This window comes from Microvirga aerophila, assembly GCF_003332305.1.
Lineage (GTDB): Bacteria > Pseudomonadota > Alphaproteobacteria > Rhizobiales > Beijerinckiaceae > Microvirga > Microvirga aerophila.
Genome location: NZ_QOIO01000023.1, coordinates 1 through 54,400, shown reverse-complemented (window position 1 = coordinate 54,400; position 54,400 = coordinate 1). Strand labels below are relative to the sequence as shown.

At 62.7% G+C, this 54,400-nt stretch carries 60 protein-coding genes (1 of these 60 cut by a window edge); 37 read left to right on the top strand and 23 right to left on the bottom strand.

Translation table 11 applies throughout. The features are described 5' to 3' along the window. The 3 genes from DRB19_RS14130 to DRB19_RS31130 all read left to right on the top strand — a co-directional run. Nucleotides 1-625, top strand: the 3' portion of a protein-coding gene (locus tag DRB19_RS14130) for an aldo/keto reductase (protein WP_174799937.1). Its footprint begins 221 nt before the window's first position; only the last 625 of its 846 coding nucleotides appear in the window; the start codon falls outside the window, past its left edge; the stop codon is at nucleotides 623-625. A 110-nt stretch (nucleotides 626-735) separates the two neighbouring features. After that, nucleotides 736-960, top strand: a complete 225-nt coding sequence (locus DRB19_RS14125; RefSeq protein ID WP_114186673.1) for a hypothetical protein — start codon at nucleotides 736-738, stop codon at nucleotides 958-960. Nucleotides 961-1,436: 476 nt separating this feature from the next. Continuing rightward, complete coding sequence (locus DRB19_RS31130) at nucleotides 1,437-2,045, top strand: hypothetical protein (RefSeq protein ID WP_245439503.1); 609 nt, start codon at nucleotides 1,437-1,439, stop codon at nucleotides 2,043-2,045. A 332-nt stretch (nucleotides 2,046-2,377) separates the two neighbouring features. Here the strand turns inward: DRB19_RS31130 and DRB19_RS14110 are convergent, their stop codons facing one another. Next, nucleotides 2,378-2,821, bottom strand: coding sequence for a c-type cytochrome (locus DRB19_RS14110; RefSeq protein ID WP_162815691.1), 444 nt, complete (start codon nucleotides 2,819-2,821; stop codon nucleotides 2,378-2,380). 161 nt (nucleotides 2,822-2,982) lie between these two features. Between DRB19_RS14110 and DRB19_RS14105 the strand changes: the two genes are divergently transcribed. Next, nucleotides 2,983-3,516 (top strand): hypothetical protein, encoded by a 534-nt coding sequence (locus tag DRB19_RS14105; RefSeq protein ID WP_114186670.1) that lies wholly within the window; start codon nucleotides 2,983-2,985, stop codon nucleotides 3,514-3,516. On the opposite strand, the gene mepK is transcribed toward DRB19_RS14105, so the two are convergent. Together mepK and DRB19_RS14095 are read right to left on the bottom strand one after the other, a co-directional pair. Beyond that, complete coding sequence (gene mepK / locus DRB19_RS14100; RefSeq protein WP_373867357.1) at nucleotides 3,488-4,711, bottom strand: peptidoglycan L,D-endopeptidase MepK; 1,224 nt, start codon at nucleotides 4,709-4,711, stop codon at nucleotides 3,488-3,490. The two genes, DRB19_RS14105 and mepK, sit on opposite strands and share 29 nt — an antisense overlap. A gap of 255 nt (nucleotides 4,712-4,966) precedes the next feature. Further along, entirely contained in the window at nucleotides 4,967-5,662 is a 696-nt protein-coding gene (locus tag DRB19_RS14095) for a L,D-transpeptidase (RefSeq protein ID WP_114186668.1), read from the bottom strand. A 248-nt stretch (nucleotides 5,663-5,910) separates the two neighbouring features. Between DRB19_RS14095 and DRB19_RS14090 the strand changes: the two genes are divergently transcribed. Further along, nucleotides 5,911-6,132 (top strand): hypothetical protein, encoded by a 222-nt coding sequence (locus tag DRB19_RS14090; protein ID WP_114186667.1) that lies wholly within the window; start codon nucleotides 5,911-5,913, stop codon nucleotides 6,130-6,132. Between the two features lie 10 nt (nucleotides 6,133-6,142). Here DRB19_RS14090 and DRB19_RS14085 read toward each other — a convergent pair whose 3' ends face one another. Then, nucleotides 6,143-6,880, bottom strand: a complete 738-nt coding sequence (locus DRB19_RS14085; protein ID WP_162815690.1) for a GntR family transcriptional regulator — start codon at nucleotides 6,878-6,880, stop codon at nucleotides 6,143-6,145. Nucleotides 6,881-7,103: 223 nt separating this feature from the next. Between DRB19_RS14085 and DRB19_RS14080 the strand changes: the two genes are divergently transcribed. The 5 genes from DRB19_RS14080 to DRB19_RS14060 are packed head-to-tail and all read left to right on the top strand — an operon-like array spanning nucleotide 7,104 to nucleotide 12,465. Continuing rightward, the gene (locus tag DRB19_RS14080; protein ID WP_114186665.1) at nucleotides 7,104-8,114 is read left to right on the top strand and encodes a Bug family tripartite tricarboxylate transporter substrate binding protein; all 1,011 of its coding nucleotides are present in this window, start codon (nucleotides 7,104-7,106) and stop codon (nucleotides 8,112-8,114) included. Between the two features lie 15 nt (nucleotides 8,115-8,129). Further along, on the top strand, nucleotides 8,130-8,582 hold the full coding sequence (locus DRB19_RS14075; protein WP_114186664.1) for a tripartite tricarboxylate transporter TctB family protein: 453 nt from the start codon (nucleotides 8,130-8,132) through the stop codon (nucleotides 8,580-8,582). 21 nt (nucleotides 8,583-8,603) lie between these two features. Next, nucleotides 8,604-10,136: a tripartite tricarboxylate transporter permease gene (locus tag DRB19_RS14070; protein WP_114186663.1), complete on the top strand. Its 1,533-nt coding sequence runs from the start codon at nucleotides 8,604-8,606 to the stop codon at nucleotides 10,134-10,136. A gap of 8 nt (nucleotides 10,137-10,144) precedes the next feature. After that, entirely contained in the window at nucleotides 10,145-11,179 is a 1,035-nt protein-coding gene (locus tag DRB19_RS14065; RefSeq protein WP_114186662.1) for an amidohydrolase family protein, read from the top strand. 8 nt (nucleotides 11,180-11,187) lie between these two features. Beyond that, nucleotides 11,188-12,465 (top strand): MFS transporter, encoded by a 1,278-nt coding sequence (locus DRB19_RS14060; protein ID WP_114186661.1) that lies wholly within the window; start codon nucleotides 11,188-11,190, stop codon nucleotides 12,463-12,465. An 8-nt stretch (nucleotides 12,466-12,473) separates the two neighbouring features. On the opposite strand, the gene DRB19_RS29960 is transcribed toward DRB19_RS14060, so the two are convergent. Together DRB19_RS29960 and DRB19_RS14055 are read right to left on the bottom strand one after the other, a co-directional pair. Next, on the bottom strand, nucleotides 12,474-12,629 hold the full coding sequence (locus DRB19_RS29960; protein ID WP_162815689.1) for a hypothetical protein: 156 nt from the start codon (nucleotides 12,627-12,629) through the stop codon (nucleotides 12,474-12,476). Nucleotides 12,630-12,775: 146 nt separating this feature from the next. Next, nucleotides 12,776-13,699 carry a LysR family transcriptional regulator gene (locus DRB19_RS14055; protein ID WP_114186660.1) on the bottom strand — a complete coding sequence of 308 codons (924 nt, stop codon included), beginning with the start codon at nucleotides 13,697-13,699 and terminating at the stop codon, nucleotides 12,776-12,778. Between the two features lie 150 nt (nucleotides 13,700-13,849). On the opposite strand from DRB19_RS14055, the gene DRB19_RS14050 reads away from it, so the two are divergent. The 6 genes from DRB19_RS14050 (at nucleotide 13,850) to DRB19_RS14025 (ending at nucleotide 19,680) form a co-directional block, all read left to right on the top strand. Beyond that, on the top strand, nucleotides 13,850-14,413 hold the full coding sequence (locus DRB19_RS14050; protein ID WP_245439501.1) for a flavin reductase family protein: 564 nt from the start codon (nucleotides 13,850-13,852) through the stop codon (nucleotides 14,411-14,413). Further along, complete coding sequence (locus DRB19_RS14045; RefSeq protein ID WP_114186658.1) at nucleotides 14,410-15,513, top strand: LLM class flavin-dependent oxidoreductase; 1,104 nt, start codon at nucleotides 14,410-14,412, stop codon at nucleotides 15,511-15,513. Before DRB19_RS14050 ends, DRB19_RS14045 begins: the two co-directional genes overlap by 4 nt. Continuing rightward, complete coding sequence (locus DRB19_RS14040; protein ID WP_114186657.1) at nucleotides 15,510-16,313, top strand: alpha/beta fold hydrolase; 804 nt, start codon at nucleotides 15,510-15,512, stop codon at nucleotides 16,311-16,313. The genes DRB19_RS14045 and DRB19_RS14040 overlap by 4 nt, the downstream gene beginning before the upstream one ends. 27 nt (nucleotides 16,314-16,340) lie before the next feature. Then, nucleotides 16,341-17,372 carry a Gfo/Idh/MocA family protein gene (locus DRB19_RS14035; RefSeq protein ID WP_114186656.1) on the top strand — a complete coding sequence of 344 codons (1,032 nt, stop codon included), beginning with the start codon at nucleotides 16,341-16,343 and terminating at the stop codon, nucleotides 17,370-17,372. Nucleotides 17,373-17,486: 114 nt separating this feature from the next. Continuing rightward, on the top strand, nucleotides 17,487-18,578 hold the full coding sequence (locus DRB19_RS14030) for a Gfo/Idh/MocA family protein (protein WP_114186655.1): 1,092 nt from the start codon (nucleotides 17,487-17,489) through the stop codon (nucleotides 18,576-18,578). After that, on the top strand, nucleotides 18,562-19,680 hold the full coding sequence (locus DRB19_RS14025; RefSeq protein WP_114186654.1) for a Gfo/Idh/MocA family protein: 1,119 nt from the start codon (nucleotides 18,562-18,564) through the stop codon (nucleotides 19,678-19,680). Before DRB19_RS14030 ends, DRB19_RS14025 begins: the two co-directional genes overlap by 17 nt. A gap of 67 nt (nucleotides 19,681-19,747) precedes the next feature. Here the strand turns inward: DRB19_RS14025 and DRB19_RS14020 are convergent, their stop codons facing one another. The 4 genes from DRB19_RS14020 to DRB19_RS14005 form a co-directional block, all read right to left on the bottom strand. After that, complete coding sequence (locus DRB19_RS14020) at nucleotides 19,748-20,047, bottom strand: antibiotic biosynthesis monooxygenase family protein (protein WP_114186653.1); 300 nt, start codon at nucleotides 20,045-20,047, stop codon at nucleotides 19,748-19,750. 74 nt (nucleotides 20,048-20,121) lie between these two features. Then, nucleotides 20,122-21,204, bottom strand: a complete 1,083-nt coding sequence (locus DRB19_RS14015; protein WP_245439499.1) for an Ldh family oxidoreductase — start codon at nucleotides 21,202-21,204, stop codon at nucleotides 20,122-20,124. Further along, complete coding sequence (locus DRB19_RS14010; protein WP_114186724.1) at nucleotides 21,201-21,629, bottom strand: cupin domain-containing protein; 429 nt, start codon at nucleotides 21,627-21,629, stop codon at nucleotides 21,201-21,203. Before DRB19_RS14010 ends, DRB19_RS14015 begins: the two co-directional genes overlap by 4 nt. A 28-nt stretch (nucleotides 21,630-21,657) precedes the next feature. Continuing rightward, nucleotides 21,658-23,055, bottom strand: coding sequence for an NAD-dependent succinate-semialdehyde dehydrogenase (locus tag DRB19_RS14005; protein WP_114186652.1), 1,398 nt, complete (start codon nucleotides 23,053-23,055; stop codon nucleotides 21,658-21,660). A gap of 613 nt (nucleotides 23,056-23,668) precedes the next feature. Here DRB19_RS14005 and DRB19_RS14000 point away from each other — a divergent pair. From DRB19_RS14000 to DRB19_RS13975, 6 genes are all read left to right on the top strand, one after another. After that, nucleotides 23,669-24,676 (top strand): Bug family tripartite tricarboxylate transporter substrate binding protein, encoded by a 1,008-nt coding sequence (locus tag DRB19_RS14000; protein ID WP_114186651.1) that lies wholly within the window; start codon nucleotides 23,669-23,671, stop codon nucleotides 24,674-24,676. 93 nt (nucleotides 24,677-24,769) lie between these two features. Next, nucleotides 24,770-25,219: a tripartite tricarboxylate transporter TctB family protein gene (locus tag DRB19_RS13995; protein WP_114186650.1), complete on the top strand. Its 450-nt coding sequence runs from the start codon at nucleotides 24,770-24,772 to the stop codon at nucleotides 25,217-25,219. An 11-nt stretch (nucleotides 25,220-25,230) separates the two neighbouring features. Next, on the top strand, nucleotides 25,231-26,736 hold the full coding sequence (locus DRB19_RS13990; protein WP_114186649.1) for a tripartite tricarboxylate transporter permease: 1,506 nt from the start codon (nucleotides 25,231-25,233) through the stop codon (nucleotides 26,734-26,736). Nucleotides 26,737-26,855: 119 nt separating this feature from the next. Further along, on the top strand, nucleotides 26,856-27,926 hold the full coding sequence (locus tag DRB19_RS13985; protein WP_114186648.1) for a CobW family GTP-binding protein: 1,071 nt from the start codon (nucleotides 26,856-26,858) through the stop codon (nucleotides 27,924-27,926). 60 nt (nucleotides 27,927-27,986) lie between these two features. After that, nucleotides 27,987-28,448, top strand: coding sequence for a cupin domain-containing protein (locus DRB19_RS13980; RefSeq protein ID WP_114186647.1), 462 nt, complete (start codon nucleotides 27,987-27,989; stop codon nucleotides 28,446-28,448). A gap of 111 nt (nucleotides 28,449-28,559) precedes the next feature. Then, a complete protein-coding gene (locus DRB19_RS13975) occupies nucleotides 28,560-28,850 on the top strand; it encodes a hypothetical protein (RefSeq protein WP_245439497.1) in 291 nt (96 codons plus the stop codon). A 35-nt stretch (nucleotides 28,851-28,885) separates the two neighbouring features. Here the strand turns inward: DRB19_RS13975 and DRB19_RS13970 are convergent, their stop codons facing one another. Continuing rightward, nucleotides 28,886-29,161 (bottom strand): hypothetical protein, encoded by a 276-nt coding sequence (locus DRB19_RS13970; RefSeq protein WP_308494284.1) that lies wholly within the window; start codon nucleotides 29,159-29,161, stop codon nucleotides 28,886-28,888. A 160-nt stretch (nucleotides 29,162-29,321) separates the two neighbouring features. Between DRB19_RS13970 and DRB19_RS13965 the strand changes: the two genes are divergently transcribed. Continuing rightward, nucleotides 29,322-30,017 (top strand): HAD family hydrolase, encoded by a 696-nt coding sequence (locus DRB19_RS13965; RefSeq protein WP_114186646.1) that lies wholly within the window; start codon nucleotides 29,322-29,324, stop codon nucleotides 30,015-30,017. A gap of 47 nt (nucleotides 30,018-30,064) precedes the next feature. Here DRB19_RS13965 and DRB19_RS13960 read toward each other — a convergent pair whose 3' ends face one another. Then, on the bottom strand, nucleotides 30,065-30,217 hold the full coding sequence (locus DRB19_RS13960; protein ID WP_114186721.1) for a DUF1127 domain-containing protein: 153 nt from the start codon (nucleotides 30,215-30,217) through the stop codon (nucleotides 30,065-30,067). A gap of 336 nt (nucleotides 30,218-30,553) precedes the next feature. Here DRB19_RS13960 and DRB19_RS29955 point away from each other — a divergent pair, with 336 nt between their 5' ends. Beyond that, nucleotides 30,554-30,727 (top strand): hypothetical protein, encoded by a 174-nt coding sequence (locus DRB19_RS29955; protein WP_162815688.1) that lies wholly within the window; start codon nucleotides 30,554-30,556, stop codon nucleotides 30,725-30,727. Between the two features lie 530 nt (nucleotides 30,728-31,257). Here the strand turns inward: DRB19_RS29955 and ilvD are convergent. After that, nucleotides 31,258-33,102 (bottom strand): dihydroxy-acid dehydratase, encoded by a 1,845-nt coding sequence (gene ilvD / locus DRB19_RS13950; protein WP_114186644.1) that lies wholly within the window; start codon nucleotides 33,100-33,102, stop codon nucleotides 31,258-31,260. Nucleotides 33,103-33,282: 180 nt separating this feature from the next. Then, nucleotides 33,283-33,468: a hypothetical protein gene (locus DRB19_RS13945; RefSeq protein WP_114186643.1), complete on the bottom strand. Its 186-nt coding sequence runs from the start codon at nucleotides 33,466-33,468 to the stop codon at nucleotides 33,283-33,285. 272 nt (nucleotides 33,469-33,740) lie between these two features. Between DRB19_RS13945 and DRB19_RS13940 the strand changes: the two genes are divergently transcribed. Together DRB19_RS13940 and DRB19_RS13935 are read left to right on the top strand one after the other, a co-directional pair. Continuing rightward, a complete protein-coding gene (locus DRB19_RS13940; RefSeq protein WP_114186642.1) occupies nucleotides 33,741-34,004 on the top strand; it encodes a hypothetical protein in 264 nt (87 codons plus the stop codon). A gap of 48 nt (nucleotides 34,005-34,052) precedes the next feature. Continuing rightward, a complete protein-coding gene (locus tag DRB19_RS13935) occupies nucleotides 34,053-34,637 on the top strand; it encodes a hypothetical protein (RefSeq protein ID WP_147021731.1) in 585 nt (194 codons plus the stop codon). A 46-nt stretch (nucleotides 34,638-34,683) separates the two neighbouring features. Here DRB19_RS13935 and DRB19_RS13930 read toward each other — a convergent pair whose 3' ends face one another. After that, nucleotides 34,684-35,529 carry a Clp1/GlmU family protein gene (locus tag DRB19_RS13930; RefSeq protein WP_147021730.1) on the bottom strand — a complete coding sequence of 282 codons (846 nt, stop codon included), beginning with the start codon at nucleotides 35,527-35,529 and terminating at the stop codon, nucleotides 34,684-34,686. Between the two features lie 36 nt (nucleotides 35,530-35,565). Next, nucleotides 35,566-36,258, bottom strand: coding sequence for an alpha/beta hydrolase (locus DRB19_RS13925; RefSeq protein ID WP_114186639.1), 693 nt, complete (start codon nucleotides 36,256-36,258; stop codon nucleotides 35,566-35,568). A gap of 269 nt (nucleotides 36,259-36,527) precedes the next feature. On the opposite strand from DRB19_RS13925, the gene DRB19_RS13920 reads away from it, so the two are divergent. Further along, the gene (locus DRB19_RS13920; RefSeq protein WP_114186638.1) at nucleotides 36,528-36,797 is read left to right on the top strand and encodes a hypothetical protein; all 270 of its coding nucleotides are present in this window, start codon (nucleotides 36,528-36,530) and stop codon (nucleotides 36,795-36,797) included. 18 nt (nucleotides 36,798-36,815) lie between these two features. On the opposite strand, the gene DRB19_RS13915 is transcribed toward DRB19_RS13920, so the two are convergent. Further along, nucleotides 36,816-37,157, bottom strand: a complete 342-nt coding sequence (locus tag DRB19_RS13915; protein ID WP_114186637.1) for a 4a-hydroxytetrahydrobiopterin dehydratase — start codon at nucleotides 37,155-37,157, stop codon at nucleotides 36,816-36,818. 115 nt (nucleotides 37,158-37,272) lie between these two features. Beyond that, nucleotides 37,273-38,520: a phosphoglycerate dehydrogenase gene (gene serA, locus DRB19_RS13910; protein ID WP_114186636.1), complete on the bottom strand. Its 1,248-nt coding sequence runs from the start codon at nucleotides 38,518-38,520 to the stop codon at nucleotides 37,273-37,275. An 856-nt stretch (nucleotides 38,521-39,376) separates the two neighbouring features. On the opposite strand from serA, the gene DRB19_RS13900 reads away from it, so the two are divergent. After that, complete coding sequence (locus tag DRB19_RS13900; RefSeq protein WP_114186634.1) at nucleotides 39,377-39,754, top strand: hypothetical protein; 378 nt, start codon at nucleotides 39,377-39,379, stop codon at nucleotides 39,752-39,754. Between the two features lie 102 nt (nucleotides 39,755-39,856). On the opposite strand, the gene DRB19_RS13895 is transcribed toward DRB19_RS13900, so the two are convergent. Then, nucleotides 39,857-40,828, bottom strand: a complete 972-nt coding sequence (locus tag DRB19_RS13895) for a threonine ammonia-lyase (RefSeq protein ID WP_162815687.1) — start codon at nucleotides 40,826-40,828, stop codon at nucleotides 39,857-39,859. Beyond that, a complete protein-coding gene (locus DRB19_RS13890) occupies nucleotides 40,825-41,220 on the bottom strand; it encodes a RidA family protein (protein ID WP_114186632.1) in 396 nt (131 codons plus the stop codon). The genes DRB19_RS13895 and DRB19_RS13890 overlap by 4 nt, the downstream gene beginning before the upstream one ends. Before the next feature lie 159 nt (nucleotides 41,221-41,379). Between DRB19_RS13890 and argE the strand changes: the two genes are divergently transcribed. From argE to DRB19_RS30765, 9 genes are all read left to right on the top strand, one after another. Continuing rightward, complete coding sequence (gene argE / locus DRB19_RS13885) at nucleotides 41,380-42,534, top strand: acetylornithine deacetylase (protein WP_114186631.1); 1,155 nt, start codon at nucleotides 41,380-41,382, stop codon at nucleotides 42,532-42,534. 153 nt (nucleotides 42,535-42,687) lie between these two features. Next, complete coding sequence (locus tag DRB19_RS13880; protein ID WP_114186630.1) at nucleotides 42,688-44,283, top strand: ABC transporter substrate-binding protein; 1,596 nt, start codon at nucleotides 42,688-42,690, stop codon at nucleotides 44,281-44,283. 114 nt (nucleotides 44,284-44,397) lie between these two features. Next, complete coding sequence (locus tag DRB19_RS13875) at nucleotides 44,398-45,378, top strand: ABC transporter permease (RefSeq protein WP_114186629.1); 981 nt, start codon at nucleotides 44,398-44,400, stop codon at nucleotides 45,376-45,378. A 10-nt stretch (nucleotides 45,379-45,388) separates the two neighbouring features. Then, nucleotides 45,389-46,342 (top strand): ABC transporter permease, encoded by a 954-nt coding sequence (locus DRB19_RS13870; protein ID WP_114186628.1) that lies wholly within the window; start codon nucleotides 45,389-45,391, stop codon nucleotides 46,340-46,342. A 17-nt stretch (nucleotides 46,343-46,359) separates the two neighbouring features. Beyond that, complete coding sequence (locus DRB19_RS13865) at nucleotides 46,360-47,352, top strand: ABC transporter ATP-binding protein (protein WP_114186720.1); 993 nt, start codon at nucleotides 46,360-46,362, stop codon at nucleotides 47,350-47,352. After that, nucleotides 47,349-48,353, top strand: coding sequence for an ABC transporter ATP-binding protein (locus tag DRB19_RS13860; RefSeq protein ID WP_114186627.1), 1,005 nt, complete (start codon nucleotides 47,349-47,351; stop codon nucleotides 48,351-48,353). The genes DRB19_RS13865 and DRB19_RS13860 overlap by 4 nt, the downstream gene beginning before the upstream one ends. Before the next feature lie 69 nt (nucleotides 48,354-48,422). Continuing rightward, complete coding sequence (locus tag DRB19_RS13855; protein WP_114186626.1) at nucleotides 48,423-49,361, top strand: bifunctional helix-turn-helix transcriptional regulator/GNAT family N-acetyltransferase; 939 nt, start codon at nucleotides 48,423-48,425, stop codon at nucleotides 49,359-49,361. Beyond that, complete coding sequence (locus DRB19_RS30770) at nucleotides 49,358-49,807, top strand: DMT family transporter (protein ID WP_210207477.1); 450 nt, start codon at nucleotides 49,358-49,360, stop codon at nucleotides 49,805-49,807. The genes DRB19_RS13855 and DRB19_RS30770 overlap by 4 nt, the downstream gene beginning before the upstream one ends. Beyond that, complete coding sequence (locus tag DRB19_RS30765; protein ID WP_210207476.1) at nucleotides 49,804-50,244, top strand: DMT family transporter; 441 nt, start codon at nucleotides 49,804-49,806, stop codon at nucleotides 50,242-50,244. Before DRB19_RS30770 ends, DRB19_RS30765 begins: the two co-directional genes overlap by 4 nt. Before the next feature lie 110 nt (nucleotides 50,245-50,354). Here DRB19_RS30765 and DRB19_RS13845 read toward each other — a convergent pair whose 3' ends face one another. The 3 genes from DRB19_RS13845 to DRB19_RS13835 all read right to left on the bottom strand — a co-directional run bounded on the left by DRB19_RS13845 (nucleotide 50,355) and on the right by DRB19_RS13835 (nucleotide 53,954). Then, a complete protein-coding gene (locus tag DRB19_RS13845; RefSeq protein WP_114186625.1) occupies nucleotides 50,355-50,693 on the bottom strand; it encodes a hypothetical protein in 339 nt (112 codons plus the stop codon). Nucleotides 50,694-50,844: 151 nt separating this feature from the next. Continuing rightward, nucleotides 50,845-52,158, bottom strand: a complete 1,314-nt coding sequence (locus DRB19_RS13840; RefSeq protein WP_114186624.1) for an HlyD family type I secretion periplasmic adaptor subunit — start codon at nucleotides 52,156-52,158, stop codon at nucleotides 50,845-50,847. Nucleotides 52,159-52,226: 68 nt separating this feature from the next. Next, nucleotides 52,227-53,954 carry a type I secretion system permease/ATPase gene (locus DRB19_RS13835; protein ID WP_114186623.1) on the bottom strand — a complete coding sequence of 576 codons (1,728 nt, stop codon included), beginning with the start codon at nucleotides 53,952-53,954 and terminating at the stop codon, nucleotides 52,227-52,229. Between the last annotated feature and the right edge of the window lie 446 nt (nucleotides 53,955-54,400).

The window sequence follows — 54,400 nt, the reverse complement described above, 5'->3', positions numbered from 1 at the left end:
GGAGGAGGTCTTCCTCGTCAGCAAGGTCCTTCCCGGCAATGCCTCGCGCAAGCGTGCGATCAAGGCCTGCGAGGACAGCCTTCGGCGTCTCGGCACCGACCGGATCGACCTCTATCTTCTGCACTGGCGTGGCGGGGTTCCGTTCTCGGAGACGCTGGAGGCATTCCATGCCCTCGTGCGAGACGGGAAGATCCGCGCCTGGGGCGTCAGCAACTTGGATGTGGACGACCTGGAGGAGTGGGTGGCCCTGGCCGATGGCAACGGGATCGCGGCCAACCAAGTGCTCTACAATCTGACCCGTCGCGGAATCGAGTTCGATCTTCTGCCCTGGTGCCGCCGCCATGGTATGGCGACCATGGCCTATTCGCCGATCGAACAGGGCCGCTTGCTTGGGCATCCGACCCTGACGGCGGTCGCGGACCGGCATGGCGCAACGGAGGCTCAGATCGCTCTTGCGTGGGTCATGAGGCATCCGGATGTGATCGCGATTCCGAAAGCCGGCCGCCTCGTCCATGTCGATGAGAACCGCGCCGCGCTAGACATCGTGCTCTCGGCCGAGGATTTTGCGGCTCTGGACGCCGCCTTTCCGCCGCCTCGCCGCAAGCGGGCGCTCGAAATGCTGTAATGGCGCGTTGTCGTGCCTTCCGGCGTTGTGCTTTTCCACTTCGTTATGTATTGGCCGCGGTTCCGCCGCGATACGGATCGCCGGAAGTTTGAGCTTGGAGTGACGGACGAGTGTTTGAAACCTATCGCATCGAGACGATCGCACCCGAGGATGAGGGCGGCGGCGTCGTTCGCCGAACATTCGTCCGAGCCGACTCGCTCGAAGTGGTCAAGGAGCGCGCCTTGAGGGTGCTTTCCCGCGCCCGGGTTCCGCAGGCGAAGGGGCCCGAGGTGGAGGCCGTGCGCGTTCTAAACGGCGCGGGCTACGAGGTGTTTTTCGTACACGCCAGGGATTAAGGGCTAAAATGGCAATTCCGTCGATGCAGAAGGCGTCGAAGCTCGCAATATCCTTTCGGATTAATTGACGTCATCGCCAGGGCTAGGCGACGCTCGCTCCATCATTCGCAGGGTGGGCATGATGATCAAGCGGCTGTTGGCTGGATTCCTATTCATCTACAGCAGCGCGCCCGCCATGGCGGATATCATCGTCGATCAGGCCATGATCACCGGAGGCGAACTGCGGGTCGTAGGCCGCTTGAGCAGGCCGCGCCAAGTGCCCGTGACTCTCGACGAACGGCACCAGACAAGAACAGACTCCAGTGGCCGCTTCACCTTCCGGCTGGCCTACCATCCGGCCACCTGCGTGGTAAATCTTCAGGCCGAGGACGAACAGCGGCAGGCGGTCGTGGGCTTCTGCGGCCAGCGAGGTCCGGGGGCACCAGCCGAACCGGCAGTCGCGGTCGCGAACCCGCCGCCCGGAGAGCCCGGACCCGTTGGTCCGCCAGGACCTCCAGGGCCTCAGGGCGAGCCGGGACGCGATGGCGCGCCCGGACCACAAGGTGCCGCCGGCCCGGAAGGGCCTGCGGGCCCTCAAGGTCCCCAGGGCGTTCCCGGCCCTCAAGGCCCCCAAGGCCCGCAGGGTCTCGTGGGGCCTGCCGGACCCCCGGGTGAGCCGGGTCGGGATGGCGCTCAGGGGCTCGCCGGACCGGAGGGGCCATCTGGACCACCCGGGCCTCCAGGGCCGCCTGGACCTCCCGGCGCAGCGACTCAATCCGCTGAGAGCCAACCTGGTCTGCCCGGTCCGCCTGGCCCGACAGGTCCTGAAGGTCCCGCAGGGCCGCCCGGTCCGCAAGGTCCGCAGGGGCTCGCCGGTCATCAGGGTCCCCAAGGCCCACAAGGGACGCCCGGTCCGCGGGGCGAGCCCGGCGCCGTCGGCCCGTCTGGCCCTGCCGGCCCAGCCGGACCAGTGGGAGCCGAAGGGCCGACTGGGCCGGCAGGACCTCCGGGCCCTCCCGGACCGCAGGGCATCGCCGGACCCGCCGGAGAGATCGGACCGATTGGGCCTCCAGGTCTTACAGGACAGATCGGGCCTGCCGGATTGACCGGTCCTGTCGGCCCGCCCGGCCCGATGGGTCCTGAAGGAAAGCCCGGAATTGCCGGAACGCTTCTTCGAGTCTTTGTTCAGGAATGCACCTCTCAAGGTCGGTGCATGGCCCGGTGTGACGCAGACGAATATCCAGTCAACGGCACCTGCAATCGCGGCGATCGCCTCGATATGGATGAAGTCGGCGTGTACTGCTTCTCCACCAACGAAACCCCCAAGGTCATGATGGCCAGGGCGATCTGCGCAAAGAAATAGGCGGGTTTACACCGCCAAACGAGGAAGAGCCCAACCGCCTGGTTGGGCTCTTCTTCATGCTCCAGGCTGGTCGTCCTATTGGGGCTGCGGTTTACGATAGACCTGATGGCAGCCGCCGCAGTTCTGGCCGATCACCTGAAGTTCGGCCTGTAGCGTTGCCGGGTTCGTGACCCGCGACTGCGCCGCTCTGGCGTCCTGCGAGAGCTTCATGGCCCGTGCGTCGAAATCCGTTTTCTGTTGCCAGATCACCGGCAGGGCGTTGGTTTCGCCGGTCTGCGAGTTTGGCGGAAACAGGGGTGGGGTCTGGGCGCCGTTCTGCTCGAGCCGCTGCAAGGCCGTTCGAACGACGGCGGCGTCGAAGGCTGCCTGCCCTCTGGCGATGCCGGTCAATGTGCGCAGCTGTTCCTGATTGTTCTTCATCAAGGCCTGGCGCTGCCGGATCGGATCAGTTTGCTGAGCCACGACCGCAGTACCAGCCATGAGTGCGACGCCTACGAGAGCAACTATTGTCTTTCGCATGGGGCTCGTTCCTCCTCGAGAGGACCAGCATGCTCCCATTGCCGTGCTAGGACCATAGTCAGGAGCTGTGCTCAGAGGGGGTATGTCCTGGTAATTCCAGCGAATATTCTATCCAGCTAGGCCATTTTCGCCGATACTGGAATAAGGTGGAGGTCCGCGCGATGCAGAAGCGGATCAAAGGCCTTCTGGTCGTCTCGGCAATGATGCTCGGCATTGCCGGTGCTGCCTTCGCGAGCCCCTTCGACAGGACTCCCGACACCTATGCCGCGGCGCTCAACGAGGTTTTCCGGCGGACGGGATCCGATCTTCGGCTGGAGCTCGACTTGTGCAGCACCGCGCAACAGGCGACATGCCGGTTTTCGAGTCAGCGCCTCGCAGTCATCGTGGAGGCAACCGAGGACAGGTCCGGCATCGGCAGGATCGTCATCGCAGCCGACCTGCTTCGGGACCATCCGGCGACCTTGCCCCACATTCCGGTCATCGATGCGCTCATCACGTTGACGGCCACAATGGTCGTTTTCGATCCGGACCTTCCGGACGACCGGCGTGACGGACTAGTGGCGACCCTGGCGGAGTCGGTGCATAGCATAGGGCAGGGAGCAGGCAGCGGAGTCGCCGCGGACTACGTCATCGCCCTGGAGCAAAAGTCCACGGCGCTGCTCGTGATCACCATGCGGCCGAAACCGAAGTCCTGACGGCTGGGTCTCGAGCCTTTTGCAGAGGATCGATCTTGGCTTCCTGCACGGGAGGAAGCTGCGGGATGGGAAGCGGCTTCACGGCCGGTCCGCTGAAATGGGCGACGCTCAGTTCCTGCTTGAATTGGGACGAGAAGCCAATATCGGCGACAACGATCCGGGGATCGAACAGGGCCCGCACGGCCCCTTTCACGTCATGCCCCAGAACAGGCTCCGGCGCAGGAGTGGAGACGACCGGGGCGGTGGTGGTAGGCAGGGACGCTACGACCGCCATGGCCGGTGCTTCCGGGGCCGCCGCATCCCTTGGGCGTCGCGGAGGAAGAGGCGCGGATGCGATGGCCGCCTCCATGGCGTCAGGCGATGCTGAGGCAACCTGGATTGGTGCGGCCTCCGCCGGACGCTCCGCCTGTGCGGGTGGGGTCGGATCCCTGCGTCCGAACAGGGCGGTCAGGATGTTCCCCACAGAGCCACCACCGGCCGAGGCGTATGTGGCGAGGTTTGCGTTGCGCGAAAGGATTTCAGCCTTGGCCACCTCATAGCCGGGCAGGGGCTTGCCGCTCGGGGGAAGGTGAAGGGTCTTCCCATCCGGGAAAAGGCGCACGAGTTGGTCCTCCGACATGCGCGGCCAGGCACGAACGCTGCCGGTGTCGATGTGCACGAATTGCGAGGAGGAGTAGTAGCCGACGCCGCCATACTGCATCTTCATGGCGACCGCCCGCAGGCGCGCCGTGTCCACATCGGGCAGACGGACGTCCATGGCCTTGCCGAGCATGTGCTGGCTGTGTTCGGAGACGCCGCTGGACCGGCGTCGCAATGCGCCATTGGTTTCCGGCGAGCGGTAGGCGGAGACGATGTGGATCGGACCCGTGGAACCGGCCTCGCGCTGGACCTCCCAGAGGATGTCGAAGAGACGCGGATCCATCTTGGTCGATTTTTCCACCCGCCAGTCGCGCAGGATCCAGTTCAGCTGTTCAAGGCCGCGTTCGTCATACTGGCCATTCCGGCGGAACGTGATCGTGGCGCTTTCTCGCGTGTGCGTGTGGAAGATGGTCAGGCTGCGGTCGCCGTTGGCGGCGGCATCCTGAGTTCCGGCTGTCGCAGCCAGAAGAGCCGCGCCCGCCACACTCGAGCATGAAACAAAACGGAAGAGTCGCTCCCCCGCACTCCGGCGACGGTCGATCGACGCAGATTCCACAGTGCGTCCCCTTTGAGCTTGGACGTATCGTAACGAGGTCGTCACGATATCCCTTCGTCCGCTCCCTTTGTCAGAGGGTTTTCTGGGGACAAACCATGGCAAAATTGGAGCAAGCCGCATTCTCAGGCGGAGAGAAGAACCAAAAAGTGGCTTGATCGCAGCGGACATGACAAGCAGTCTGCCGCCGAGGCTTTAACCGAGCGTTAGCGACGACCGTAATTTTTGGTCGTCGCGAAACCTTTTTTGCTTGACGGCTCAGAGCCGGCTGGTGGTCGTCCGCCGTGACCGGTTGGATGGGCCCGACAGCACCACGACTCTCGTTCCCACCGGTGTCCGCTCATAGAGGTCCATTGCGTCCTGATTGATCATGCGGATGCAACCTGACGACACGCTCGTGCCAATCGTCCAAGGTTCGAAGGTGCCGTGGATGCGGTACAAAGTATCCTTCTTCCCCTGCCAGAGATAAAGCGCGCGTGCCCCTAAGGGATTTCCGGGGCCGCCCGGCATGCCGGTCCCTCCCGGCAGTTCTGCCATCTGCTCCATGAGCTCCGGCTGCCTCTGGAACATCTCCTTCGGCGGATACCAGTCCGGCCATTCCTGCTTGTTCTCGATGGTCGCGGACCCGGACCAGCTGAATCCCTGGCGTCCGACCCCGACGCCATAGCGCATAGCCGTTCCGCCATCCTGCACATGGTAGAGATAGCGGGCGCGCGGATCGACCACGATGGTTCCCGGCGGCTCCGCCGTCTCATAGGGAACTTCCCTGCGCAGGTAGGCGGGGTTGATCCGAGAAAGGTCGACGCCCGGGATCGGATAGATGTCGCTGGTCACCGGGCCGTAGATCGCGTCATAGCCCGATCGAGCCCTGAGCGGTTGGGCGAAACTCCGGGTGCCGAGAAGTCCGGAAGCGGCTGCGGCTCCAAACACGAAGGCGCGGCGGTCGAGATCCATGATTCTTTTCCTCCAGATACGCTAAGGAGACCTGAGAGGACATCTAGGCGGCAGAGAGCGAACGACCAGACTGCTCAGTTAAGTCGTGCCGGTGCGAGCGAAGCGATGCGACGATGGTCCGCCTCCCAACCGTCAATAAAACGTGACGGAACATAGTTGCTAACCCATAAGGGGAGGCCGCCAAATTACCGTATTTCGGTTACACCTCTGGGGCCATTCCAGACGCATCCCAAATCCTGCTTTGCCCTATGAGAAACTCCGTCCGCGCCAAGGACGAGGATGAGAATCCTCGTGACGATCCCTTGCAGAATGCTCGTGTGCTTCATGCCCAGATCAAGGGGCTGAAGAAGCTTCTGGAGCTCCAGCAATGGCAGATCGAGACGCTCACCGACAGGCTTTATACTCAGCAGCCGGGAGGAGTGGCCGCGCGGCGGCTGCTGGCCCTCAAGAGGATCGAGACGAAGCGCTGACAGTGGCGGGTCAGACGCCTGCGTTCACGCTCGCGATTTCGGTCGCGACTTGGCGATGCAGATCGCCGGCTTCCGCACCCGTGCGGCGCAGCCGATGCCGCAGGCGGAAGCGGTCGGCGCGGTAATAGGCCCGCGAGCACTCAAGCGCATCGCCGTTGTCGGAATAGATGATGCGTTCGACAAGAATGAGCGGATGTCCGACAGGCACGCTCAACATATCGGCGCGAAACTCGTCAGCCACGATGAACTCGATAACCTCGTCCGCTTCGATCGCTTCGATGTCGTAGAGCTTTTCGATGAGCGCGTAGACAGGCTGCGAGAGTTCGGCCTGGGGTAACCTCGGGGCGATGCGCACGGGCACGAAGGTCGTGCGGAAGGCCACTGGCTCCCCATCGGCCGACAGCACCTTGCGGATCTTGTGCACGTTCTCCGCCGAGCGCAATCCAAGCTTCGCCGTAATCCAGTCAGGCGCGGGAACGGTCTCGGCGCTGTAGACACGGATATGATCGGGATCGGCCGCGTCGAAACCCGATAAGAGGAAGTGCTCCGGATCGGTGAGCGGCTCGGCCAGGCGGGGCGCCAGAACGAACGTGCCACGACCCTGCTGCTTCTGAAGAAAGCCTTCATCGACCAGAGCCGATATGGCTTGCCGGACCGTGATGCGCGAGAGATCATAATGATCGCAGAGTTCGGTCTCCGAGGGAATCTTGTCGCCGGGCTGCAGATCGAACGACACGTAATCCCGCAAGGCATGTTTCAACTGTAGCCACAGCGGCGTGCTGCCTGTTCCCCGTAGAGGATGAAGACTCGGGCCTGGGTTCGTCATCAAAAGCGCCTTTTCTGCAGGCCGGGGCCGGCATCAACTCATCTTGAGATGTCTTTTTATCGAGCTTGACACGGAAGGAAAGCAAGACCTAGTCTCAAAACGTCTTAGGACGTCATAATAAGCCAGGATACGGAGGAAGCCAACCATGCATACCACTGGAAGTATCTCGTCCCGATGCAATCGCCGTCTCATGATGATGGGAGCTGCCGTGACGACGGCGGCATTGATGCTGGGCGTCCAACCTGGCTTTGCCCAGGGCAAGGCTCCGACCGGCCCCATTGAGATCACCTCCGGCACCAGCCCTGGCGGTACTCCTGACGTTCTCATGCGCCGCGCCGCAAAGATCCTCAACGACGAGAAGATCATCACGAACCCGCTCGTGGTGCAGAACCGCACCGGCGGCTCATGGATGGTGGCGGCCAACTGGGTTCTCAACAAGAAGGGCGATGCAAACACCGTCCTGACGGTCGCCCAGCCGATCCTTACCACGCCGATCACCACCGGTCAGCCGACGCTCTACGACAAGCTCACGCCGATCAGCATGTTCATCCAGGGCGATCTCCTGATCGCCGTGCAGCCGAATTCTCCGGCGAAGGACTTCAAGGGCTTCATCGACTTGGCCAAGCAGCGCGAGCGCGGCATCAAGGTGGCCGGCGCCCAGGCCGGCTCGACCGATCACATGGTGACGGGACTGATCGAGAAGGCCAGCGGCGCAAAACTCAACTACGTGCCGTTCGACGGCGGCGGCGCAGCCGCGACGGCGTTCCTCGGCGGCAACGTCGACATGATCGTGCTGCCCCCGAGCGAAGCCCTTCCGCTCATCAAGAGCAACAAGGCCAAGGTTCTGGCTGTCTTGAGCGAGAAGCGCCGCACCGAGCCGGAGTTCAAGGACATCCCGACCGCCAAAGAGCAGGGCTACGACATTCTCTGGGGTCAGTCCTGGGGCCTTGCCGGACCGCCGGACATGGATCCTGCGCTCGTAAAGTTCTGGGACGATGCGATCCAGAAGCTCGTCGCCACCGATGCCTGGAAGGCGATGGTCAAGGAGATGTTCCTGCGCAGCGAGGTGGTGCCGGCCAGCCAGGCTAAGGCGCATTTCGTCGAGCTGCACAACCAGCACCTTGCCGTTCTCAAAGACCTCGGACTTGCCAAGTAGGTCATTGGAACCGTCATGAAGACTGCGGATATCGTCAGCGCGGTAGTCATGCTCGTCCTGTCGGGGGTGGTCTTCGCGACCACCCGCGACTTGCCATACTGGGCGGATTTCGCACCCGGATCGGCCTTTGCGCCATTCTGGGTCGCCGCGACGGGCGCTGTCCTTTCCATCGCTCTCTTTGTCGGCGCCCTGCGCCGGCAAACCAATCCGCCCGTCGACTGGCCAGATCGCACAGGCCTGCAGCGGGTGATCCTCACTGCTGCAGGCCTGTGGGCGGTCATCGTCCTTGCGCCCATCATCGGGCTGATGGCGACCGCTCTTCTGTTCATGTTGTTCTTGCTCATTTTCGTTGAGCGCCGCCGCCTCGTGCCCAGCCTGTTCACAACCGCTCTCACGATGGCGCTCGTGTATGGCGTGTTCTCTGCCTGGCTCGGGATTGCTTTTCCCAAGGGCGTGCTCGGCATCTGACGCTCTCCAAGGATCAAGTTCATGATCGATTCTTTAGTCTCTCTCGGGCAAGGGTTCGCGATCGCCCTAACGCCGATGAACCTCCTGTTCATCTTCGTCGGCGTGTGCCTGGGCCAGCTGATCGGCGCCCTGCCGGGTCTTGGCCCATCGGCCGGCATGGCCCTTCTCCTGCCAATCACCTTCGGCATTCCTCCTGCGACCGCCATCATGATGCTGGCCGGCATCATGTATGGCGGCATGTATGGCGGCACCCTTACCTCTGTTCTCGTCAACGTGCCGGGTGAGGCCGCAAGCGTTATGACCGCTGTGGACGGCCACAGGCTCGCCAAGCAGGGCAGGGCGGGGGCGGCGCTCAGCGTCTCAGCAATCGGATCGTTCCTTGCCGGCGTCGGCGCGGTCATCGCATTGGTGTTCGTCACGCCGCCGCTGGCGGAATTCGCGCTCAGCTTCTCGTCGCCGGAATACTTCCTGCTTGCCACCCTCGGCATCACGGCGACCGCGAGCATCGGATCGGGTTCGCCCATCAAGGCGATCCTGATGGCCGTGTTCGGCCTCATGATCGCGCTCGTCGGCACGGACCCGATCCTCGGCAGCGCACGACTCACCTTCGGGAGCACCGAGCTTCTCGACGGCATCGACTTCCTGCCGGTTGCCATCGGCATCTTCGGCATCGCCGAGGTCCTGGCCTCGCTCGAGCAGAGTTACGATTCCGAACCGATCAAGACCCGGCTCAAGGACATGTGGCTCAGCGGCAAGGACTGGGCCGAGTGCCGCATCGCCATCCTACGCGGCGGAGTCCTGGGCTTTTTGATCGGGCTCATGCCCGGGGCAGGGCCCACGGTTGCGGCGATCCTGGCTTATGTGACGGAAAAGCGGTTCAGCCGCCATCCCGAGCGTTTCGGCAATGGCGCGCTCGACGGCGTGGCCGCGGCTGAATCCGCCAACAACTCCGCGGCTCACGGCGCGCTCATTCCGATGCTCGCGCTCGGCATCCCGGGATCGGCCTCCACGGCGGTGCTGCTCGCGGCGCTGGTTCTGCAGGGCATTCGCCCCGGCCCCACGCTCCTCGTTGAGCAGGCCGATCTCGTATGGGGCCTGATCGCCAGCATGTTCATCGGCAACGTCATCCTGCTGGTGCTTAATCTCCCGCTGGCGCCTCTGTTCGCGGCGCTTCTGAGGATTCCCTACGAGTATCTGGCGCCGGGCATCCTGGTGATCTCGCTCGTGGGCGCCTACGCGACGACGCTCAGCCTGTTCAGCGTAGGCCTTACACTCTTCTTCGGCATGGTCGGCTATCTCATGATGAAGGCCGACCTTCCCAGAGCGCCGGTCGTGCTCGCCGTGGTTTTGGCGAGTTTGATGGAGAGTTCCCTGAGGCAGTCGCTGATGCTCTCGGAGGGCAGCCTTTCGATCTTCGTGCAGCGCCCGCTCTCGGCCATCCTTCTTCTCCTCGTCATCGCCTCCCTGCTTCTTCCTCTGATGAGCATGTTCACGCGTCACCGGGCCAGGCGCCGGAGCCGCAATGAGCAGCAAATCTCCATCGCAACCAAATAGGACCTGATATGACCACCGTTCGAACCATCGACGTTCACGCACATATCCTCACCGAGGAAACGATGCGCCGCATGCGCGCGGAAGCGCCCGACATCGGTCCGACATTGAGCGAGGTCGATCAGGAGGGCGGCGTGCTGACCGTGGGCAGCATCGTCCAGCGGCCTTTCCCGCGAGGCGCATGGGACCTGGAGCTCAGGCTTCGCGACATGGACGCGGCGGAAGTCGACGTGCAGGTGCTGTCGGTCTGCCCGCAGACCTTCCTGTATGATCGCGATCCCGCGCTGACCGCCACGCTCTCGGCGATCCAGAATGAGGAAATCGCAAAAGTCGTCAGCCAACATCCCGACCGGTTCCTCGGCATCGCCACGCTGCCGATGCAGGACCCGGAGCGCGCCGTTGCGGAGCTTCGCCGCTCGATGACGGAACTCGGACTTCGCGGCGCGCAGATCGGCTCCCACGTGGAGGGGCGCAACCTCGACGACCCGGCGCTCGAACCGCTCTGGGCGGCTGCAGCGGAACTCGGCGCCTTCATTCTGGTCCACCCCCAGAAGACCGCCGCCAATGACCGCCTCAAGTCCTACTATCTCAAGAACCTGATCGGTAACCCGCTCGACACCACCATCGCGGCCGCATCTCTCGTGTTCGGCGGCGTGCTTGAGCGGTACCCGGATCTCAAGTTCTGCTTCGCCCATGGCGGCGGCTTCATGCCCTACCAGACCGGCCGCATGAACCACGGCTACGACGTGCGGCCTGAGGGCAAGGTGAACCTGAAGGAAGCGCCGGAAGCATCGATCCGCCGGCTCTATTTCGATTGCATCCTGCATTTCGAGCCCGCCCTGCGCTATCTGGTCGAAACGTTCGGGGCCGATCATGTGCTGCTTGGAAGCGATTATCCGTTCGACATGGGCCTGCTGGACTGCGTCAAGCAGGTGCGTGCCCTCAAGGCATCCATCGAGGACAGAAACCTGATCCTCGGAACGGCCGCCGCCGGCCTTCTGGGTGATGTGCAGTCTCCTGCCAAGCGGGCCGCACAGGCCGGCTGATCGGCGCGATGCCTGCGCCTCGGCAGGAGCAGGAAGCCGACCGGGAGCATCAGCACGGGGGAGCTCCCGACCAACACCGGTATCGGTGGGTTATTCTTGCCGTGGGAGTCGTTGCTCAAGCGGCGCTCGCCGCCCTTCAGCACGGGCTCCCGGCCCTCGGACCCGTGCTGCGCTCTCATTTCGACCTGAGCCTTCCCGAGGTAGGGCTGGTTCTCGCCTCCGCCAATTGGGGGATCATGAGCACCCTCCTGATCTGGGGCATGCTCGCGGACCGGTATGGCGAGCGCTTGATCATCGCCATCGGCCTCGGCGGCTCCGCCGTTGCGGTGCTGATCGCGTCACGAGCGGATGGACTTGGCGCACTCGTCGCTTGGCTTGCCCTTGCGGGAGCCCTCGGCTCCGCGTCTTCGGCGGCGTCGGGACGCGCGGTCATGCATTGGTTCTCACGTTCGGAGCGTGGTTTCGCCCTTGGCATTCGCCAGATGTCGATTCCGCTCGGAAGCGCTATCGCGGCCCTCGTTCTACCCCTGACTGCTGCGGCTGCGGGGCTTGGTGCGGCTTTTACGGTCATCGCCGGCGCGGCTGCGCTCGGAGCCGTCTGCGCGGCCATTTGGCTGGCGTCTCCCCGCGTCGCTCGCGAAGACTCGGGCCACACCGATCTGCCGTCGCCCGTGCGTGATCCGGCGCTCTGGCGTTTAGCGTTTTGCGCGGGGCTCCTCGTGTGCAGTCAGGTGGCCATGAACGGTTTCATGGTGATCTTCCTGACCGAACATCGGGGCCTTCCCGTCACCCTTGCGGCCCTCGTCCTTGCGTTCATCAATATCGGTGGAGGCACGATGCGCGTTTTGGCAGGGCGCTGGTCGGATCGCTCCGGGAGGCGCGTGCCGCCGATCCGCAGACAGGCGCTCTGGCTGTCCTTGGCGCTCATGGGGTCAGCGCTTGTCGTCGATGCGCCGCTTCCATTGCTGATCGCCGCGCTTTTGATCGCAGGGGTGCTGGGCCTGGCTTGGAACGGCCTAGCCTTTACGGCTGCGGCCGAAATGGCCGGTCATGCCCGGGCCGGAATGGCAATCGGCCTGCAAGGCACTATCATTCGGGTCGTCAGTGCCGGGGCCGGTGTGGTGTTCGGGCTCGCCGTGGAGCAAAGCGGCTCGTGGAGTGTGGCTTTTTTCCTGTTGGCAATTTTGCCGCTGGCAAGCTTCGCACTGCTGACGCCACTCACCAAGGAGGAGGAGCGTCGGCTCCTCCCTTCCGCGGCCAGAGCCGCAACTCAGTCCCAATCTTAGACGGCAGCTTACCAGTCGAGGGACGGGTACTGGCGGCGGTAATGCTCGCGCATTTCCTTGCCCTCCGCGATCGCTTCCGAGACGATCCGTAGGATCCGACGAAGGGCCAAGATTCCAGCGAAGACATTGGGAGTCGAACGAAGAATGGCGACAGCGGTAGACACGGGAATGCTCCAGAAGACACAACAGAGTTTCGTTGCGCCCCTTTTACTTTGTGCGCCGCAGCGCACAATCTCCCGCATTGCAGCACAGCTATGCAGTATCGGCAAAGGTCATTATAACGAGTTAAATTGCTGTAAAGACTGACAGATCAATCGAGTGTCGAGCCCCAAAGGGTGTTGAGCCGTTTCGTCTCCTGCTCAAGAGCCTCCAGAAAGGTTTCCGCCGCGAGCGACAGCGGCCTACGGGCTGGTTCGATAAGCACGAGATCGGTCTTGAGGGACGGCTGAGCCAGAGGATTGATGACATAGTGCCGACTCTCGATATCGCTGGCCATCATCACGCCGGGCAGGATTGTCACCCAGTCCGAATGGGACACGAGATCGAGGGTCCCTAGCATGGCGTCGAGCTCTAGCACGCGCCCGACATGAACGCCGTTCGATGAGAAATAGGTTTCGAGATTGCGCCGCCGGGTATTCTGACCTCCCGGAACGACGAATTTGAGCGGACCAAGATCGGCCAGGCGAACGGGCGCCATGTGCTGGAGGTTTAGCCGCCCATCCGAGACTAGCACCTCCGGCGTTCGCGCCAAAAGGCGGCTTTTCAACCCGACAGCGTCGTCGAAGGCGGGAACCACCGCGAAATCGAGCTCCCCTGCGCGCACCTGCTGGGTCAGGAGCGCCGAATAGGCCTCGACGATGCGCACCATGACATTGGGATGGGCATCCATGAATTTCGCGAGCGCGGGCGCCATGGCACAGCGTGTCATGGTGGGCATCAACCCAACGGTGATCTCGCCCTCGAGCCCGCTGCTGAATCCCATCAGCGCCCGGGTCGCCGCTTCGTTGCTGCGCAGGACGTCGATGCAGTGTCGGTAGTAGCTGTCACCGGCCGGCGTCGGAATGACGGCTCCGCTTCCCCGCCCGAAGAGCTTCACGCCGAAGCGGTTCTCGATCTTGCGGATATGCTGGGATACGCCGGATTGCGTGGCGTTTTCACGGGTGGCCGCAGCCGTAAATGACCGTTCCTCGTAAACGGCCACAAACAGTCGGATGTCGCGCAGGCTTTCCAGCATAGAGTTATCATAAAACATAATGGACGCGAGCAGATCATATCATTTTATGCGCTGAGGCGTCGAGGGTATCTTCCGGTCAATCACATCCTCCCATCGTGCGGCCATGGGCTGCGAAAGACAGGATGACCCCATCAGATGAATCAGCCGCGCATGAGTTTCAAAACGGTCGAAGACCCGATGCATCTCCGCCAAGCCCTCGGCCGCTACGCGACCGGCGTGACGGTGGTCACGACCCGCGGGCCGGACGGCAAGCTCGAAGGATTGACGGCCAACTCCTTCTCGTCCGTTTCCCTTGATCCGCCACTGGTCTTGTGGAGCCTGCAGAAGCGCGCTCCTTCTCTCGAGAGCTTCCGCTCGTCGGGATCCTTTGCGGTCAATGTTCTGGGAACGCACCAGCATTCCCATTGCAAGCATTTTGCGACCCCTGCCCAGGACAAGTTCGCCGATATTGCGCATGAGATCGGCTTCGGCGGTTGCCCGCTTCTGACCGATAGCCTCGCGACGTTCGAGTGCTCCACGCACAGCGTTGTTGAGGGTGGCGATCATTTGATCTTCATTGGCCGCGTCGAAAGAGCCGTCTATGCCGACGGCGAGCCACTGATTTTCAGCGCCGGCTCCTTCTGTGTGCCGGCTCTTTTCCCGAAACCTGAATCTGTCCGCGAAGCGTCGACAATAGTTCAGCCCGCCGCCATCCAAAGAGAGTGCTGCTCATGAAGCTTGGCTTCTTCACCATGCCGATCCATCCGGTCGGCCGCAATCTCACTGAGACGCTCAAGGAAGATCGTGAGCTTGCTCTCATTGCCGACCGCCTCGGCTTCACCGAGGGCTATTTCGGCGAGCATGTGACGGATGCGGCGGAGACTATCACGAATTCCCTGCTCTTCGTGGCCTGGCTGCTCAACGAGACGAAGAACATCAAGCTCGGAACCGGCACGATCAATCTGCCAAGCCATCATCCTGCCATGGTGGCCGGTGAGGTCGCAATGATCGACCATATGGCCGAAGGCCGCTTCATCATGGGCATCAGCCCGGGCGGATTGCTGTCCGACGCGGAGGTCTTCGGCAATCTCGACAAGGATCGCACGGCCATGTTCGTGGAGGCGATCGATCATATCCTGAACATCTGGGCGGGTGAGCCTCCGTACAATCTCAAAGGCCAGTTCTGGAACATCACCACGGAGCGGACCCATATCCCGGAACTCGGCCAGGGGTATATCCATAAGCCGTACCAGAATCCGCATCCGCCCATCGTGGTGACTGCAGTCGCGCCATTCTCGAAGGGCGTTTCCGAGGCGGCCGCTCGGGGTTGGGATCCGATTTCCGCGAACTTCCTCCTGCCGAAATGGGTCAAGACCCATTGGCCGAAATATGTCGAGGGCTGCGAAAAGGGCGGACGCCGGGCCGATCCGGCAAACTGGCGCGTCGCAAAGAGCATCTTCGTCGCCGAAGACATGGATACGGCACGCCGTTACGCGACGGAGCCGGACAGCCCCTACTACTTCTACTATCGTTCTCTCGCCACGAAGCTGATCAAGAACGGCCGGGCGAACCTTTTCAAGAGCGACCAGAATGCACCGGATTCCTCCGTCACGGTGGAAAGCGTCGTGGACCAGCTTGTGATCTGGGGTACGCCCGAGAAGGTGACGGACGATCTGCTGGCCTTCCGTGAGGAAGTCGGCGATTTCGGAACGCTTCTCTATGCCGGGCACGACTGGGCCGATCGCGGCCTTGCGATCCGGTCGATGGAGCTAATGGCCGAGAAGGTTATGCCTGCCGTCGACAGCGCAACCGTGACCGCAACCGAGGCGGCATGAGCTCGATGTCGCAGGAATTGACGATCGCCGCTAACGGAACCGAGTTCCGGGTTCTCATCGACGGGCCCGAGGACAAGCCTTGGCTGACGTGCCTGCACTCGCTCGCTACCCGGGCGGAGCTCTGGGACGATCAGGTCGAGGAGTTGACGAAAAGCTTCCGGGTCCTGCGCATCGACGCGCGCGGGCACGGCGGGTCTGCTCCCGTGCAGGGGCCCTACAGCTTCGATCAGCTTGCAAAGGACGTGGTGGCGATCTGGGATCATCTTGGCATCGAGAAGTCGGCCGTTCTGGGCCTGTCCATGGGCGGCATGACCGCCTTCGGACTGGCCCTCGACCATGGCTCCCGGGTGACCCGGATCGTTGCGGCCGACTGCCGATCCGATGCGCCTGACTTCTTCCGCAACATGTGGGCGGATCGCCAGAAAGTCCTGGAGGAAAAAGGCATAGAAGCCATCGCCGAAGTCACGATTCCCACATGGCTTACGGAAGAGACGCGAAACCAGCATCCCGACAAGGTCGAAAGGGTGCGCCGCATGATCCTCGACACATCCCGCGAGGGCTATGTTGGCGCGACTGAAGCCTTGCGCGGGCTGAACTACAAAAGCCGCCTGAGCGAGATCAAGTGTCCCGCCTGTCTGGTCGTGGGGTCGGCCGATGGAGTCCATCCGGCAGAGATGCGCTCGATGGCCGACCAGATCCCGGGGGTTAAATTCGCGGAGATCCCAGCGGCGGCGCACCTTGCCAACCTTGAGAACCCTAAAGCCTTCAACGAAGCGGTCTGCGCATTCCTCGCGGGGTGAGCGTCAGACAGGAAGCAGGAGGAAACGATGGTTCGGGCAGCGATTGCCGGTTTGGGATGGTGGGGCAAGCATCTGGTCCGTCGCATGCAGGACTCGAGGAAACTCGAGATCGTGACCGCGCTCGAAACCTCGAACGCTCAGGCCGCCTTCGCGGCGGAGCATGGGCTTCGCCTCACGACGGATTGGGATGACGTTTTGAGCGATCCGGGCATCGACGCGGTCATCCTCTGCACGCCTCATTCCATGCACACGCGGCAGGTTCTGGCCGCGGCTGCCGCCGGCAAGCACGTTTTCTGCGAGAAGCCTCTGGCCCTTACGCGCGCGGACGCCGAATGCTCCATCGAAGCCTGCCGGGCGGCGAACGTGCTGCTCGGCATCGGCCATGAACGGCGGTTCGAGCCAGCCGCCATCGAGTTGCGGCGCATGGTGAGGGAAGGGGTGCTGGGCACCATCATGCATGTCGAGGCGAATTTCAGTCACGATAAGCTGGCCGCTGTGCCTGAGGGCGATTGGCGCGCTTCGCCCGTCGATGCGCCTGCCGCCGGCATGACCGCCATGGGCATTCATCTGACGGATCTCTACCTCGATCTGTTCGGTCCCATCACTGAAGTCTACGCCCAGACCGCGCAAAGGGTCTCGAAGCGGCCGAACGGCGACGTAGTGTCGGCGCATTTCCGCTTTGCGTCGGGCGCGACAGGGTATCTCAATGCGATTTTGGTCACGCCGCTTTATATCGGCATGATCGTATTCGGCTCGGATGCCTGGGTGGAGATCCGCAATCACACCCATCCGGACACGCCCGGAATGACGACACTGACCTACCAGCACCGCAACGGCCACCGGGAGATCATCGAGTTCCCCTGGGAAGACGCGGTACGCCGAAACCTCGAAGCCTTTGCGGACACAATCGAGGCTGGCACCGAGTATCCGTTTACCGATGCGCAGAAGATGGGCAACATCGCAGTTCTCGAGGCCATCTGCCAGTCGGCAATCAAGAACATCCTGGTCCGTGTCGAGAACATCGAGATCCGGCCGCGACCGATCGCCGTCTCCGCATGAGAACTGGAAGATCGGTCATACAATGAACAGTGCAAGCCCGGCATTCATGTCCGGGGTTTTCGGCGATCCGCTATCGGCGCTCGTCGGGAAGGAAATTCAGGGAGATAGACGTCAATGAAGCAGGTTGAAGTCGGCGTGATCGGAACCGGCTGGGTCGGGGGGATCCGCGCCGAGACATTGGCGCGCTCGGCTCTCGTGGACAAGCTGCATATCTGCGAGATCCGTCCCGAGCGGCTGGCGGAGGTCAAGGCCCTGACCAATCCGGCGACGGCGACGCTGGATTATCAGGACATCATCAACAACGACAAGATCGAGATCGTCTTCATCTCGACCACACCGGAAAACAGCCACTTCCCCATCGCTCGCGATTGCCTGCGGGCCGGCAAGCACGTGATGCTGGAAAAGCCGATCGCCCTGGAGATCTGGGAGGCGGACGAGCTGATCGCCATTTCGAAGCGCAACAATCTCAAGTTCACGATCGGTTATTCGCAGCGCTTCAACCCCAAGATTGCCTATGCCAAGAAAAAGATCACCGACGGCACCCTGGGCCGTGTGGTGAACGTGATGGTGAGCCGCCATCTGTCGCGCAGCCTGGGCAAGAAGATCGCGTCCAGGGTCAAGCTGTCGCCGGCCGCGATGGAATCCACCCACGACCTCGATTTCGTTTTCTGGCTTCTCGAGCCGGCGAAGCCCGTGCGGGTCTATTCCCAGGGCGCCTATGGCTACATGGAGCACATCAACGGCTCCTATGACTGCATGTGGACCACGGTCACCATGGACAACGGGATGCTGGTCGTGATCGGCGGCGGTTGGAACCTTCCGCCGAGCTATCCGAACTTCTCGTCCACCTGGATCGAGATCACCGGAACCGAGGGGGCGCTCATCCTCGACGACACCCACCGCGACCATTGGCTGAACACCGTCTCGGACGGGACGCGCTTTCCCATGTCGACCATGCCGGGCGAGCAGGTCGACCACGTGTTCGCAGGTCAGATGGGGCCCGAGACGATCCATTTCATCGAATCCATTCTTCTGGACCGGCCCGTCATGGTCGCGCCGGAGCATGCGCGCATGGTGATGGAAACCTATACGGCCGCGGATCTCTCGGCCGAAATCAACGAGCCGGTCGATCTACCGCTTTCGAACAGGTCGATTGCAGCCATTGCGGACCTAAAGGGAGGAAAGAAGCTTGAAAAAGTCAGCTAAAGGAATTGGCCTTGCGATCATCGGGGCAGGGCGCGTCGGCCTGTTCCGGGGTGAAGTTGCGGCCAGGCATCCGGCCGTGGAATGGATCGGTCTCGCCGAGATCAACCCGGACCGGGCGAAGATGGTGGCCGACAAGGTCGGGGCGGATTTCGTCACGTCCGATTACCGGGAGCTCTTGGCCCGCCCTGAGGTGAACGCGGTCATCATCGCGACGGACGAACACCTTCACGTGGACCCGGTGATGGCCTCGGTCGAGCGCGGCTTTCCGATGCTAATCGAGAAGCCGCTAGCCACCGATCTTGCGGCCTCCGCTCAGGTTTTGCGCGCTATCGAAGCCGCAGGCGTGGACGCGGTAGTAGGCTATACCCAGCGCTTCCGCCGGAAATGGCTCTCGGCCAAGGAGAAGGTGCGCAACGGCGCCCTCGGCGACGTGACGATGGTTACCTCGCGGGCCTTCATGAACAGGCTCGTGGCCATCGACAACTACAAGCGCACGGACGATCCGTCGACCATCTCGCCCATGGTGATCTCGGGCACCCACGCGCTCGATATCGTCATGTGGTACATGGAGCAGAAGACGCCGGTGGAGGTCTATGCCCGCTCGGTCGACAAGGTGCTCGGTCCGGAATACGGCGGCATCGATGCAACCGCCGGAATGATCATGTTCTCCGACGGCAGCGTGTACCACCTCAACATCTCGTGGGCTCTGCCGGTCACCTGGCCGGGTGCAGTCTACAGCCTCGAGGTCGGCATCAACGGCACCGATGGGGTGATCACCATCGACGACACGCACCGGGACATCGTGATGGCCGTGTCCGCTCCGCAGGCGGAAGGCTATGCGCCGGACACGAGACGTCTCGTGGACTTCCTCGGCAGCTACCCACCTGGCGACATGGCCCTTGGCGAGCTGCGCGGCCCCATGCGGGAAGAGACGGATTCCTGGCTCAACCGTGTGTCCTTGGGCCTGCCCACACAGGCGGCCACCGCCGCCGAGGCGCACCGGAACCTCATGCTCACCAAGGCGCTCGATCTCTCGGCCAAGCTCAAGAAGCCGGTTCAGCTTCCGCTTGCGCCGGAAGTTGTGGGCGAACTGGCGGCCTGAGCCGCCACGAAACCAAAAAGCCTGCCCGGAGCGATCCGCGGCAGGCTTTTTCTTGTGCGTTACGAAATCAAAAACCGTGGAAGGCTTGGTGCGTATGTTCGACCTCGGGCGGCTTCTCGAAGAAGGGTCCCACGAGATTGCGCCACTCCTGGAAGTCCGCGGAGTTGCGGAAATCCTCCATGTGGTTCTCCAGGGTCTCCCAGCGAACGAAGAGGCGATAGCGGCTCGGCTTCTCGATCGAGCGCTGCAGCTCCATGGTGATGCAGCCCTTCGCCCGCTGGAACAGGGGTGCGGCCTTGGCCACTCCGGCCTCGAATTCGGCCTCCATGCCTGGCTTTACGTCGATCTGGGCGATCTCGAGGATCATGGGTACAGCTCCTTGTCGGCTCGCAAAGCACGAGCCTCTGATCTCAGCGAAAGGCGGCTCGTCTAGCCGCGCCTTCAGGTTCTGATTGGATCGATTCCGAGTTGGGCCGCAAGGTCATCGAGCTTCTTGCGAAGCTCGGCCGACAGGGGAACCCCGTCGCGCGAGCGGCTTCTGATGCGCGCTTCCCGCTGCTCGCCCGGAATCCGGATCGCGTCGAAGCCGGGCAGGCGCTCAGAATCCCGCATGTCGCGCATATGCCGGTCGACTTCGGCCTTGAAAGTGTCGAGGGGAGCGAAACGCGATACGTCGACGGCGACGATGAAGTGACCAGTATTGGTCTCGGTCACCGTATCGGCATTGAAGTCCACCACGTCCCGGCCAAAGGCTGCGCCATTCAACGTTCCAGCGAGCAGACCCAGGATCAACGCAAGGCCGCTGCCCTTGTAGCCGCCGATGGGCAGCAGAAGGCCTTCGCTGCTGCGTTTCGGGTCCGTCAGGGGTTCCCCGTCCGCGCGCTTGATGATCCAGCCTTCGGGAATGCTCTTACCTTGCAGCGCATAGTTCTTGATCGTGCCGTACGACACCATGGTGGTGGCGATGTCGAGAATGACCGGCGGCTCCTCGCCTGCCGGAATACCCACCGCCAGCGGGTTCGTCCCAAGCAGGGCCTCGACGCCGCCCCAGATCGCCATATGGTTGGCGCTCGCAACCGCCGAATACAAGCCGATCATGCCGTGCTCGACCGGCATGGAGGCATAGAGGGCGGCCGGACCCGCATGGTTGGAATGATGTGCGCCAACCCAAGCGACGCCGGTTTCGCGCGCGAGTTCGATCGCGGTCTCAGCCGCGCGGGCCATGACGAGATGGCCCATCCCATTGTCTCCGTCGACAAGGGCGGTCGCGGGAGCCCTGCGGTCGACCCGGATTGCAGGCTTGGGGTTGATGCCCCCGGTTTGGATGCGCTGCACATATTGCGGCAGGCGGAAGACCCCATGAGCGTCGGCGCCCGACAGGTCGGCCTCGGTCATGAGGCGCGCAACCTTGGCGGCGTCGGCGTCGGGGAGGCCGACTTTTCTGAAGGAGGTCTCGATGAAGGCGTGAATGGCCGCGGCGGGCACGCGATCGCTGGTCGGCGAGGACGTCTCGAGAGGCTTCACTGGCCCGCCCCCTTCGCGTGCTCGGCTGAGACCGCACGGGTTTCTCCGGTGGCGATCAGAGTCCTCGTGGCGTCGACGGAGGCGTAGGTCCAAAAGATGCGCATCGGCTCGGTGTCGGACGCATTGCGAAAACGATGCGGCACGTCGGAGGGGATCCAGGTCGTGTCGTGGGGGCCGAGCTCGTGCTCCACGCCGTCGATTTCGGCAACGGCGCGCCCCTCGAGGATCATGACGCTCTCCTCGCAATTGTGGCTGTGAAGCGGAATGGCCGCACCCGGCTCGAAGGACGTGATGCCGTTCAACATGCTCGTCGACCCGATCTTCTTGGTCACGAGAGGAATGGTTCGCGCTCCGCCGCCGCGCTCGGCCGGCGTGATCTCGGATGGGCGAAGCACCGCCCCTACGGGTTCTTTCATGTCACTCATCGTCATTGTCCTCTCGTGCCTTGGCGCCTTACTCGGACAAGGTCACTTTGTTTGCATCCTTGGCAGGACCGATCCACACGGTCTTGATATTGGTGAACTCGCGGATGCCGAACTCGCCAAGCTCGCGCCCATAGCCTGATTTCTTGATGCCGCCGAACGGAAGCCGGGGATCGGACGCCACCATGCCGTTGATGAAGACAGCGCCAGCTTCAATGCGCCGGGCCAGCTGGCGAGCCCGGTCGATATCGCGGGTCCAAAGCGCTGCGCCTAGGCCGAATTCCGTCGCATTGGCAAGGGTGATCGCTTCCTCCGCATCCCGAACCCGGATCACGGCGGCTGCTGGCCCGAAGGTTTCCTCGGCAAACGCCGCCATGTCCGGAGTCACCCGGTCAAGAACCGTCGGCGCATAGTAAAAGCCTGGCCGGTCGAGTGGCTTGCCTCCAAGCCTCAGCTCGGCGCCTGCTCCGATGGAGCGCTCGATCTGCGACTTGAGATCGTCACGCAGATTGGCGCGCGCCATCGGGCCGATATTGGATTCACGGTTCATGGGGTCATCGACGACCAGGGCTTCCACACGGGCGCAGAGGGCCGCCACGAACTCGTCGGCAACGCTCTCCTCGACGATGAAGCGCTTGGCCGCGATGCAGCTCTGCCCGACATTGAGGAACCGGGCGCGGGTGGCGACGGCTGCCGCCTCCTTTACGTCGGCATCCGCCAGCACGATGAATGGATCGGAGCCTCCGAGCTCCAACACCTGTTTCTTGAGCTGACGGCCCGCCTGGCTCGCCACCAGACTGCCGACTTCCGTCGAGCCGGTCAGGGTCACGGCGGCGATGCGGGGATCCGCGATGACGGCCTCAACAGCCGAGGGGCCGATCAGGAGCGTGCGGAACAGCCCATCGGGCGCTCCCGCCTCCCGCAGCACGTCCTCGATGGCGAGAGCGCATTGCGGCACGTTACTGGCGTGTTTCAGAACCGCGCCGTTGCCGGCGGCAAGCGCCGGGGCCAGGAATCGGAAGAGCTGCCAGAAGGGATAATTCCACGGCATGATCGCCAGCACGACGCCCAACGGATCGAACACGACGGAGCTTTCCGCCGCATTGCTTACGACGATCTCGGGCGCCAAGAACTCCTCCGCCTTCTCGGCATAGAAGTCGCAATTCCAGGCGCATTTCTCGATCTCGGCTTCGGCCTCGACGATCGGCTTGCCCATCTCAGCCGTGATCAAAGCGGCATAATCCGCCTTTTTGGCCCGCAGAACTTCAGCCGCTTTCGTGAGAAGCTGGACCCGCTCCGGGATCGGTCTCTTGGCCCAATCCCGTTGCGCTTGCACCGCTTGCGCGAGAGCCTGCTCGATGGCGTCCGGTGTGTGCTCGTCGAAACTGGCGAGGGTGTCGCCGGTTGAGGGGTTGATTGAGTGGATCATGCTTGCCTTCCGAAGAGCTGTGCTGGCGAATGAGTCTTCAAACTCTCGCTCATAACGCGCGGGTCTGCCCGCTGACGCGCCTCCGACCCCCTTCAAGAGGTCAGGCTTGAAGCCTTTGCGGATAAAACGTCATAAGACATCATAAACTTAGAGAGCGCGTCATCTCCGTGTCAAGCGCCTAGCAAGCTCACGGCGTGGATAGACGGAGGCCTCTTCGTAAAAGCGAATGTTGTTTCCAAAGCAGACGAGTGTGGTGCAACCTGATCAGGTTTCGTGATGCGCGGCAGTACGACATATTATTTTACCTACTGAATCCCCGCTGCTAGCGTCGTCTGATCGTCATCTTTTCCGATGCTTCGCCGAAGCGTCCAAAACGAGATGGGTTCAAGCGATGGCTGAACCGCTTGATGGTTTTGCTGAACAGCCGACGACTGAACATCGTCGATGCGCGCCTCACGCTTCGCCTACGACCCTTCTTTCAAAAAGCATGCCGACGCTGGCCGTTGGACGCGCTGCGGAGACGCAATAGCAATTTCGATATGTAGTAACGCCAACACAACCCGCGCGAACAGAAACAATACCGGCGGGGCTCATTCCAGGGAGGAAGAGACGAATGATCACTAAGCGTACGTTTACAGCAGGTCTGCTCGGAGGCGTCTTTGCGCTGGCGGCCGGGATCGCGGCGCCCAAAGTCGTTCTCGCGCAGGATGCGTCCAACTATCCTAATCAGCCGATTCAGATCATCGTTCCGTTCGCGCCCGGCGGCGCGTCCGATTTTGCCGCGCGCCTTCTGCAGAACAGGCTGGCGGAGATTCTTGGGCAGCAGGTTGTCATCGTCAACCGGGACGGCGCAGCCGGCAATATCGGCATGGGTCTCGCGGCCCGCGCCAAGCCCGATGGCTACACGCTCTTTCTCGGGAATGTCGGCACGGTTTCGATCAACCCCCACCTGTTCTCAGACCTGAAGGTCAAGCCGCTCGAAGACTTCATTCCGATCTCCATCGTGGCCGACACGCCCGGCCTGCTCATTTCCCGTCCTGATTTCCCGGCGAAGGACGCGAAGGAATTCGTCGAATACGTCAAACAGAACCCCGGCAAGGTCAATTTCGCCTCCCCGGGCACCGGCAGCGTGAATCGTCTCGAGATGGAATCGCTGGCTCTGGAGCAGGGTCTGAAGATGACTCACATCCCGTACAAGGGCGGTGCGGGTCCGGCTGCGGCGGACGTGATGGGCGGCCACGTGGATGTGATGTTCGTGACGATCGCGACGGCCATCAACAACGTAAAGGCGGGACGCCTCAAAGCTCTCGCCGTCACCACCAAGGAACGCGTGCCTTCGCTCCCCGACCTGCCGACCATGATGGAGCAGGGCCTCACCACCCGTCCGAGTTCCTCATGGCAGGGAATTCTGGTTCCGGCCGGAACGCCGAAGCCGATCGTCGACAAGATCCACTCGGCGGTGGTGGAGACCATGAAGGACAAGACCATTCATGAGCGCATGGCGGCATCAGGCGTCCTTGCGGTCTCGAGCCCGTCGCCGGCGGCGTTCACCGATTACATCAAGGCGGACAGCCAGCAATGGTCGAGTGTCATCCAGAAAGGCAATATCAAAGCTGACTGATCCTGCGCAAATGGCGGGCGTTATGCGCCCGCCATTTGCGTTGCCTCTGCCCACATGACGTCCCCAGCACTTTCGTAGATCGAAGGACTGTCCATGAACATCCGTGTATCGGTTGATATCCTCACGGGAATTCTTTTCCTCGGCATCAGCCTCGCCGCAATGGCGATCATTGGATCCAACTATCCTTTAGGCACCGCATCCCGCATGGGGCCGGGTTTCTTTCCGTTGATCGTCAGCGGTCTTCTGGGGCTGCTCGGGGCCATCCTCCTGGTGCGCTCGTTCTTCATCGAGACCGAGATTGTCGGCACTGTGAATCTGAGGCCTGTGCTGCTCATTCTCGCGGGTACGCTATTCTTCGGGCTTGCCATTGAGGACCTGGGTCTTGCGGTCGCCGGCATCGTTCTGGTCTTCGCCGCCCGCTTGGCCGGGGACGAGTTCAAGTTCATCGAAGTGACCATTCTGGCCGTGGCCCTCGTGGCCGCGAGCATCTTCCTGTTCGCCTATGCGCTGGGGCTCAACCTGCCTCACACACGGTTCTGGTGAGAGCGATCGAGATGGAACTGTTCAACAACATCGTTCTCGGGTTCTCGACTGCCATGTCGCCTGAAAACCTCATGTATGGTTTTCTCGGCGTCTTTCTCGGCACGATGATTGGAGTGCTTCCGGGCCTGGGGCCGGTGGCCACAATCTCGATCCTGCTTCCGATCACGTTCACGCTTCAGCCTGAAGCAGCCCTCATCATGCTGGCGGGAATTTATTACGGCGCGGCCTATGGCGGGTCGACGACGGCAATTCTCGTCAATCTACCGGGCGAAAGCTCCTCGGTGGTCACCGCTATCGACGGAAACCAGATGGCGCGTCGCGGCAAGGCCGGACTGGCGCTTGCGACTGCGGCCCTCTCGTCCTTCATCGCCGGCACGCTGGCCACCATCCTGATTGCCGTCATGGCCCCGGCCCTTGCGGAAGTGGCGTTGCAGTTCGGTCCTGCGGACTACTTTTCCCTGATGCTCTTCGGCTTGATCGCGGCGGTCATCCTGGCCAATGGCTCGGTCGTCAAAGCAATCGGCATGATCATGCTGGGCGTGCTCCTCGGCACGATGGGCACTGATGTCAGCACCGGCGCTCAGCGCTTTACCTTCGGGGTCGCCGAATTCGGCGACGGCCTCGACTTCGCCGTCATCGCAATGGGTATGTTCGGTCTGGGGGAAACGATTTCCAACCTCAGCCGGAAGGAAAGTCAAAGCGATGTGATGGGCGAGGTCCGGGGGCTATGGCCCACGTGGAAAGAGATCAAGTCCTTCCTGGCTCCGGCCCTGCGTGGGACGGCTCTCGGGTCCTGCCTCGGCATGCTTCCTGGAGGTGGACCAGTCCTTGCGTCATTCTCGGCCTATGCCTTGGAGAAGAAGATCTCACGCAAGCCTGGCGAGTTCGGAAAGGGTGCGATCGAGGGTGTGGCGGGACCTGAGGCTGCCAACAACGCAGCAGCGCAGACCGCCTTCATCCCCATGCTGACCCTGGGTCTGCCGTCGAGCGCCGTCATGGCGCTGATGATCGGCGCCCTGATGATGCAGGGGATCGCGCCGGGTCCTCAACTTCTGAACAGCAATGCCGAGCTGTTCTGGGGCCTGATCGCCAGCATGTGGATCGGCAACGCCATGCTGGTCATCCTGAACCTGCCGTTGATCGGGATCTGGGTGAAGCTGCTGTCCGTTCCGTATCGGCTGCTCTATCCGGCGATCCTGCTGATCTGCTGCATCGGGGTGTACAGCCTCAATGCCAGCGCGCTCGACGTGATCGTTGCAACCTTCTTCGGGTTCATGGGATATGTCTTCGTTCGACTGAGATGTGAACCGGCTCCGCTGCTCCTCGGTTTCATTCTTGGACCGATGATCGAAGAGAACCTGCGTCGGGCGCTACTCATCTCCCATGGAAGTCCCACGGTCTTTTTCGACCGCTCGATCAGCCTGACGTTCCTGATCCTCTCGGTTCTGCTTTTGGCGATCATGATCGCCCCAGCAATCCGGACGAAACGCGAGATCGCATTCCAGGAGGAGGCTTGAGGCGTGACGGCCAGCAGCTGCCGTCACGCCTGTCTGTGCAGACGCGAACCGACTGAACAAGGAAGTGAGAGTAAACCATGACGACATTTCTTGAATTGCTCGAGACGGGTTTCTGAGGCGTGGACCGTCTGTTTGGCACCAGTGCGCAGCCGTTCGGGCGTCAGCTTTCCCGGCCCGGGGCCGGCAAGCTGCCGGTGACGGTGATCACGGGCTTTCTCGGAGCCGGCAAGAGCACCTTGATCAAGGCCCTGCTTGCGTCACCCGAAGGCTCCGGGACCGCTCTGATCATCAACGAGTTCGGAGAGGTCGGTATTGACGATGCGCTCTTGCGGGAAAGCAGCGAAAAGACGATGCTGCTTGGCAACGGCTGCCTGTGCTGCCTGAGCGGCACCGACCTCCAGCTGACCCTGCGCGATCTGTTCGCCGAGCGCCTGCGCGGAGCCATTCCGGATTTCCGGCGCGTGATCATCGAGACTTCCGGTCTTGCGGATCCCAGCCCAATCCTCCAGACCCTTGCAACTGACCGGACCCTCGATGTGCATTATGGGCTCGAAGGCTTGGTGACCGTGGTCGATACCGCGACCGCCCTGGCCAGCGTCGAACATTCGCCCGAATGGACCAAGCAGGTTGCGCTGGCCGACCGGATCGTCCTGACCAAAACCGACCTGGCGACGCCTGAACAGCTTGCTCAGGTACGTGCGCTGCTGACGGAGCTTGCGCCCCTGGCGCCCGTAACGGAAGCCGCACAGGGTGTGGCCGATCCGGCCTTCATACTGGGCGAAGGGGAGGCGCGTCAGGAGGCGCAGAGGCGTTCGGCGTTCCTGTGCGAGGCTCCGGCTGTCGATCCAGGCGCGCACCGGCAACCTTATAAGACATTCGTGATCACGATCGATCGCCCCTTGCCGTGGTCGGTCTTTGCCCATGCGCTGGATACGCTTGCAAGCTTGCGCGGTCCGGATTTGCTGCGGGTGAAAGGGTTCGTGAACGTGGCCGGGCGGGCGGGGCCTGTGGTGGTGCATTTCGTGCAGCACCTGGCGCACCAGCCCGAAGAGCTGACGTCCTGGCCGAGCCCGGACCATCGGACGCGGCTGGTTTTCATCACCCGCCAGCTCACTCGCGAAAGGGTCGAAGGCCTTCTCGCGGCCGTCCTCGCCATGGCGGAGGATTCGGAAGAAACCGCGCATTCCTGAAAATGGGGCGTAATCCCCACAAGACCAATCTCCAAAAACCTGACTGGGAGGACTGACACCATGACTGACGCAACAACCAAGAACGCAGGAGCCGTGAAGGCGGGCGACGGGGCTTTCCTGTTTGCGCTTGCCGACATGAACAAGATCGATGCGGGCACTGGCTATTCGACGGCCCACGGACCCGTGATCGAAGGTGACCGGATCCAGGTGGGGCTGATGCTCAAGCCGCGAGGCACCGGCGCACGGCCGCACAAGCACCCCAATGAGCAGTGGAATTATGTGCTTCAGGGCAAGCTGCGCGTGAACATCGAAGGCGAAGAGGAGAAGATCGTCGGTCCTGGCACTCTGATCTACTTCCCGGCCAACAAGGTGCACTCCACTGTGGCGCTGCCGGAGGAGGATGTGATGTTCCTGGCGATCAAGGATCTCTCCCATGGCATCATCGGCATGGCCGCCGACGGGACCATGGCGGGCCCCCATTACGATCCCGGATACGAGCCGGATGCCAAGACAGGGCAGTGAGCGCCTGTCCTGTCGCTCTTTCCTAGAAAACTAAGGGTTTCAGCTTGTTCGGCTGGAACCCGAACGGTTACGCTTTCGTTAATGCTTGCGGGCTGATGCGAGGCAGGGACCATGATGGCGGGGAAGGGCGACAAAACACCAAGGCCGAGGAGTAACCAGCCTCCGCTGCCGAGGCCGGTTCAAGAGCATCTGGGGCAAAAGCTGCGCGCCCAGCTGCACGAACTTGGCGAGAAGCCCAAATATCTTGGCGACCCGATGGTTCCTCGGGAGTTCGATCCGATCATCGAGAAGATCGAGAAGAAGGATCGGGCTCGCAGGACAGCGAAGATCGAGGAGGCCGGACGTCAAGCCGTCGAGGCCGCGCTGACGGACTTCGTGAATCCGAAAAAAGCCGATCGTTAAGCCGTACCGACAGCCGGCCTGATTCAGCTTGCGGATCAGGTCTCCGGTTTGAGGAACGGTCGGAAGTTGTCGAGCCATGACCTCAGCCACAGCTCCATGGCGGTCTTGGCGGCGCCTTCCGTCGGTCCATAACCCCAGGCGTCCTCCTGAAGCGGGCTGGCCCAGACCCAGAACCTGTTGCTGCCGTCGTATTGCACGGAGCCGACTTCGACAGGTCCCACATATCCGACATACCGGTTCAGCGGCACACCCGCGACGCTATCCTGTCGCCACGCGATCTGGCTCATCCGTTCCTCAAGGCTGAAAGTCATCAGCACATCATCTAGGGCGGGGAAGGGCCGTTGAAACGTGCATCGGCTCCATCCTCTCTTCAAGAAGCAGCGCATCGTCCGGTACGGAAGACCCGACTTGCTTTTCCGCACGATGAGCTAATGTGCTGCGCATGAACGATCTCCCGGGAACAAGCGCCTGATGTCCAGCCTTTCCACCATCGGTTTCGACGCCGACGACACCCTTTGGCAGAACGAGACATTCTACCGGCTGACGGAAGAACGCTTCACGTCCCTGCTGACGGAGCATGGAGATGCGCACACGATCTCCAGCCGTCTGCTCGAGGCGGAGAGGAGAAATCTTCAATTCTACGGCTTTGGCATCAAGGGGTTCACGCTCTCGATGATCGAGACGGCCATTGATGTGACGGAGGGGCGGGTTTCTGCCGCGACGATCGGCGAAATTCTAGCCGCCGGGCGGGAGATGCTCGCCCATCCCATCGAAACGCTCCCCCATGCGCGGGAAACGCTTGAGCAACTGGCGGGCTCCTATCGCATAATCCTGATCACGAAGGGTGATCTCTTCGATCAGGAGCGCAAGCTTGCCCAATCAGGCCTCGGTGAGCTGTTCGATGCGGTCGAAATCGTCAGCGACAAAAATGCTGCGACCTATGAGAGGATTTTCAACCGCTACGGCGATGGGCCGAACCGCAGCATGATGGTCGGTAATTCCTTAAAGTCGGACGTGGTGCCGGCAATTCAGGCCGGAAGCTGGGGCGTCTATGTGCCCCATGCCCTCACCTGGGCCTTGGAGCATTGCGACGAGCCTTCGGACGAGCCGCGGTACAAGCGGCTCGCCCATCTGGGCGAGTTGATTGATCTGGTGACGCAAATCTAGGTCTGCGGCTCACGCCGGCGATGTCGTTCGGTTGGGGTGGCGAGGCGTTACCGCGTCGATCCGCGGGCGATGCTTCTGATGTCGCTGCGGCCAATTCCAAGATCGGACAGGTCACGGTCGTCGAGACCTTCGAGCTCTCGAACCGTCGCCTGATAATCGAGCCATTCCCGAAGCTTTTTGAGGACGAGTGAAATGATCATGAGTCTGTTGCCTTTCCGGTGGCGGTGAACACCCACGATCCCGGGCGCTTCCCTGTTCTTGCTGTTGAGGGGAATCTGGAGCACTTTGCTGCATTGCGGGATATTGGTCAGGGCATATGACCTATGCACCACCGGCACGGAACCTAAACCGTTGCCGAAAAATAGGGCGAGAATGCCGATTGCTGAGCAGTAGCCGTAAACTGGGCCTGCTATCCCGGGCAGAGCGAAGTGATGAGGCACGCGATTGCAACAAAATTGACCAGTCGGAGGGTTGCTGATTTTGTGCAGTGCACCATAAAATGCCCTACAGCAGGTTATTTCGCTGGTGGAGGCCTCATGCAGTCCAGTTTTTCAGTCGGGCAGTTCGTGCGGTTCCGAAAAGTGACGGGGCGCATCTACGAGATCGTCCGCATCCTTCCCCTCGAGGATGGCGGAACGACCCTGTATGTGATCAGGAGCACCCACGGAGCGGAAGCGGTCGCTCGGCATTCCGAGATCGAGCGAGCCTAGTGTAGCCTGCTTGCACAGGGCCTTGAGCCAGTCGTCAAACCAGCCCTCGCGATCTATTTCCTTCTTTTCGTGGGCTGGAGCACGCTCGCCAAGCGACCGATGGGTCCGCCCGATTCTTAGGAGACAGGCCGTATGCGTGGTAGTCGCCGTTGCTCCTCCGGCTCGAGGCATGCATGACACGGCGGAGTGCCGCCTCCATTCTCTTGCTGGCTTGCTTTGCAAACGCGCCCGAGGCTGTGGCGCACGATTGGTACCCGGCCTGGTGTTGTAGCGAGAAGGATTGCCGTGAGCTCGCGGAAGAACGGGGTGAGGTCGTCTCCGAAGTCCCGGAGGGATGGAGGCTCTGGGATGGGCGGATCGTCCGGAGGAAGACCGCCAAGCCATCCCCGGACGCCAAATTTCATCTCTGCGAGGAAGCGACGACCAAGGCGATCATTTGCTTCTTCGCGCCACCTGGAGCCTCCTGAGAGGCAGGGAGCGCCCGTGCAGAGCGCTTTAGATCTTGGGCTGGAGTTGATCCCTGTTGGGGATCACTCCGGCACGACCCGCACGGCGCCCTTGGCGGCGCTTGTGGTCATGGACGCATATGCCCGCAGCGCGGTCGAGACTTTCCGCTTGCGGTCGGCTGCCGGCTTCCAGGCCTTGTCTCCGCGCGCCTGCATGGCGGCGCGGCGCTGGGCCAGTTCCTCGTCCGGCACCGCGAGGCGGATGGTGCGGTTCGGGATGTCGATCTCGATGCGGTCGCCTTCCTGAACAAGGCCGATGATCCCGCCTTCCGCCGCTTCCGGCGAGACGTGTCCGATGGAAAGACCCGAGGTGCCGCCCGAAAAGCGGCCATCCGTGATAAGCGCGCAGGCCTTTCCGAGACCCTTCGATTTCAGATAGCTGGTTGGATAGAGCATCTCCTGCATGCCCGGTCCGCCTCGCGGGCCCTCATACCGGATGACCACCACGTCGCCGGCTTTCACCGCGCCCCCGAGGATGCCCTGAACGGCGGCGTCCTGGCTCTCGAAGACCCGCGCCGGGCCATTGAAGACCAGGATGCTTTCGTCCACCCCGGCGGTTTTGACGATGCAGCCATCCACTGCGAGGTTTCCGGACAATACCGCCAACCCGCCATCCTTTGAGAAGGCGTAGTCGGCATTGCGGATCACACCCTTCTGCCGGTCAAGGTCCAACTCTTCGAAGCGACGCTCCTGGCTGAAGGCGACCGTCGTCGGGACACCCCCAGGCGCAGCCTGATAGAAGGTCCGCACCGCCTCGCTGTTCGTGCGCTTCACGTCCCATCGGTCAAGCGCATGGCCGAGGCTTTCGGCGTGAACGCTTCCCGCGTCACGGTGCAGGAGGCCCGCCCGGTCGAGCTCGCCCAGAATGCCCATGATCCCGCCGGCCCGGTGAACGTCCTCGATGTGGACATCGGCGATGGCAGGCGCGACCTTGCACAGCACGGGCACGCGGCGGGAGAGCCGGTCGATGTGCTCCATGGTGAAATCGACCTCCGCCTCGCGGGCGGCGGCGAGGAGGTGCAGCACCGTGTTGGTGGAGCCGCCCATGGCGATATCGAGGGTCATTGCGTTCTCGAACGCCTGGAAGGTGGCGATGTTACGCGGAAGGACGGAGGCGTCGTCCTGCTCATAGTGGCGGCGCACGAGATCGACGATGAGGTGACCGGCTTCGACGAACAGCCGTTGGCGATCCGCATGCGTCGCCAGAACCGTGCCGTTCCCCGGCAGCGCAAGGCCCAGCGCCTCGGTGAGGCAGTTCATGGAGTTGGCCGTGAACATGCCGGAGCAGGAGCCGCAGGTCGGGCATGCCGAGCGCTCGATGACCTTGACCTCTTCGTCGGTGATGGACTCGTCGGCCGCCGCCACCATGGCATCGACGAGATCGAGCTTCTTGAGCTTGCCGCGCAGGTTGGCCTTGCCGGCCTCCATCGGCCCGCCGGAAACGAACACGGTGGGAATGTTGAGGCGCAGGGACGCCATCAGCATCCCGGGTGTGATCTTGTCACAGTTCGAAATGCACACGAGGCCATCCACGCAATGGGCGTTGGCCATGTATTCGACCGAATCCGCAATGATTTCGCGCGACGGCAGGCTGTAGAGCATGCCGTCATGCCCCATGGCGATGCCGTCATCCACCGCGATGGTGTTGAATTCCTTGGCGACGCCGCCGGCCTTCTCGATCTCCCGCGCCACCATCTGGCCGAGATCCTTCAGGTGCACGTGGCCAGGCACGAACTGGGTGAAGGAATTGACCACCGCGATGATGGGCTTGCCGAAATCCTCGTCCTTCATGCCTGTAGCGCGCCAAAGTCCTCGGGCGCCGGCCATGTTGCGGCCATGGGTGGACGTGCGGGAGCGATACTGAGGCATGGGGGTAAACCTGACGGTGTTGGGAGTAATCTATGCCTACACCGTCAGACGCCGGGCATTCAAGCCAAGGATTGTCGCGCCCATCGACGCCGGGTCGTGGTTTGGAAGGGCGCGCGCCATCCCATAGGCCGTCTGCGCGGCGGACCCGCCGCGCAGATGCACTAGGATAAGATAGTGAGACTACGGGTTGGTGTTCCGGTTACGCTCGCGCTCGACCTGACGCAGAGTGAGCAGAAGGTCGACGTGCTCATTGGGAATGGGAGCCCCCGTGACAGAGCGGTACTGCGCACGCAGTCTTCTGCCGATACGATGCCGGGCGACCGAATCGAGCTTTGCTCCTTCGGTCTCGCTATGGCCTTGACCCATGTTTGTTGCCTCCTTGTTCTTCATGCATAGAAACTGCAAACATTATGGTTAACAGTCGGTTAAGCGCTGTCGTTTGTGCGGCGCGGCAGGATGCGGCTGGAGGCCGCGCCGCCTGCTAAAGGCACACCTCGGGAGGCCTCGCCGGTTCAGGCGGAGGCCGCGAGGGGGTAGGAGTTTTTGGTTGCGGGATCGCTCCCGCCGGAAGGCAATCGTTCACTCTTGATGGTGTAGGCTGAGCCGATAATGGCTGCGACGCTTGAACGAGACCTTCCATGACCAACCAGAGGGATCTTCTGCATGCCTATGAACTCTGCCTCAAGGCGGAGGAGGCCAAGAAGCACCTTGCGCCGGAAAGACTTAAGACCATGAAGGCCGATGGTCCGTGGATCAAAGCGGTCAGCGCCCACAGTGAAGCTCAGCAGGCCTTCATGAAAGCGGCCTTGAACTTCTGCCGGACTATTCAATCGGAAGGGTTCACATCGGCGAAGTCCCATTCAAGACTCCGGCAAAGGCCTGCCCGCGCAGGCAGCCGCTGACCGCGGATCGGCTCCGTGCTACTTCCCGCGCGGCTGGAGCGTATGAATATGAGAACCGTTTTCGCAATGGCGTTATCCGTTCTTGCGGCCGGCGCGCAGGCGCAGTCGGCTTCGCAATCCCCGGTCAACATCCGTCCGGATGCCGTGCTCAGCGCCGTCACGTCCGACTGGAATGGCGACGGGAGGATGGATCGCGCAGTCTTGGTCGAGGGCCAGGAGGACCAGGCGGACCTTTATATCTATGTTTCCGCAGACGATCCGAACGGAGGCGAGCGGCGGAACCTTGCACTGGCCAAAACGGGCGCTGCCTGGAAGGGCGCCATGTGGGGAACCCAGCCCAGCCTCGATCTCAACCCCAAGGGATCCCTGCTGCTCAAATCCGGGAACGACGCCATAGGCCGCAGCCGCTGGAGCCAGACTCTCACGATCGTATACCGGAATGGCGAATTCCTGGTCGCCGGCGTGACGTTCGACAGCCGTGACACGCTGGAACCGAAGGCGGGCAGACACTGCGACCTGAACCTCCTGACAGGGCAGGGCATCCGAGACGGCAAAGCCCTCAAAGCCGCTGTCAAGCAGATCAGGCTGGCCGACTGGAGCGATGATAAGCGGCCCAAGGAATGTGAAATCTGAAACAGGGGCAGCACCGAACCATCCTAGCGAGGTTTAAGGCTTTGCCTTAGGTCGCGGGTTGTACAGGGGAATCGGCAAAATTCTGGTCAATGCAAATCGATCCCGGCGTGATTGCGCGGATCAGGTGCGGTGCGACAGGGGTCAGGATGCGGACTGTCCCCATGCTCGAAGGTTCAGCCAGGATGCCGAGGCCGGCATCGCCTCCTTGCCCGTCCGGGAATCCAACCAAGAGACCGGTCGGATAACTTCCTGCGTTGATGGATAGCAGGTCATGGTGCTCGAACTCCACGACAGACGCCTCGGTAAAATAGCGCTGGAATGCCTCGCGTCTCGAAGCTCGCCGCTCACCGTTCGTTTTGCGCTTCGCCTCGGGCGACCGGGTTAGACGAAGGGCAGAGAGGCCGGGGTAGTCCCTCATGATCTCGTCCAGCTTCGGATCGTCACCGAGCGCCACCAGGAGGTCTGGCGCGAGGGCGGTGATTTTGGCGGCCTTCAGACGCCTGCCGGGGCCCGCCAACAGCCCGCTCGTATTTGCAATAAGAAGGTCTGCAGCGGTCGTGTCTGCGAGGAAGCGCACGCCTTCCACCAAGCGGCTCCAACCGAGGATGGGATTGGTCGTGCCTACGAAGAGGAGCCTGCTCCGCGTGGGTTCGGCCGTGGTGAGGCATGCGGGCGGTCCGAGCATCTTCTGGCCCACATCCGCGTCGAGAAGAGCAACCGTTCTTCCGGCCTGGAGCGCGTGCTCCCGAAGAAAGCGACAGAAGGTGCTTTTGCCCGCATCGGCAGATCCGATGACCAGGATGCGCTGGAAATCGCCCGACAGTATATATTCGGCTGCGTCGGACCAGTCGGCGGGAATGTGGATCGAGGCCATTGAATCGAAGGATGACACCAGTCACGTCCTGGGCCTATCAGGTGAATCCCTCGGTTAACCGAGAAACCGCCGGATGGCGCGCTCGACTATGTCGGCCGGCACCACATGGCCACCCTCGAATTCCTGATAATCCACGTCGTAGCCAGCTTTTTTCAGGTTTGGCACGAGACGGCGACTGCAACGATCGATCGGCAGCACCTCGTCCGTGACCCCATGTGAAATGAAAATCCGAGGGGTGTCACTTTGCTGGGTTGGAGCCATGAAACCGGGCGAGAAGGCCACGATATTGCCGAACAGCGAGCCGTTGATGAGGCCGATGGAAAGCGCATAGGACGCCCCGTCCGAGAAACCCGCGACGGCAATTCGCTGCGGATTGATCACATGGAGGTCGAAAACCTTTTGGAGCGCCCGGTCAATGAACAGGACATCGGGGCCGTAGCCGCCCCTGATCACGTCCCAGGTGGAACTGCGGGATTCCGGCGCGAGGATGATGATGCCATGAGCGTCCGCTGGCCCGACCAGGAGATCGATAAGCTGCGAGGCGACGCCACCGGCTCCGTGTAAGGCGACGATCAGCGGCGCAGGTTTGGTGGCATCTTGCCGGTTCGGTATGTACAGCGCTCCGTCTCGAGTGGCGCTCAGATCCAAGGGTCGGGAGCCGAGCGGGGAGCTGGACGGTTTGGCGATGGTTTCCGGCCGCGACCGGAGAATTCCCAATTCTGCGGCAGGCTCCTGGCTGCTGGACATGATCTTTGCTCGTTTTGCACGACCGGCAACGTCGTATTTCTCTTCTCGTTCCAAGGTGGGCAGCCCATGCCGCCGGGTGGCGAAAGGACAGGATTGGCAGAAATTGATATCCGGCCTGCTCCCGAAGCCATTTCTTTTCAGTTATCCTCGACATCGAGCGCTGGCGCTCGGCCGCAACACAGCACCATTGATCTTGAAACGGAGTTTCAGCTTCTCATAAAGCCGTAGGAACACGAGCCGTTTCAAGGATCTGAGATTGGAGGCCGCTGATGGCCTACCTCGTCCGGTGGCAACTCGTCGGCCGATCAGGGCGTCCGCTCGACAGCGGCTGCATCCGCGAGTGCTTTCCGCATTATGGCGATGCAGTTACGGCGATCAGCGATTTCCTGCATCCCTATCCCGAGGTGTGTCGCTGCGGAGACGAAGGCTACTGGCAGGCGCGCCGGTCGGCCGAGGCCGATCTCGTCGTGTGGGTCTGGGTGGAATGGCTCGATGGTCCGGCAGGTCTCGAGGAGGCCTTTGCAGCTTCGTTCGCCTAGACCTCGTTAAAAGCTCCATCAGCCGGACTTGGTGATCTCGTCCAATTTGGCCGCGATGATGAAGTCGTTCTCGTGCAGGCCTTTGATCTTCTTTGTTTGAAGGGACACGGTCACATAGCCCCAGCCGAAGCTGACATCGGGATGGTGACCCTCGCTCTCCGCAAGTTCGGCGACTTTCTGCACGAACGCGAAGGCTTCTGCGAAATTCCTGAATCGGAAGGTTCTTTCAATCCGGCTTGAACTGTCCGCCACGGTCCATTCAGGGACCTTCGTTCGAAACGTCTCGACCTCCGCTGATGACAAAGGAGGAATTCCTCCGCGGCAGGGAGTGCATGTCTTCGTGGCAAGGTCGTCTGTCACGGCGTCCTCCAGACTTGTCGCAACTGCGTTCCATAAACAAAAGTTAAGCGTAGACCTCGATCGGTCCAGGACGATTGTGGGTTTATCCCCGTGGCGTTGGCCTCAAGGGGGCGAGTTACTGGTGCTCGTAGAGCAGCCGCGCCCGGATGGTACCTTCGAGCGCGCGAATCTCCTTGAGAGTCTGCCGGCTTTGCGCCGTTGAGCCCTCGGACTCGATCACCACGTATCCAAGCTCGCCATCGGTCTGGAGATACTGCGCTGCGATGTTCAAGCCGCGGCGGGAGAACACCTCGTTCAGACGTCCGAGCATCCCCGGGACGTTGCGGTGCACATGGATGTAGCGTGTTCCTGTCGGGCGGGACGGGAGCTGAGCCTGCGGGAAATTGACCGCCCCGAAGGTCGAGCCCACATCCGAATAGTCGATCAGCTTGCGGGCGACCTCGGCTCCGATGCGTTCCTGGGCCTCCTCGGTCGAGCCTCCGACATGAGGCGTCAGGATGACATTCTCGATCCCCTGGAGTGGGGTCTGGAACGATTCCTTGTTGGAGGCCGGCTCGACCGGAAACACATCCACGGCCGCGCCGCGCAGGTGCCCGCTTCTCAAAGCCGCCGCCAAGGCATCGAGATCGACGACCGTGCCCCGGCTGTTGTTGATGAGGTAAGCGCCCTTTTTCATGGAGGCGATCTCGGCTTTACCGATCATGCCATGGGTGGCGGGCGTCTCGGGCACGTGCAGGCTGACCACGTCGCTCTGGCTCAGGAGATCCTGAAGGCTGGCGGCAGGTTCGGTGTTGCCGTGCCGCAGCTTGTCGGTCTGATCGAAGAAGATGACCCGCATGCCCATGGCCTCGGCCAGATTGGACAATTGCGAGCCAATGTTGCCGTAGCCGACGATGCCCAGCGTCTTGCCGCGCACCTCGTGGCTGTCCACCGCAGACTTGTCCCAGCCGCCCGTATGAGCGGCGTTGGACCTTGGGATGATGCGCCGGAAGAGCATGACGATTTCGCCGATCACCAGTTCGGCAACGCTTCGGGTGTTCGAAAAGGGGGCGTTGAAGACCGGAATGCCCGCAAGCCGCGCGGCGTCGAGGTCGACTTGGTTCGTCCCTACGCTGAAGCACCCGATGGCGATGAGGCGGTCAGCGGCTTCGATGACCTCCCTTGTCATCTGCGTTCGGGACCGGATGCCAAGCAAGTGTACGCCGCGAAGCGCCTGCCGCAGGGCAGCGCCGTCCAAAGACGTCTTGAGATAAGTGATGTTCGTGTATCCGGCGGATCGAATGAGGTCGACGGCCGAATCGTTCACTCCTTCAAGGAGCAGTATGTGAATCTTGTCCTTGGGAAGGGAGAGATGATCGGACATGATGCTCTATGAAGGCTGTGGCGCGAGGGTGCCCGGTTGCAGACTCGGGGAGTCTTAGGGCAACTCGCATCGCGGTGCCAGACCTTAGCGATTCCGCCTCGCTGCCTCCGAAGGGCGTGATCCAGCCTCAGGACCCGTCCCGGTGACAGTGGCGCAGGCGAAGGTACATCAGGCTTGCGTCGCCTGTCGCTTTACCGTCTTTTCCGGCGAACCGGGTATTTCACTCGCGTGCGAGCAGACGATTTCAGGGAGGGTTTTGTTGCTGCGCGCTGCTTGATGCTGCCGGTCGTCCAGCGGGAATCCTTCTTCCTGACATGGACAAGGACAATGTTTCTTTGCGCCTGCCTCAGCTCTTGTTGGGTCGGCTTCGGCGACGGGGGTGGGTCTTTGCGGACGACGAAAGCACGCGTCATGCACTCGCTGACATGTGCGTTCCGCCGTTCCACGATACGCCGGTACTCATCGACCGCGATCTTCGTCTTCGGCGCAATGCGCGCCTTCGCTTCCTGACGGCACACCTCGCGTTTCGCGACGAGATTTTCATCAGCGCGAGCGCTCGAAGGCGCGATCAAGGTGATCAAAACGAGTCCAAGGGCCGCTAGCTTCACGACCGCACCTTTCGCGCCAGATTCGGAGAATATGATCGGCCGATATCACTTTGCCGGAGCCATGGCATCGCGACAAATTAGCAGGTGTGGCGAGGGAAGTCGGGCGGAGCAAGTTCCTCGGCCATCACGCCGATTGTTTTTGACTTGAACATGCTTGTCCGGTCAGTGGAACGTCGCTGCATGGGCTGTGCGAACCGATCTATCGAATGCTCGTTGGATAGAAAGAAGTCAATAAGAAAGAGAATGAAATGGACGCATTTATTCCCGCCATTGAAGAAGTTGCTCAAGCCATCATGGCTGGCGAGGATGCGGAGCAGGCAATTGCCGACATCGCCCAGGAGCATGAGCTTCCGGCCGTTGCTCTGCGAAACAGGGCGCTGCGAGCGCTCGGTCCGTTCGATACTTACAAGGAGCGTCAGGCACGCTCGAAAAAGGAACGGGAACAAACCGCAATGCGGCGCGATCCTGTTCTGGCGGGCGCTTCATTCGTAGCCCAGGTGTCCAACCTTAGTCCTAAATTGTCTCCGGAGGAGCGGGAGGCCGAGATACAGCGCCTCGCAGCCGAGTTCGACGTGGACCCTCGCGCGCATCGTGATGCGATCGAGCGACTTCGGAGAAAATTTTAGGAACGTCTCAGGAAAGGCAGGAAAACCGGGTGACGTCCCAACCCCGGTCTCCGGCTCTTCAAGGAAACTTTTTGATCCACTGTCCCGCTAGGACCGCTAGGGCTATGCCTTGACCAACTCCCGGCGCCACATGTCCAGGTCATTGAGGGACACGTTGGAGCCACAGAGGACGAGGCCGACCACGCTGTCTTCGGGCAATGACGGCGCGATGCGCTGGGCTGCGGTCAGTACGCAGGCCGCAGCCGGCTCGGTCAGCACCTTCTCGGTCTGGAGGAGCCAATTCAGGTCGGCGATCATCGGCGGATCCTCCACGAGCACGATCTCTTCCAGGAAGAGCTTCGCGGCCGATAGGGTGCGAGGGGTGGCGAATGGGGCCCCGAGGGTGCGGGCGACCGACGTGGCCCGGATCGTCACAGGTTGGTCTGCCTTGAGCGCTTCGGTCATCGTCGGCGCTCCCACGGTTTCGACCCCGTAGACCGCAACGGAGGGCAGCTTCGCCTTTAGAGCAGCCGCCACACCGGCCATGAAGCCGCCGCCGCCGATCGACACGAAAACGTGAGTGAGATCGGGAACGTCGTCCAGTAACTCGAGGCCCAAGGTGCCATGCCCCGCGATGATGGCCGGGTCGTCATAGGGGTGGACGAAAACTTTGCCTTCTGTCTGGTAAGCCTCTGCCTTGGCGAAGGCTTCCGCCGCATCGTCACACAGTTCCACACGGGCGCCGAGCTTCAATGTCAGGTCTACGTTGAACTGGGGCGTCACCTTGGGCATCAGCACCAGGGCGTCGATTCCGAGCGTTCCTGCCACATTCGCCACCGCAATGGCATGATTGCCGCCTGATACGGTTACAAGGCCTCGCTCGCGCTCCGCGTCGCTCATCGTCATGACCTTGTTGAAAACACCTCGCACCTTGAAGGAGCCGGCCATCTGCAAGGATTCCAGCTTCAGAACGGTGCGCCGGCCGAGACACGCCGAGACGTCGAGGCTGTCGAAGGTGGGGGTCCGCCGGACCTTTCCGGCGATGCGGGCGCGAGCGGCTTCGATGTCGGCCAGGGTCACGTCAAAAGCGGTCATGTGGTTTTCCGTTGGGCGGTTGCGATGCATTCGATCTCAAGGAGCATGCCATGGGGAAGCCGGCCGATCTCGACCGTCGAGCGCGCAGGGTAGGGCGGCGCGAAAGTGGCCGCGTAGATCTCGTTCATTCCCGGAAAGTCGTCGAGACTGGTCAGGAAAACAGTGGTTTTCACCACATCATCTAGGGATGATCCTGCTTCGCGCAGGATAGCCGCCATGTTGTGCAGCACTATCCGCGTTTGAGCCTTGATGTCGCCAGCTCCCACGAGTGCACCGTTCGGATCGAGCGGCAATTGTCCCGATACGAAGACAAAATCGCCGGCCGAAACGGCTTGGGAATATGCGCCCGCCGGAGGAGCAGCCTGGGACGTGAGAACTGATTTGCGCGCCATGATGCGGGACGTGGTGAAGGGCGGCCGATCATTGTTGGGCGGATGGCGTCCGTCAACAGATCTTGCAACAGATCTTGTGCAGGTCATGACGACAAATGCAGCTTGACCGCTTGCCGTCCAGGGTTGGATGCTGGCCTCCGCTTAATCAAGGTTTGTCCCATGTCCCTGTCGCCTCGCGAAATGCTCGCGCGTTTGATTGCCTTCCCGAGTGTCTCCACGAGCAGCAATCTCGATCTTATTCACTTCTGCCGGGATGGGCTGAAGAGCCATGGGGTCGAGAGCCATCTGGTCATGAACCCTGAGGGCGACAAGGCCAACCTCTATGCCACGATCGGGCCCCGGGTCGAAGGAGGCATCGTGCTGTCCGGACATACCGACGTCGTACCGGTCGAGGGTCAGGCCTGGTCCAGCGACCCCTGGACCCTCACGGAGAGGAATGGCCGCCTCTACGGTCGCGGCACCACTGACATGAAGGGCTTTGATGCCCTTGTTCTGGCTCTCGTGCCGGAGATGGTTCAGGCCCCCCTGCAGCGGCCGGTTCATATCGCCTTGTCTTACGACGAGGAGATCGCGTGCCGGGGTGCGCCCTCGATGGTTCGGGCCATGGCCGAGACAATTCCGAATCCCTCCGCCGTCATCGTAGGGGAGCCGACTCGGCACGCGGTGGTGACCGGACACAAGGCTTCCGTACAGCTGCGCACCGAGGTGACAGGCTATGCGGTCCATTCGAGCCGGATCGACCAGGGGGTGAGTGCGGTCATGAACGCCGCGCGCCTCATCACTTGGCACGAGGACGCCATGGAGGAGAACAAGCGCCGGGTCGATTCCTCCAACCCCTTCGAGCCACCCTATACGACGCTGCATTGCGGAATGATGGTGGGCGGCAGCGCCGCTAACATCGTTTCATCCTCCGCATGGTTTTTCAGCGATATCCGGACCATTCCGACCGAAAGTCCTGAGGAATACCTGGAGCGCTACCGCGCCTATATCCGCGACGTTATCGAGCCTCGCATAAAAGCCGTCATCCCCGAGGCGGGTATTGCGGTCGAGCTCGTTGCCGAGGTTCCGGGCCTTCGACCGGAAACGGACGGCGCGGCGGAGAGACTGATGCGCCGGCTGACGGGGGACAATGGAAGCCACGTGGTGTCCTATGGGACGGAAGCCGGGATTTTTCAAAGGGTCGGCTGGTCGACTGTGGTCTGCGGGCCGGGCGACATCGCTCAAGCCCATCAGCCGGACGAATATATCGAAACCAGCGAATTCGAGGCCGGAGAGCGGGTGCTGCGCCGCCTGATCGGCGAGCTCTGTGCCTAAATGCTGATCACGTAGGTTCACGTCGGGACTAGACCCTGAGGCCCTTTCCTGCCTAACCTTCCGGTCCGAGGAGGAACTGCCGGTAAACGTGTAGGCTTCCGAAATAAAAAACCGCGCAACGACGCGGGACTTCCAGTGGAGAAAGACACATCAATGACGATCCGTCCGACATTTCTAGCGGCCACTGCCGCCATTCTTCTGGCGGGCTCGGCCCTGCCAGCCATGGCTGTCACCCTCCGATACGCCAACCAAGGCGATCTCAAGTCGCTCGATCCCTATACGGTGAACGAGACGACCACGAACGCCCATCTCGGGCACGTCTATGAAGGGCTCACCAGGCGCGGCAAGGATCTGGCCATTCAGCCAAGCCTGGCCGAGCGGTGGGAAATCAGCGAGGACGGCCTGACCTGGCGCTTCTTCCTGCGCAAGGGCGTCAAGTTCCACAATGGCAACGCCTTTAATGCCGACGACGTGATCTTCTCGGCGAACCGGGTGAGGGCGCAGGGGTCCAACTTCCAGACCCGTGTGCCGACGAACGCCGAGTTCGTGAAGGTGGACGATCACACCATCGACGTGAAGCTCAAATCCCCCAACCCGATCCTGAACTCCCAGTGGGATACCTGGTATATCCTGGACAAGGAATGGGCCGAGGCGAACAATGCGACGGGGCCGACCCCCGCCTCCGCCACGACCCCGAGCTACGCGGCTCTCAACGCCAACGGCACCGGCCCGTTCAAGATCGAAAGCCACCAGCCGGGCGTGAAGACCGTCTTCAAGTCCAACAAGGAATGGTGGGACAAGGCCGAGCACAACCTCGATGAGATCGTCTTCACGCCGATCGGCTCGGACGCCACCCGCGTCGCGGCGCTGCTCTCCGGCGAGGTCGACGTGATCGAGCCGGTTCCGCTGCAGGACATCCAGCGGGTCAACAGCAGCGCAAACGCAAAGGTGCTGTCGGGGCCCGAGCTGCGCACGATCTTCCTGGGCATGGACCAGACCCGCGACGAACTGCTGTTCTCGAACGTGAAGGGCAAGAACCCGTTCAAGGACCCCAAGGTTCGTGAAGCCTTCTTCAAGGCTATCGACATCGAGACCATCAAGTCTCGCGTCATGCGCGGCCTGGCGACGCCGTCCGCCCTCATGATTGCGCCGGAGCTGTTCACCTTCTCGAAGGATTTCGAGCGTCCGAAGTATGACCTCGAGGGCGCCAAGAAGCTGCTCGCCGACGCCGGGTATCCGAATGGGTTCGAAGTCGGCATGGACTGCCCGAACGACCGCTATGTCAATGACGAGGCGATCTGTCAGGCCGTCGTCAGCATGCTGGCCCGCGCCGGCATCAAGGTGAACCTCATGGCGCAGCCGAAGGCTCAATACTTCGGAAAGGTCCTGAAGGCAGGCAACTACAATACTTCGTTCTACCTCCTGGGATGGACCCCGGGCACCTTCGACAGCCACAACGTGCTGCACGACATCGAAGGCTGCCGGGACAATCCGCAATCCTCGCGCGGTGAGTCCAACCTCGGCAACTACTGCAACAAGAAGCACGACGAGCTGACCGACAAGATCCTCGTCGAGACCGACAAGGCCAAGCGCGACCAGATGATCAAGGAAGCGTTCCAGATCACGGTCAACGACTACGGCTACATTCCGCTGCACCAGCAGGCCTTGGCCTGGGGTGTTTCGAACAAGGTGAAGCTCAGCCAGCGGGCCGACAACTCCGTCCTGCTCTACTGGGCCAAGAAAGAGTAGTCTGCGCCGGATCGCTCGTCCCGGACGTCGCGCATGCGGTGTTCGGGACATTCTTCTCGAAGATGCCCTCGGGTGCCATTCCGGCCCCGAGGTCACGCGATCGTGGATTAGCGAATGCTTGCTTTCACCATCCGACGAGCCTTGCAGGCCATCGGCGTTCTTCTGGCCGTCGGGATCATCGCTTTCGCGATGTTTCGGTTCGCCGGCGATCCGGTCAACCAGATCGTCTCCCTCGATACGCCTGCGGCGGAGCGGGAACAGGTGCGCCGCTCCCTCGGGCTGGACGATCCGGTTCCGGTGCAGTTCGTGCGGTACCTGGCCCAATCCATCCAGGGCGATTTCGGGGTCTCGTATCAGTTCCGTCAGCCTGTCTCCGATCTCCTGGCCGAGCGCATGCCGGCGACCCTCGAACTGGCGATCTGCGCCACGATTTTCTCCACGGTGTTCGGCGTGCTGATGGGGGTGTATTCCGGCCTGAGGCGGGACAGCTTTCTGACGAAAGTCTTCCAGACGGTCTCGCTGGTGGGCATATCGCTGCCGACATTCCTGATCGGCATTCTTCTCATCTATCTTTTCGCCGTGACCCTCGGCTGGCTTCCGTCCTACGGGCGAGGGGACACGGTGCAGATCGGCTGGTGGTCCACGGGGCTCCTGACGGTCTCCGGCCTCAAAGCCCTCATCATGCCGTCGATCACCCTCGGGTTGTTCCAGATGACCCTGATCATGCGCATCGTTCGGGCCGAGATGATGGAAGTCCTGCGCACGGACTACATCAAGTTCGCCAGGGCCAGGGGGCTGACGACCCGCGCCATCCATTTCGGACATGCCTTGAAGAACACCCTCGTGCCGGTCATCACCATCGTGGGCCTCCAGTTCGGCTCGGTCATCGCCTTCGCGATCATCACCGAGACGGTGTTTCAATGGCCGGGAATGGGCCTGCTCTTCGTGCAGGCCGTGCAGAACGTGGATATCCCGATCATGGCGGCCTACCTGATGCTGGTCGCGCTAATCTTCGTGGCTATCAATCTGGCCGTCGACATCCTCTATACGGTGGTGGACCCGCGCTTGCGCACCACCATCCGGCAGCCAACGTGAGGAGATCCCCGTGACGGATGCACTCCAAGCGGCGCCCACAGCGTCTGGACCAACCACCTGGGCCGGCCGTTTTCTCGACAGCGACGTCTGGGCGAGCTTCAAACGCTCCAAGCTCACCATGGCGGCCGCCTTCCTGACCCTCCTGTTTTTGGCTGTCGCCATCCTGGCGGGAGTGCTGGCGCCTCAAAATCCCTTCGATCCTGCACAGCTCGATCTCCTGAACAGCCGGCTGCCGCCGATCTGGGACGCGGAAGGCCAAACCCCATTTCTTCTCGGCTCGGACGAGCAAGGTCGCGATATATTCTCGGCGATCCTCTACGGGCTTCGCATCTCGCTGCTCGTGGGCTTTCTGGGGGTCGCGTTCTCGGCGACCCTCGGCATCGCGCTCGGCCTCGTGGCGGGGTACCTGGGTGGGACGGTCGATGCCATCATCATGCGCGTCGCCGATGTCCAATTGACCTTTCCGGCCATTCTGATCGCCCTTCTGGTGGACGGAGTCGTGAAGGCTGTCCTCGGAGGCCAGCTGGATCCGGCGACGACCCTCTCGGTCCTGGTGTTCTCCATCGGCCTGAGCTTCTGGGTGCAGTACGCCCGAACGGTTCGCGGCTCGGTGATGGTGGAGAAGAACAAGGATTACATCGCGGCCGCACGCCTCATCGGCCTGCCGGCTCCGGTCATCATGTTCCGGCATATCCTGCCCAACGTCATGGGACCGGTCCTGGTCATCGCCACCATCAACCTCGCGCTGGCGATCATCACCGAGGCGACCCTGTCGTTCCTCGGCACCGGCATGCCTGAGACAATGCCGTCCCTTGGCACGCTGATCCGCATCGGCAACAATTACCTGTTCTCGGGCGAATGGTGGATTGTGGCGTTTCCGGGCATCGCGCTGGCGCTCCTCGTCCTCGCCATCAATCTCCTGGGAGATTGGCTGAGAGACGCACTGAACCCGAAACTGCGATGAGGGAGGAGAATATGTCCGTGGTTCAACCCGTTCTCTCCGTCCGCGACCTTCGCGTCGAATTCGTTACCCGGCGCGGCGCTCTCAAAGCCATCGATGGTATTTCGTTCGATATCGCCAAAGGCGAGGTCCTCGGCGTCGTCGGCGAGTCCGGCGCTGGCAAGTCCGTCACCGGTTCGGCCGTGATTGGCCTGATCGATCCACCGGGGCGGATCGCAGGCGGCGAAATCCTCCTGTCCGGCATGCGGATCGACAACCTGCCGCCGGAGGAAATGCGCAGGATCCGCGGCAAACGGATCGGCATGATCTTCCAGGACCCGCTCACGAGCCTCAATCCTCTCTACCGGGTGAGCGAGCAGTTGGTCGAGACCATTCGCACCCATACGAACCTGTCTTCGTCGGCGGCCAGGAAACGAGCCATCGATCTTCTGGCCGATGTGGGAATTCCTGCTCCCGAGAGGCGGATCGACAGCTACCCTCACGAATTCTCCGGCGGCATGCGTCAGCGTGTGGTGATCGCTCTGGCTCTCTGCGTCGAGCCCGAGCTTATCATCGCCGACGAGCCTACTACGGCCCTCGACGTGTCGGTGCAGGCGCAGATCATCGCGCTTCTGAAGCGCCTTGGTCGCGAGCACGGGACGGCCATCATGCTGGTGACCCACGACATGGGCGTGATCGCCGAGACGGCGGATCGGGTCGCGGTCATGTATGCGGGACGCATTGCGGAAATCGGGCCTGTGCGGGACGTAGTGCAGAACCCGCTGCATCCTTACGCCAAAGGACTCATGGGGGCGATCCCGTCGCTCGAGAGCGCCGCCGATCGCCTCGTACAGATTCCCGGCTCAATGCCGCGCCTGTCGGCCATTCCGCCTGGTTGCCCGTTCAACCCCCGGTGTCCCTACGTATTCGACCGCTGCCGGGTCGAGAGGCCGGAGCCTATCCAGCAAAGCGAGCATCGGGTGGCCTGCCATCTTTACGATCAATCTTCCGTCCGGTCGGAGGCCGTTGCGTGACAGAGCGTTCTTATGTCGAAGTCAATGACCTGCGTCGCGTCTTCGACGTGTCCAAGCCGTGGCTGAACCGGGTTCTGGAAGGCGGTGAGAAGCAGTACCTGAAGGCTGTCGACGGCGTCTCCTTCAACATCGCCAAGGGAGAGACCTTCGCGCTGGTGGGCGAATCGGGCTCCGGTAAATCCACGGTGGCCCGCATGGTCGTCGGGCTCCTGCCGCCGACGAGCGGGGAGGTTATCATCGATGGGATTTCCATGTCGAGCCGCGCCGCATTGGCGGAGCGCCAGCGCCTGAGGCGGCGGATCCAGATGATCTTTCAGGATCCCTATGCGAGCCTCAATCCTCGCTGGCAGGTCGACCAGATCGTCGCCGAGCCGATCCGGGCATTCGGTCTGATCGACGGGGAAAAGGACATAGCCGGGAGAGTGGGCGAACTCCTGTCCTTCGTGGGTCTACATCCCGCCGACGGGAAGAAATATCCCCACGAGTTCTCGGGCGGCCAACGCCAGCGCATCGCCATCGCAAGGGCGCTCGCCTCGAACGCGGAATTCATCGTCTGCGACGAGCCGACCTCCGCTCTCGACGTGTCGGTGCAGGCGCAGATCCTGAACCTCATGCGCGACCTGCAGGATCGCCTGGGGCTGACCTACCTGTTCATCAGCCACAACCTGGCGGTCGTGCGCCATATGGCGAGCCGCATCGGCGTGATGTATCTCGGCCGCATCGTCGAAATCTCCAATGGGCGCGAACTTTTCTCCCGGCCGAAGCACCCCTATACGCGCATGCTGCTTGATGCGGTGCCCGATGTGGGCATGACAGGTCGCCAGCGCATTCCGGTCAGCGGTGAAATTCCCAACCCCATCAGTCCGCCGTCCGGCTGCACCTTCAATCCCCGTTGCCCATTCGCGAACGAGCGCTGCGTGGCGGAAGTCCCTCCCTTGCTCGGCGGGGTGGCCTGTCACGCAATCCACGAGGGACGCCTCGGGATCGATGCCGCTGCTTGATCGACTCCAACGACATATTGTTGACTCAGTCAACAATATGTCGGACTGTGCTCGGCGGAGGAGGCAGCCATGTCTCATGCGCCCCAAGGTCCAAGTCCTGAGCAGATCGCGCAATTCCGTCGGTTCAGCCGTTTCTACACGCGCCAGATCGGCTTGCTCGATGAGGGCCTGCTCGAAAGCGAGTTTTCACTCACGGAAGTTCGTGTTCTCTACGAACTGGCCCACCGTACCGGTCTGACAGCCACCGAACTCGGGCGGGATCTCGGCCTCGACCGGGGCTATCTCAGCCGCCTCCTGAAAGGCTTCGAGGCTCGTGGGTTGATCAAGCGCATTCCCATAGAGGGAGATGGTCGGCAAGTCCTCGTTGCCCTTACCGATACGGGACGTTCTGTCTTCGACCCGTTGAACCGGGCATCGGACGCACAAGTCGCTTCTATTCTGACGGCATTGTCCCCGGGCGAGCGGGAGCGGCTCGTCCAGGCCATGGGAACGGTCGAGCGGCTGCTCGACCCAAATACGCCATCCGGCAATTGCTACCGCCTACGCTCGCTCCAGGTCGGAGATGTCGGCTGGATCGCACATCGGCAGGGTCTGCTCTATGCCCAGGAATACGGTTGGGACGAGACTTTCGAGGCGCTCGTGGCTGAGATCGCCGCCTCCTTCGTCAGGAGCTTTGATCCCACGCGCGAGCGCTGCTGGATTGCCGAACGTGAGGGTGAGATCCTCGGCAGCGTCTTCCTAGTGCGTCAATCGGACGAAGTGGCGAAGCTCCGCCTGCTCTATGTGGAGCCGCACGCAAGAGGACTCGGCCTCGGACGACGGCTCGTCGAGGAATGCATCGGGTTTGCAAGGGCGAAGGGTTACAGGACGCTCACGCTCTGGACCAACGACGTTCTCTTGGCGGCCCGTGCCATCTACAAGGCCGAGGGCTTCTACTTGGTCAAAGAAGAAGCGCATCATTCCTTCGGAAAGGACCTCATCGGTCAGAATTGGGATCTCGACCTGTGACAGGCTCCCGGGAGACGCTGGCGCTGGCGGCGGCCGCCGCCACCGGCGTTCAGGTCGGGGCGGCTCTCGTGGCGTCCCGTTTCGTGATCCACGACATCGGACCGGCCTCACTGGCCCTGTTGCGCTATGCCGTTGCGCTCCTGTGCCTTCTCCCGGCCGTGCTCTTGAGCACGCGAACACGCTTCGCGTTTCGCGACCTGCTCGCTGTGATGGTTCTCGGCATCGTCCAGTTCGGAGTGTTGATCGCTCTGCTGAACGTGGGCCTGCTGTTCATCTCGTCGACACGCGCAGCTTTGCTCTTCGCGACCTTTCCGCTCTTGACCATGCTCATCGCCGCCGTTCTGGGGCGCGAACGTTTGACGAGGGCAAAAGGGGCAGGGGTCGTCCTGACCATCGTGGGCGTGGGACTCGCGTTGGGCGAAAGGCTCATAACCGACACTCCGTGAACGAGTGGCTCGGGGCGCTGATGGTGCTCCTGGCAGCCCTTTGCAGGGCCGTCTGCTCTGTCCTTTATCGTCCCTACCTAGCGCGCTATCCCACGCTACCCATCGGCGCCTGGGCCATGCTGGCCTCCGTCCTGTTCCTCGCAGGACTGGCCGGGGCAGAGGGTTTCTTTGCCGGCTTGCCGCACCTCGGCGCTCCGGGCTGGGCCGCCGTCGTCTTCATCGGCGGATCGAGCGGCATCGGCTATATCCTGTGGTTATGGGCGCTCAAGAACACCACGCCGACCCGAGTGACCGTGTTTCTCTCCTTGAGCCCCATTACGGCGGCCCTGCTCGGCGTCTGGCTCCTCGGAGAGCCCTTCACTCCCGGGGTGTTGCTTGGACTTCTTGGGGTCGTGGGCGGTCTTTGGCTCGCGACGAGAGGCCCAAGCGCCGGATAGCCGTTATTCCGGCAGGGCAGGAGGCTGCGGGAACGCTTGAGGTTCGATGGAGCTGTCGACCGACAGAGATCTCAGCGTCGCGGATTCGACCTTCGCTCCCAACTGCTCCATCATTCGGAGGCGGATCCCATTTCAGCCTGGATGACACTGCTGACGAGCAGGGACCTCATGCTGTCGCGCTGCTCCCCGAAGGCTCTTACGGTTCTGTCGTCGCAGCCCAGTCCGCCTTCGAGCTGGTCATAGACAATGTCCAAAACCTTCAGAAGTCGGGTCCGGCTGACATCCGCCAGTTCGAAGCAGATCGTGTGCACCAAGGCTTCTGTCATGATGCAGTGAGCCGTTATCGCAGCGACGGCCCAGTCCGCACGACCCTCGACGCTGCCGTCCAATCCTGGATTCGATCGAGCATGGGCATGATTGCCATCAAGGCTGCTTCTTTGATCCGACATTCTGACTTCTTTCACTATGGGTGCTGAGGCGTCACCCTTTTTCTGAATACTTTTGTTTGCGTCAGGTGGAATTCACGCCGTCTCGTGCTTCGTCGTTTCGCTCCTGGCTTTCATGAGGAGCGCCGTGACGACGCCCAACGTTTCGTCCCTGTCATTCTTCGCGGAAGGCTCTGGTGATGTGGTCGGCCAGCGGTTTGGTGAGGTAGGACAGGACGGTGCGCGATCCGGTCTGGATGAAGCCCTCCACCGGCATGCCGGGCATCAGCTTGGCGCTCCCCAGCCGCTCGCGCTCGCCCTCCCCGAATGTCACCCGCACCGGGTAGTACTGCGCCCCCGAGCGCTGGTCCGTCACCAGGTCCGCCGCCACCACGCTCACCTGCCCTTTGAGCTCCGGCGTCGTGCGCTGGTTGAAGGCGGACAGCCGCAGCACCGTGTCCAGCCCCGGCCGCAGCTGGTCGATGTCCTGCGGCGCCACCTTCACCTCGATCGACAGCGCCTCCGTCTCCGGCACCACCAGCATCAAGGCCTCGCCCGCATTGACCACGCCGCCCACCGTGTGCACCACCGACTGGTGCACCAGCCCGTCCTGCGGCGCCCGGATGTCGATCCGCCGCAGCTGGTCCTGCGCCGCCACTTGGCGCTCCACCAGCTCCGCCGTTTTGGCCTGCGCCTCGCGCAGCTCCTTCGACACCTCGCTTCTCAGCTCCTGGTCCACCTGCAGGATCTGCAGCGCCGTTTCGCTGATCCGCCCCTTGGCCTGCGCCACCGACGAGATCAGCTGACCCCGCTCCCCGCGCAGCCGCGTCTCCTCGCGCCGCAGCGCCGTCACCCGGGTGATCGGCACCAGGTTCTTCTTCCACAATTCCTGCACCCCCACGAGCTCGTCCTGGATCAGCTTGATCTCGTCCGCCTTGGCGGAGGCCTGCAGGTGCGTGCCCTCGATCTGCTCCTGCAGCTGCGCGATGCGCTCGCGCAGCTGCGCCTTCAGGCCCTCGCGCGCCTCGCGCCGGCTCTGGAACAGCCGCCGCTCGCCCGCCACCAGCCCGAACAGCTCCGGCTCGACCAGCCGGCTCACCAGCCGCGACGGGAACGCGATGTCTTTCAGCCCGTCCCGCTCCGCCTCCAGCCGCGCCTGGCGCACGCCGAGCTCGTCCAGGCTCTTGTCGATCATGGCCAGGTTGGCCTTGGCCACGGTCTCGTCCAGGCGCACCACCACGTCCCCGGCCCGCACCCGGTCGCCGTCGCGCACCAGGATCTCGCCCACCACGCCCCCGGTGGGGTGCTGCACCTTCTTGACGTGGCTGTCCACCACCACCTGGCCCGGCGCCACCACGGCCCCGGACAGCTCGGTCACCACCGCCCAGCCGCCCAGACCGCCGACCAGAAAGGCCGCAGACGCCAGGCCGATCGCCGTGTGGCGGCGGATCGAGCGGCGGGCGTTGGCGGGCGGCGGGGTCTTGCTCATGGGATCGGTCCTTGACGGGCTCAGGCGATGGGCGGGTTACGGCGATGTTGTGGTTGGGCAGCTTGGGGTCAGGCGACCTTGAACGGGGCGGCGGCCGGCAGCCGGGGCTCGGGCCCCACCGCGGTGGGCCGCAGCACCCGGCCCAGCACCTCGTCCTTGGGCCCAAAGCTCTGCATGCGCCCGTCGGCCATCACCAGCACCTGGTCGACGCCGGCGAGCGCGCTCGGCCGGTGGGCGATCACCACCACCACGCCGCCCCGGGCCCGCACCCCCAGGATCGCCCCTGTGAGCGCCTGCTCGCCCTCCGCGTCCAGGTTGGAGTTGGGCTCGTCCAGCACCACCAGGAACGGGTTGCCGTAGAGCGCGCGCGCCAGGCCGAGGCGCTGGCGCTGGCCGCCCGAGAGCGCCGCCCCGGCCTCGCCCACCGCGGTCTCGTAGCCGTCGGGCAGGTGCAGGATCATCTCGTGCACCCCCGCCGCCTGGGCGGCGGCGATCACCGCCTGCGGATCCGGGTTCTCGGCAAAGCGGGCGATGTTCTGGCTCACCGTGCCGGCAAACAGCTCCACGTCCTGCGGCAGGTAGCCGATGTGCTCGCCCAGGTCCTCCGGCCGCCACTGCTCCAGCGCCGCCGCATCGAGCCGCACCTTGCCGCGCCAGGCCGGCCACACCCCGACCAGAAGCCGCGCCAGGGACGACTTGCCCGAGGCGCTCGGGCCGATGACGCCTAAGCCGGCTCCGGCGGCGAGCTGGAAGCTCACGTCCTGCACGGTGAAGCGCTGGGTGCCGGGCGCGCCGGCGCCGGCATTGTCCACCACCAGCATCGCCTGCGGGGCCGGCAGGCGCAACGGCGTGACCGCCGGGGCGGAAGCCAGCTGCGTCCTGAGCCGGGCCCAGCCCTGGCGGGCGGACACGAAGCCCTTCCAGTTGGCGATCGCCAGCTCGACCGGGGCGAGCGCCCGGGAGGTGAGGATCGAGGAGGCGATCATGATGCCGCCCGTGGCCTGGCCGTCGATGACCAGATAGGCGCCCACCCCCAGCACCGCCGATTGCAGCAGCATGCGCAGCACCTTGGACAGGGCGCCCAGGCCCCCGGCCACGTCGGAGGTGCGCTGCTGGTAGGCGAGGTAGCGGGCGTTGGCCTCGCCCCAGCGGGCGCCGAGGCGTCCGGCCATGCCCAGGGCGCGCACCACCTCGGCGTTGCGCCGCGCGCCCTCACCCAGGCCGTTGCGCACCAGCGCCGCGCCCACCGCCTCGCGGGCGGCGGAGCGGGTGAGCACCTCGGTGAGCAGGGTGATCACCACCAGGCAGGCGGCGCCGGCGAGGGTGACCAGGCCGATGAGCGGGTGGAACGCAAAGCAGATGAACAGGTAGAGCGGCATCCACGGCAGGTCGAACAGGGCCGAGGGGCCGCCGCCGGACAGGAAGGCGCGGATCTGGTCGAGGTCGCGCAGGGGCTGCTGGCCGTCGCCCTCGGACCGGCCCTTGAGCGGGGCGGCGAGCTGGTGCTGGAACACGCTCTGGCTCAGGTCCTCGTCCACGGCGGCGCCGATGCGGGCCAGGATGCGCCCGCGCAGGGCGTCGAACAGGCCCTGGAACAGGTAGAGCACCACCACGATCAGCGACAGGCCGACCAGGGTGGGGATGGAGCGGCTGGGCAGGACCCGGTCGTAGACCTCCATCATGAAGATCGAGCCGGACAGGTACAGGATGTTGATCAGGCCGCTGAGCAGGGCCACGCCGAGCACGGCCCCGCGGCACGAGGCCAGCAGACGAAGAGGGGAAGACGGAGCGCTCATGGGTGCCTCGGGGCTGGGGCCGTGAGAAGGACGCGGAGGAAGCCATCCTGGCCTGGAACCGCCGGGGCCGATAGCGTCGAAGGGCTGATGCGGGCTGGGCCTAAGGTCTGATGGGCCCAAGGTCCGATGGTCGAAGAAGGCGGGGCCAAGAACACAGGGTAGAACACAGGGTCCAAAGAACACAGGGTCCAAGGATGCCGATCGAACGATGCCGATCGAGGGATGCGGCTCGAAGGGGTCGTCCGCCGGGGGCCGTGGGGGGCTTGGGCCTCCGGCGGAGGAGATGCGGCCCGGGGGCCGCATCGAGGGGATCAGAAGATCGCGGGGATCAGAAGATGAAGTCGGACTGATCCAGCTCGGCGGCGGAGACGCCCTTGAGCACCAGCACATCCTGGTTGTGCCAGATCATCGTGTCGTGCCCGACCTGAACCCGGGCCAGATCGCCC

What these genes read in the sequence shown, in the direction of transcription:
- DRB19_RS13855 (WP_114186626.1), top strand. Translation starts at nt 48,423, where the DNA reads ATGTCTCATGCGCCCCAAGGTCCAAGTCCTGAGCAGATCGCGCAATTC.
- DRB19_RS14020 (WP_114186653.1), bottom strand. Translation starts at nt 20,047, where the DNA reads ATGATCCTCGAGATCGCCCAGATCGACGTAAAGCCAGGCATGGAGGCC.
- DRB19_RS13990 (WP_114186649.1), top strand. Translation starts at nt 25,231, where the DNA reads ATGGAACTGTTCAACAACATCGTTCTCGGGTTCTCGACTGCCATGTCG.
- DRB19_RS13945 (WP_114186643.1), bottom strand. Translation starts at nt 33,468, where the DNA reads ATGGGTCAAGGCCATAGCGAGACCGAAGGAGCAAAGCTCGATTCGGTC.
- DRB19_RS14045 (WP_114186658.1), top strand. Translation starts at nt 14,410, where the DNA reads ATGAAGCTTGGCTTCTTCACCATGCCGATCCATCCGGTCGGCCGCAAT.
- DRB19_RS14105 (WP_114186670.1), top strand. Translation starts at nt 2,983, where the DNA reads ATGCAGAAGCGGATCAAAGGCCTTCTGGTCGTCTCGGCAATGATGCTC.
- argE (WP_114186631.1), top strand. Translation starts at nt 41,380, where the DNA reads ATGTCCCTGTCGCCTCGCGAAATGCTCGCGCGTTTGATTGCCTTCCCG.
- DRB19_RS13835 (WP_114186623.1), bottom strand. Translation starts at nt 53,954, where the DNA reads ATGAGCGCTCCGTCTTCCCCTCTTCGTCTGCTGGCCTCGTGCCGCGGG.
- DRB19_RS13935 (WP_147021731.1), top strand. Translation starts at nt 34,053, where the DNA reads ATGAGAACCGTTTTCGCAATGGCGTTATCCGTTCTTGCGGCCGGCGCG.
- DRB19_RS13970 (WP_308494284.1), bottom strand. Translation starts at nt 29,161, where the DNA reads ATGACTTTCAGCCTTGAGGAACGGATGAGCCAGATCGCGTGGCGACAG.
- DRB19_RS14060 (WP_114186661.1), top strand. Translation starts at nt 11,188, where the DNA reads ATGCCTGCGCCTCGGCAGGAGCAGGAAGCCGACCGGGAGCATCAGCAC.
- DRB19_RS13940 (WP_114186642.1), top strand. Translation starts at nt 33,741, where the DNA reads ATGACCAACCAGAGGGATCTTCTGCATGCCTATGAACTCTGCCTCAAG.
- DRB19_RS13890 (WP_114186632.1), bottom strand. Translation starts at nt 41,220, where the DNA reads ATGGCGCGCAAATCAGTTCTCACGTCCCAGGCTGCTCCTCCGGCGGGC.
- DRB19_RS29955 (WP_162815688.1), top strand. Translation starts at nt 30,554, where the DNA reads ATGCAGTCCAGTTTTTCAGTCGGGCAGTTCGTGCGGTTCCGAAAAGTG.
- DRB19_RS13840 (WP_114186624.1), bottom strand. Translation starts at nt 52,158, where the DNA reads ATGAGCAAGACCCCGCCGCCCGCCAACGCCCGCCGCTCGATCCGCCGC.
- DRB19_RS14075 (WP_114186664.1), top strand. Translation starts at nt 8,130, where the DNA reads ATGAAGACTGCGGATATCGTCAGCGCGGTAGTCATGCTCGTCCTGTCG.
- DRB19_RS14110 (WP_162815691.1), bottom strand. Translation starts at nt 2,821, where the DNA reads ATGCGAAAGACAATAGTTGCTCTCGTAGGCGTCGCACTCATGGCTGGT.
- ilvD (WP_114186644.1), bottom strand. Translation starts at nt 33,102, where the DNA reads ATGCCTCAGTATCGCTCCCGCACGTCCACCCATGGCCGCAACATGGCC.
- DRB19_RS13975 (WP_245439497.1), top strand. Translation starts at nt 28,560, where the DNA reads ATGATGGCGGGGAAGGGCGACAAAACACCAAGGCCGAGGAGTAACCAG.
- DRB19_RS13995 (WP_114186650.1), top strand. Translation starts at nt 24,770, where the DNA reads ATGAACATCCGTGTATCGGTTGATATCCTCACGGGAATTCTTTTCCTC.
- DRB19_RS14035 (WP_114186656.1), top strand. Translation starts at nt 16,341, where the DNA reads ATGGTTCGGGCAGCGATTGCCGGTTTGGGATGGTGGGGCAAGCATCTG.
- DRB19_RS14005 (WP_114186652.1), bottom strand. Translation starts at nt 23,055, where the DNA reads ATGATCCACTCAATCAACCCCTCAACCGGCGACACCCTCGCCAGTTTC.
- DRB19_RS14070 (WP_114186663.1), top strand. Translation starts at nt 8,604, where the DNA reads ATGATCGATTCTTTAGTCTCTCTCGGGCAAGGGTTCGCGATCGCCCTA.
- DRB19_RS13880 (WP_114186630.1), top strand. Translation starts at nt 42,688, where the DNA reads ATGACGATCCGTCCGACATTTCTAGCGGCCACTGCCGCCATTCTTCTG.
- DRB19_RS14080 (WP_114186665.1), top strand. Translation starts at nt 7,104, where the DNA reads ATGCATACCACTGGAAGTATCTCGTCCCGATGCAATCGCCGTCTCATG.
- DRB19_RS14030 (WP_114186655.1), top strand. Translation starts at nt 17,487, where the DNA reads ATGAAGCAGGTTGAAGTCGGCGTGATCGGAACCGGCTGGGTCGGGGGG.
- DRB19_RS14040 (WP_114186657.1), top strand. Translation starts at nt 15,510, where the DNA reads ATGAGCTCGATGTCGCAGGAATTGACGATCGCCGCTAACGGAACCGAG.
- DRB19_RS13845 (WP_114186625.1), bottom strand. Translation starts at nt 50,693, where the DNA reads ATGTCGGATCAAAGAAGCAGCCTTGATGGCAATCATGCCCATGCTCGA.
- DRB19_RS13895 (WP_162815687.1), bottom strand. Translation starts at nt 40,828, where the DNA reads ATGACCGCTTTTGACGTGACCCTGGCCGACATCGAAGCCGCTCGCGCC.
- DRB19_RS13965 (WP_114186646.1), top strand. Translation starts at nt 29,322, where the DNA reads ATGTCCAGCCTTTCCACCATCGGTTTCGACGCCGACGACACCCTTTGG.
- DRB19_RS14050 (WP_245439501.1), top strand. Translation starts at nt 13,850, where the DNA reads ATGAGTTTCAAAACGGTCGAAGACCCGATGCATCTCCGCCAAGCCCTC.
- DRB19_RS13980 (WP_114186647.1), top strand. Translation starts at nt 27,987, where the DNA reads ATGACTGACGCAACAACCAAGAACGCAGGAGCCGTGAAGGCGGGCGAC.
- DRB19_RS14000 (WP_114186651.1), top strand. Translation starts at nt 23,669, where the DNA reads ATGATCACTAAGCGTACGTTTACAGCAGGTCTGCTCGGAGGCGTCTTT.
- DRB19_RS14065 (WP_114186662.1), top strand. Translation starts at nt 10,145, where the DNA reads ATGACCACCGTTCGAACCATCGACGTTCACGCACATATCCTCACCGAG.
- DRB19_RS13900 (WP_114186634.1), top strand. Translation starts at nt 39,377, where the DNA reads ATGGACGCATTTATTCCCGCCATTGAAGAAGTTGCTCAAGCCATCATG.
- DRB19_RS14095 (WP_114186668.1), bottom strand. Translation starts at nt 5,662, where the DNA reads ATGGATCTCGACCGCCGCGCCTTCGTGTTTGGAGCCGCAGCCGCTTCC.
- DRB19_RS13925 (WP_114186639.1), bottom strand. Translation starts at nt 36,258, where the DNA reads ATGTCCAGCAGCCAGGAGCCTGCCGCAGAATTGGGAATTCTCCGGTCG.
- DRB19_RS13960 (WP_114186721.1), bottom strand. Translation starts at nt 30,217, where the DNA reads ATGATCATTTCACTCGTCCTCAAAAAGCTTCGGGAATGGCTCGATTAT.
- DRB19_RS13920 (WP_114186638.1), top strand. Translation starts at nt 36,528, where the DNA reads ATGGCCTACCTCGTCCGGTGGCAACTCGTCGGCCGATCAGGGCGTCCG.
- serA (WP_114186636.1), bottom strand. Translation starts at nt 38,520, where the DNA reads ATGTCCGATCATCTCTCCCTTCCCAAGGACAAGATTCACATACTGCTC.
- DRB19_RS13875 (WP_114186629.1), top strand. Translation starts at nt 44,398, where the DNA reads ATGCTTGCTTTCACCATCCGACGAGCCTTGCAGGCCATCGGCGTTCTT.
- DRB19_RS14090 (WP_114186667.1), top strand. Translation starts at nt 5,911, where the DNA reads ATGAGAAACTCCGTCCGCGCCAAGGACGAGGATGAGAATCCTCGTGAC.
- DRB19_RS14055 (WP_114186660.1), bottom strand. Translation starts at nt 13,699, where the DNA reads ATGCTGGAAAGCCTGCGCGACATCCGACTGTTTGTGGCCGTTTACGAG.
- DRB19_RS14010 (WP_114186724.1), bottom strand. Translation starts at nt 21,629, where the DNA reads ATGAGTGACATGAAAGAACCCGTAGGGGCGGTGCTTCGCCCATCCGAG.